A 44,511-nucleotide genomic window follows, 5' to 3' on the forward strand; every position below is an offset into this window, starting at 1 on the left:
CCTGTGGCCGACAAAGACGACTTCTCATTCAGTCGCTTCTTCTCCATGGAAAAATGGTAAGGGCGATGTGGTGCGTGAGCTTCGAGATGCTTGTACTAAATACGGCATGAAATTTGGCGTATATCTGTCTCCTTGGGATCGTAATGCTTCATGTTATGGGAATTCTCCTGAATATAATAAATTCTTTATCGAACAGCTTACAGAATTATTGACAAATTATGGTGAAGTGAATGAGGTTTGGTTCGATGGAGCCAATGGTGAAGGACCGAATGGAAAGAAACAGGTATATGACTGGGATGCTTTTTATAAGACCATCCAGCGTTTGCAGCCCAAGGCTGTAATGGCCATCATGGGTGATGATGTACGTTGGGTCGGCAATGAGAAAGGTATCGGTCGTGAAACTGAATGGAGTGCAACGGTACTTACTCCGGGAATTTACGCGCGTTCTGCAGAAAATAATAAACGGTTAGGTGTTTATGGTAAAGCAAAAGATTTGGGCAGTCGTAAGATGTTGAAGGATGCAACGGAACTGTTCTGGTATCCTTCGGAAGTCGATGTATCGATTCGTCCGGGTTGGTTCTGGCATGAAGAGGAAAATGCGAAGGTGAAAAGCCTGAAAGAATTATCTGATATTTATTTTCAGTCTGTAGGCTATAATTCCGTTCTTTTGCTGAATATACCTCCCGACCGCCGGGGGCTGTTGAATGAGGCAGACGTAGCTCGTTTAAAGGAGTTTGCAGCCTACCGTCGCCAGGTCTTTTCGGATGATAAGGTTCAGGACGGCAATGTTTCCTGGACTGCTTGTGCAGGTGAATGTCGTTCGTATGCAATCCGTTCAAATAATCCGTTGAATGTGGTTCAGATTCAAGAAGATATTTCGAAAGGTCAGCGTGTGGAAAAGTTTACGGTTGAGGCTTATCAGGACGGTTGCTGGCAGGCATTGGGTGAAGGTACTACAATCGGTTATAAGCGTATGCTTCGCTTCCCGGAGTTGACGGCCGATTCCATCCGTGTCCGCATTGATTCTTGTCGTCTTTGTGCGAATATATCGAATGTATCGGCTTATTATGCTCCAGCTCTTACAAGCCAGACTCAGATTGCGGACTGGAATACCCTTCCTCGTTCTACTTGGAAGCAGTTATCTTCTTCTCCTTTAGTTCTTGATTTGGGTAAATCTATCCGTTTGAAGGCGTTTACTTATGCTCCTTTAAATGGAGAAGCAAAGCCGACAATGGCCTATCGGTATAAATTTTATGTCAGTGAAAACGGAAGGGATTGGCAGGAATTAATTTCTCAAGGTGAATTCAGCAACATTATGCATAATCCTTTGCCTCAGACTGTTGCTCTTCCTGTCGTAACGACAGCCCGTTATGTAAAACTGGAGGCGGTGACTCCTGATGGTAATCCAGCAATTGTGGAAATGGAGGAATTTGGCGTGACGGTTGTAGATGACAAAGATGATGAAACGAAAGTATATCTTCATCCGGATGAAGCATTAAAGCTTAAACCGGGAGATGCGCATCCAACTCAGAAAGGATGGTACTTTTATACAGCTCATGAATTTTTGGATAAACATACCAAGAAAGGACTTCCTTTAGGATTTCAAGAGCATAAGACGCAAACGATGAGTAAATCTGCTTGTGTAAATAATGCGAAGTGTTCCAAGGTAGAAAATGGTGTATTGCATATGTGGCCTGTGGAAGAGTCTGATTCAATCGATAACGGTTTTGGAAAGCTTGTCAAATATTCTCATGCAGCTTATCGTTCAGTACGCTCCGGGAAAGAGGCTTGGTGTTATTTTACAGAGAATATGCGAATTGAAATTCGTTTTAAACGTATAGCTGCCGAAGGATTTAATGAAGCGCTTTGGTTTATGGGAAACAAGGGACCATGGCCTAAGAATGGAGAAATTGACTTGCTGGAGAATCCTAAAAAGAAAATAAATCAGCGTGCTCATTTTACCCTTCATTCAGAACATCATTATGCCGGGGTGGTAGGAGGTGAAGGAAGTGTCACTTCCAGTATTGCTTTGGCAGATATGAGTCAATGGAATATTTATTGGCTGGAATGGTATCCGGACAGGATTGTAGGAGGGGTGAATGGAAAAAAGTTTTTTGAACATAAAAAAGGGAGTAATGGCAATATGGATTGGCCATGGAGCGACCCGGCAGGATTCTATTTGATATTCAGTACGGGATTGTCTGTGGATCCGAATGCTTGGCCCGGGACTGTTAATCCGCAGAAATGGGATAAGCAGAATCCTCCTTCTATGTATATTGATTGGGTACGAGTTTATGTGAATGATGATTATAATCGGGATAAAGCTCCCAAAGCAAGATATTACTAATGAATGTTCCTGGTTTTTATCGTCAAACTCTAGTCTGATACAAGTTCCTGAATGTTTAAAAATCAGCCAACTAATTCGTATTTGTTTATGGATTAGTTGGCTGAATTATGTGATTGAATGGATAAACTTATTTCGCTTGTTATATTTTAATTGATGGAGATTTCATCGAGGAACAAGTAAGTCTGTTTACCTGCCCCTGGATGCCATTTCGGTAATACCGGAGTATTCTTTCCAATGAGGTGCACATAGCGTGCTTTTGTTTTGTCGAAGCTGACGGTATCACGTTTCAGCACATTGTTCTTGCTGCCTTTTTCCAGGGTCGGAATGGATATCGAACCTATCTTGGTGTAAGTCTTTCCATCTTCAGAACCATACACTTCCAATCCTGTCAGTCCGAAGATATAGTCACCCGGAACCAAGTAGGTACCGACTGAGACAGAAGATATTTCTTTCGGCTCCTGCAAGTCGATGGTGGCATCGAAATCCTGTCCATAAATACCGATGTAGCGTCCCGAGCGGTAATTGTCATCTCCTTGCATACCGTCTACCAGCAAGTTGGCACCCTTGTAAGTGAACTTTTCGTCGGGGGTACATTTCAGGGTAATAGGATGCATGGTAGCCAGGTTGTACGTGAGGGTTTCTGCTGTCACATCACTCTCACGACCGTCGCGGATAGCCTTTGCCTTGATGGTTGTCGTCTGGTCTACTGTAAATGGTTGGGTATACTGTTGTGAGGTGGCCGAAGGGTCGGAACCGTCCAGTGTGTAATACACCGGTGCATTGTCGAATGTTTTTAGTTGGATGGAAGCCGCTCCGCCTTCTCCTTTCGGTTCAACGTCGATGGTGACATCCTCGATATCCTTTTTATAATTATATCCGTACAATTGGTACAAATCCAACTGGTGGCGGAGGCGTTTCAGGAATCCGCTCAGGTCCTTCTTTGCCGGGTTGCTCCATTGTAACTCGCTCAGTGCGTCAATGCGCGGCATCATCTGCCATTCCATCTTCACGCTGTCTTTGGTCCATTCGGTCCAGATACATCCCTGTACGCCGATAATGTTTTTCTTTTCTTCCGGAGTCAGTTCGTCGGATGTCGGTTCAAAGTTATATACCCGTGCCACACTGCTGATGCCTTTCAGCCGGTTATATCCTGGGTTGCTGAAATACAAGTGACTGATGGGGCAGACAATGGTAGGATGTCCCAGTTGTGCGGCTTTGATGGAAGCCTTTACCCCCGTCCATGCCATGACGGTGGTTGTTTCCGGATTCGGATTTCCTTCCAAAATCTCGTCCCATGCCAGCATTTTCTTGCCCCGTTTGGCAATTTCCTTTTCCACTTCGTTCATGAAATACACCTGGAGCTGGTTTTCCTTGCTGTGCTCTTTCGTGTCGTGCAGTCCCAGTTCTTTGATTTTGGCCTGGCACTTTGGACATTTTTCCCATTCCACTTTTGGGCATTCGTCTCCACCGATGTGAATATAAGGAGCATCCGGGAAGATATCCATCAGTTCATTCACCACATCCTTGGCAAATTGCAAGGTCCGGGGATTTCCTCCACAAAGTACATCTTTAAACACTCCGAATTTGGTAGCCGTTTCATACGGACCACCGGTACATCCCAGTTCCGGATACGAAGCCAGTGCGGCCAGCATGTGTCCCGGCATGTCTATTTCGGGAATGACCGTGATGAAGCGTTCGGCTGCGTAGGCCACAATTTCTTTGGCATCTTCTTGGGTATAGAAGCCACTTACCGGAGTCCCGTCGAACTTACCAGAACCGGGGGCAGTAATCGTTTCTTTACGGTACGAGCCTATTTCCGTGAGTTTGGGATATTTCTTGATTTCGATGCGCCAGCCTTGGTCCTCGGTCAGGTGCCAATGGAAATAGTTGATGTTGTGTAATGCCATGACATCAATCAGTTCTTTCAGATATTCTTTTGGGAAGAAATGACGGCCTACATCAATCATGAATCCACGGTAGTTGTACTGTGGAAAGTCCTTCACCTGTCCTGCAGGCAGTGAGGCTAATGCCTTGCCTTTTGTGATGGGAAGTGCTTTATGGATGGTCTGGCAGCCGTAGAAAACTCCGGCCTCGGTAGCTCCTGTGACGGTGACCGCATCAGTCGTCACTTTCAGTTCATACCCGTCTTTGTGGGGAATGGAAGAATCGATTTTCAGCATGATGCTGTTTTTACCGGCTTTTGTACCTGTTTTGACTTCTGTCCCGGTTACCTCTTTGATATAATCGGCCAAAAGTCGGGCAGTGCTTGCCAGCTTCTCATTGCCCTCGTCGTAGACGATGGTTGTGGAAGATTTGATGACGAATGGTGCTGATGACGGATTTTCCGTCACTTCTTGTGGGAGTGGAATGACATTCAGGTCACCCGTCTGGGTCTCTTGTGGTGCACATGCCAGCATACATCCTGCCGTTAGCAGACAGATTGTCCATACTTTTACTGAAATTCTTTTCATAGTACATGTTGATTTAAAGGTTTTTCTAATGCTTCTATTGTGCAAATGTAATTATTTTTTGTGAGTTTATGTATTGGTTTAATATATATATATGTTATTGGGGGATGGATTTGAGAATTCTTGTCAAAGTTCGGGAAAGATTCGTTTTGTAATAAACAATATTGTATGTGTATATCATCTTGAAAAAATTATATATATTTGTGTACAAATTCTACGAGATTTGTAGTAAATACACACCTTTGTTCCTCACACAAAAGAACAAAACAAAAAATACTATGTATATGAAAACAAAGTTTTATCTTTTTTGTATTGCATTGCTTGCTCCGTTGATTGTCTATGCCGGTTGTCGGATTGAACGGAAAACAATGCCTTGCAAACTTCTGAAAACCATTTCTGAACGAGAGTATTCCATCTGTCTGCCAGCCAGTTATTCCGAAACGGATAATCGGACTTATCCGGTATTGTATTTGTTGCATGGAGGAGGTACCCATCATACAGAATGGGAAGAAAATGGACGGTTACAGACAGTGGTCGACTCTTTGGTGGCTCAAGGGCTTATGGAAGAAATGATTATCGTCTGTCCGGAGGCTAACAAGAACAACATGATTTGGTTTAATGCTCCTCATTGGAAGTATGAGGATTATTTTTTCCAGGAATTAATCCCCTATATGGAACAGCATTATAAAATCAAAGCGGAAAAACGTTATCGGGGAGTCGCTGGATTTTCGATGGGTGGTGGAGCTTCCGTGGTTTATGGCGTTCATCACCCCGAACTTTTTACCATGGTTTTTGATATGAGCGGTTATTTGCGCAGACAGCCGATGGAGTTCTTGAAAAATGATCCGAGTGCGGAATGGCGTCAGCAACTGGTGGAAGACTGTAATCCGATTCCGGTCATTCTGAAAGGTACAAAGGAAGAAGTAGAAAACTGGAAAACTGTACGGTGGTTTGTGGATTGTGGAGACAAAGACTTTACATTGGAAGCCAATATGGATTTAGTCAAAGCATTTCGCCAGCAAGGGATTGATTATGAGATGCGTGTAAGGGCCGGATCACACGATTGGGGATATTGGCATACTTCGTTGGAAATGGCGTTGACCTATTTCTCTAAATTGCTTCGTGAGTGAAGTGGTTTTCAATATACAATTGAGAAGAATGAAAAACCAGCGAATCGTAAAGATTTTCTGAAGAGAAACTTTTGTAACTATAAAATATATCGAAAAACTTTTAGGCCTTGGATCAAGGTGTGCATGCAAAAATAAATAAATCTATGAGGTATGGTGTTTGGTTATTGGGTTTGGCTTTTCTAAGCTGTGCCCGTCTCGATTTCCGGGATTCGTCTTTGCCTTCCGACCAGCGTGCGGATTTGCTCTTGCAGGAACTGACGTTGGAAGAGAAAGTTTCTTTGATGATGGATGTGTCGAAGCCAGTGGAGCGGCTGGGAATCAAGCCGTATAACTGGTGGAATGAGGCGCTGCATGGGGTAGCTCGTGCCGGACTGGCTACAGTGTTCCCTCAGCCGATAGGTATGGCAGCTTCTTTTGACGATTCATTGGTGTATAAGGTATTTACGGCTGTGTCGGATGAGGCGCGGGCAAAAAATACTTATTACGTGCAACATGACAGTTACAAGAGATACCAGGGACTGACCATGTGGACACCGACGGTGAATATTTATCGTGATCCGCGTTGGGGAAGGGGAATTGAAACCTACGGTGAAGACCCTTACCTGACAAGTAAGATGGGCGTGATGGTGGTTAAAGGTTTGCAGGGAGAAAGTGATGGGAAGTATGATAAGCTGTATGCCTGTGCCAAACATTTTGCAGTACACTCCGGACCGGAGTGGAACCGTCATTCTTTTGATGTGGAAAACTTGCCGCTTCGAGATTTGTATGAAACCTATTTGCCGGCTTTCAAGGCCTTGGTACAGGATGCCGGGGTGAAGGAGGTGATGTGCGCTTACAACCGTTTTGAAGGAGAACCTTGCTGTGGCAGCAACCGGCTGCTAACGCAGATTCTGCGGAAGGAATGGGGATTCGACGGCATCATTTTGAGCGACTGCTGGGCCATCAATGACTTTTTCGATGAAAAAGGACACCGCACGCATAAGGATGCGCCTTCAGCCGCTTCAGCTGCGGTGCTGAGTGGTACGGATTTGGAATGTGGCTCTACGTATGAAACACTGGTAGAAGCCGCCCGGAAAAAACAAATTGACGAGAAGGTCATTGATAAGTCAGTCAAGCGGTTGCTGAAGGCCCGTTTCGACTTGGGCGAGATGGACAATCCGGATAAAGTGTCCTGGACCAAGATTCCTTTCTCAGTAGTGGCTTCTGCGGCACATGATTCCTTGGCATTGCGGATGGCTCGGGAGTCCATGACGCTGTTGATGAACAAGAACCAAGCACTTCCGTTGAAGCGCGGTGGATTGGCCGTCGCCGTCATGGGCCCCAATGCCAAAGACTCGGTCATGATGTGGGGAAACTATAATGGAGTACCTTCCCATACGGTGACCATCCTGGAGGGAATCCGGTCGGCACTTGGAAAGGACGATAAGCTGATTTATGAACAGGGTTGTCCGTGGGTAGGCGATGAAGTGTTGGAAAGTGTGTTCAGTGAATGTAAGTCGGAAGGCCGACCAGGCTTCACGGCCCGTTATTGGAACAATGTGAACCACGAGGGCAAAGTGGACGTGGAAACACGGGTGATGACACCGTTCAATTTTTGTACGTCGGGAGCTACGGTATTTGCCCCGGGGGTGAACCTGACGGATTTCTCGGCTACGTACAATGCCACGTATGTGCCCAAGGCATCAGGAGAGATTGTGCTGGATGTGTATAGTTACGGTAAGGGCAGATTGCTGATCAATCAGAAAGAGGTGATGAAGTTTCATAATGTACACGGTGGAAACAAGAAATCTTGTGCTTTGCCGGTAGAAGCCGGAAAGAAATACGACATCGAATTGCAGTTTGAATATCTGCAGAGTGATGCACAGCTGAATTTCGACTTGGGCTTTAAGCAGAAAGTCAATGTGGCTCGGTCCGTACAGGCCGTGCGGAATGCCGATGTGGTAGTCTTTGTGGGAGGTATCTCTCCAAGTCTGGAAGGAGAAGAGATGGGCGTAGATTTGCCGGGCTTCAAGAGAGGTGACCGTACCAGCATTGAATTGCCGGAAGTACAGCGGGAATTGCTGGCTGCGCTGCATCGGGCTGGAAAGAAGGTCATTCTGGTGAACTGCTCCGGTTCTCCTATCGGCCTGGTACCGGAAACGGAAACTTGTGAGGCAATCTTGCAGGCTTGGTATCCGGGGCAGCAGGGTGGTAAGGCCGTGGCTGAGGTCTTGTTTGGCGATTACAATCCGGCCGGACGTTTGCCGGTCACTTTCTACCGGAATACCGATCAGTTGCCCGACTTTGAGGACTACAATATGAAGGGACGTACCTACCGTTTTATGACCGAAAAACCGCTCTTCCCCTTTGGATATGGATTAAGCTATACCACCTTTAAGTATGGCACGGCTACTTTCAATGCACAGACGATAGGCAGTGACGACAATTTGACGGTGACTGTACCGGTTTCGAATGTCGGTAGTCGCGATGGAGAAGAAGTGGTACAGGTTTACCTGAATAAGGTGGGCGACGAAGAAGGTCCGGTCAAGACCTTAAAAGCCTTCAAGCGGGTACTTGTTCCGGCGGGAAAGACTGCGAATGTACGTATTACGTTGTCAAAGAAAGACCTGGAGTGGTGGAATGAAACCACTCACAGCATTCAGTTCTGTCCGGGAAAATATCAGGTATGGATTGGCGGCAGTTCCGATGAAAAGGACCTCAGCAAGTATGCGATTACGTTGAAGTGAGGATTTCCCGATCAATACAATGCAGGGCGGTGTCTGGTTTGCCAGACACCGCCCTGTTTCTTTTTGGCAGAACGAAAGGCTCAGAGAATAAGTTCATAGTCTACGATTCCCAGCCATTTGCCGAATTTACGGCCCACTTCGCGGAAGCTGGATACCTTTTCAAACCTTAACTTTTCGTGCAGGGCGTAGCTGGCCTCGTTGCCTTCGGTGATGCAGGCAATCAAGGCATGCAGTCCGCAGCGGCGGCATTCTTCTATCAGGTGTTGCATCAATTCGGTACCCAGTCCCTTTCCCGTAGAGGAAGGTGCCAGGTAAATGGTGGTCTCCACACTCTGGTTGTAGGCCGCCTTTTCTTTCCATCCGTGTACATAGCAGTAGCCGGCAATTTGCCCTTCTGTTTCGTATACGAAATACGGATATTTGCTACTGATGTTTTGGATGCGGTTCCACATCTCTTCTTCGCTCACCGGTTCCAGTTCAAAGGTGATGGTGGTGTGCGTAATGTAATGGTTGTAGATGGCGGTAATGGCCGGAGCATCTTCTTTGCGTACTTTCCGAATCATAATTTAAAGAATCAATCCAAGTGTAAGTAATAATCCAAAAATGAACATATTGCGTGAAGTCTCTCCTAAAATGCCGTTCAAGGCTTTTCCACGATAGATACGGGCCATGTGAAAGGTGGTCAGGATGTGCGGAATGAGGTACAGCTGCGGAAGCAGCACGGCATAAATCTTTCCTAAACTCAGGAAATAGAAGCAGCACCAGCAGGCTGCCAGTCCCAACAGAAAGTAAAGCACCAGTCCGGCTTTCGCACCGATTCGTACCACGATGGTTTTCTTGCCACTGAGGGCATCCTGTTCCCGGTCGCGGAAATTGTTGATCATCAGCAGGGTGTCGATGACCAGTCCGCAAGCCAGTGAGGTGAGTGTGACCGATGTATTCCAGTCGTGTGCCATGACATAGTAGGTACATCCCACGGGTACGAAGCCGAAGAAAATGAGCACCATCAGGTCGCCCCATCCGTGGTAAGCCAGCGGATACGGTCCGGCGGTATAGAGGAAGGCAAAAATCATGCAGGCGAGTCCCACTGGAATCATTTCCAGTCCTCCGTAGTACAACAAGCCAAGTCCGACGAGTCCGGCCAGTACGGTGGTGCAGGCAATGCCGGCCTTCATGGCCTTCGGGCTGATCCATCCTTGAGCGCAGGCACGTTCCGGCCCCAGCCGATCTTCGCGGTCGCTGCCTTTCAGGAAATCGAACAAATCGTTGATGAAGTTGGCGTCAATCTGCATCAGAAAGGCAAACAGAAAGCACAATACGGCAGGCACGGTTTGAAAGTGCCCGTAAATAAAAGCTAAGGCACAGCCTAACATGACGGGTATGGCCGCTCCAGTCAAGGTCTTCGGACGGGCAGCCAGCAACCATGCTTTTATGGAATTGGTTTTGACTTGTGTCATGAAATTTGGAATTTTAGTTTTCGTTCGGCAAAGTTAGGCATTTTTTTACGACCTTTGTCACGACTGGATAGTTATATGTAGCTCAAAATGATGAAACAACTGAACTTGCTGGCAGGTGGCTTGCTGCCGATGAGCCTTCTGCTTTCTTCTTGTGCCACGGCCTCCTTTTCCAAATACAAAGGAGTAGGGCGTGTCAAACAGTATGATTTTTATAGTGCCCAGTTGCCCGACTCCTTCGACGGCTTCCGGGTAGCTTTTGCTTCCGACTTTCATTACGAAAGCCGCTTTACCGCCCGTCGGTTGTCGGGTATGTGTCGGGCCCTCCGGTCGCTGGATGCCGATGTATTGCTCTTGGGCGGAGACTACCGAGGGCGGAACGGAGGAGATGTGGACCAGCTTTTCCAGGCTTTGAAGACCGTGGAGCCACCTTACGGGACGTATGCCGTGATGGGTAACCACGAACGGGGAGAAGCCGATTCGCTGGCACGGCAGGCCATGCGGGAAACAGGCGTGCGTTTGTTGGAGCATCGGGTGGATACCCTGTGGCGGGGAAAGGAGTATATTTTGTTGTGCGGCATCCGCAATCCGTTTGACTTGAAGCAGAACGGGGTATCGCCTACCTTGGCTTTGCAGGAAGAAGACTTTGTGTTGATGCTGGTGCATACGCCTGATTATGTGGAAGATGTGGATGTGTCACACACCGACCTGGCGTTGGCGGGACATACGCACGGAGGGCAGGTCAGTCTGTTCCATCGGTGGACACCGGCACATTTCTCTAAATACGGCAACCGCTTCCTGACGGGACTAAAGCACAATAGTGCGGGCATTCCGGTGATTATTACCAACGGATTAGGTACGTCGCGTAAGGATGTGCGTCTTTTCACTCCGAGCGAGGTAGTGCTGGTGGTGTTGCACAAAAAGAAATGATTAGCGGTAGAGTCCTTTTTCCTGGATGATTCTGAACACTTCCGGATGCAGGAAGTAGCGCAGGTCTTTGCCTTCGCGAATGCCCTGGCGGATGAAAGTGGAACTGATTTCGATGAGGGGAGTCTGTACTACCCGGACATGAGGGGGTAAATGGGTGGCCTCTTCTAAGGGATAGCCCCGGCGTGGATAGACCAGGATGTGGTGGCGACGGATGATTTCCTCGGGTGAGCGCCAGCGGTCGAAAGCCTGCCAGTTGTCGGCTCCGATGATCAGGTGAAATTCTCGGTCGGGATAGCTCTCGGCCAGCTTGTCGAGGGTATGGATGGTGTAGGAAGGACGTGGAAGCTGGAATTCAAAATCGGAAGCCCGAAAACGGGGGTATCCGGCCACGGCAGCCTTTACCATTTCCAGCCGGAGATGGTCGTCGAGCAGTGCCTCGTTCTGTTTGAACGGATTTTGAGGGGTGACCAGGAACCACACTTCCTCCAGTCCTCCGTATTCACACAGGTAATTGGCCAGTGCCAGGTGTCCCATGTGAATCGGGTTAAAGGAGCCTCCGAAAAGTCCGGTTTTTATCTGAGACTTTTCTTCCATTGGATGTAGTTGAGAATCTGCCATACAGCCACCAGCAACATGGCGACGGCAATGATGTATTCTTCTTTGGCAACGGCTACTACGCCTACGGCAATGGCAGCCAGTCCGATGACGATGCAAAGCAATGTCATCCAGCGCAGGATTTTTTTAGGGTTTTTCGGCATAGTCGGACGGATTTAGTGTTGGAGAAAATTGCGGATGGTCTGCAAGGCTTCCGCTTTGGCCTTTTCCAGGTCGTCGTTGACAATCACCACGTCGAATTTATCGGCATAACCCAGTTCGAAAGAGGCTTTTGCCAGACGGCTCTCGATGACTTCGGGCGCATCGGTACCTCGACCGATCAGTCGCTTGCGGAGTTCTTCGATAGAGGGCGGCTGGATGAAGACCGACAGTGCCCGGTCGCCATAGAATTTCTTGATGTTGCATCCACCCACCACGTCGACGTCGAAAATCACATTCTGTCCGGCGGCGAGCTGTTTTTCTACCTGTGCCTTCAGGGTACCGTAGAAACGGTCCTTGTATACTTCTTCGTATTCCAGAAACTCGTTATTGGCAATGCGCTGCTTGAATTCTTCCGGAGTCAGGAAGAAATATTCCACACCGTTCTGTTCCGTGCCACGGGGAGCGCGGCTGGTGGCAGAGATAGAGAATGCCAGGTTCAGGTTCTGTGTCAGCAAGTAGTTGATGATGGTGGACTTGCCGGAGCCGGAAGGGGCTGAAAATATGATAAGTTTGCCTGCCATATGTTTTTACATTACGTTCAACACTTGTTCCTTGATTTGTTCCAGCTCGTCTTTCATCTGTACCACGAGATTCTGCATCTCGGCATGGTTCGACTTGCTGCCGGTAGTATTGATTTCGCGGCCCATTTCCTGTGCGATGAAGCCTAACTTCTTGCCCTGTCCGTGTCCACCTGCCATGGTTTCGCGGAAATATTTCAGGTGGTTGGCTAGACGCTGTTTTTCTTCGTTGATGTCCAGTTTCTCGATGTAGTAAATCAGTTCCTGTTCCAGACGGTTCTTGTCGTAGTCAATGCTCAGGGTCTTTTCCAGTGCGTCGGTGATGCGTTCCCGGATTTTGGTCACACGTTCCTTTTCGTAAGGTTCAATGGATTTGAGCAACCGTTCGATGTTGTCCAGTTTTTCCGTGAACTTCTTTTCGAGGGCGGCACCTTCCTGCTTGCGGAAGTCTACTAGGTGTTGCAAGGCCTCTTCAATGGTCTGTTTGGCCACAGCCCATTCTTCGTCCGACAGTTCCTGTACATCTACGCGCGTCAGCACGTCAGGCATGCGCAACAGGGTGGCAAACCAGTCCTCTGGCAACGGAATGTGGCAAGTTTCAGAAATAGTCTTTATCTGGTTGTAATAGTTTTCTACGAGAGCGGTATTGATGGGAGTGGCCGATTCGGCGGCGTCTTTTTCCACCCATATACAGAAATCCACTTTTCCGCGTTCCAAGGTCTGGGTAATCAGGTTGCGGATTTCCATTTCTTTTTCACGATACAATGGAGCGATGCGTGTGGACAAGTCCATTGCTTTGCTGTTCAACGATTTGATTTCTACGTTGATTTTTTTGTCTCCGAAGGCGGTGGTTGCTTTGCCGTATCCGGTCATTGACTGTATCATAACTCCTTTTGCTTTTTAATCATTATGAATGCAAAGGTAGGAAAAATCTGCATAAAGCGTAAGCGGCTGTGTAAAAAACGTATGAAAATCCCTGTTTGGCATGCAGATAAAACCTTGCAGCTCCTGTGGCAAAAGTGTTTTTCGGCTTGTATCTTTTCCTAAAATTGCTGGTATTTTTTCTGTCCCACAGTGTGGGATACAAAAACCACACTGTGGGATATATATTTCACACTGCGGGATACAAATCCCGCAGTGTGAAACAGAGAATATTCCTTGGGGTTCGGAAAAAATCTCTTAGGAGGATGAAATTTTACAGATCGGGAGGAGGAAATTTGCAAGACTGGTCTGCCTTTCGGGAGAGGGTTCGTCACTTTCTGCGCCTTTTTTCGTGAGAGAGTGAGAAGAAAAGTGTATATTTGCAGACTAATATAATTGTATTGAATTTAATTATGTCGTGCATTTTACATATTGAAACGTCGACGGAAGTCTGCTCTGTGGCAGTGAGCCAGGACGGAGCTTCCATTTTCTCGAAAGAAGATTTTAACGGCCCCTCACATGCGACGGTGCTGGGTGTGTTTGTGGATGAAGCTTTGTCGTTTGCCGACAGTCATGCCATTCCGGTGGATGCGGTAGCGGTGAGCTGTGGCCCGGGGTCCTATACGGGACTGCGTATCGGGGTGTCCATGGCAAAGGGAATCTGCTACGGACGGAACATTCCGTTGATCGGGCTTCCTACGCTGGAGGTGATGTGTGTGCCGGTACTGCTGGCCCACGACCTGCCGGAAGATGCTCTGCTTTGCCCGATGATTGATGCCCGCCGGATGGAAGTGTATGCGGCGGTGTACAACCGTGCGTTGAAGGTGCAGCGTGAAATCAGTGCGGATATTGTGGACGAAAACTCGTATGCGGAGTTTTTGGAAAAACATCCGGTGTATTTCTTTGGCAACGGAGCGGACAAATGCAAGGAGAAACTGACGCATCCCAATGCTCATTTCCTGGACAACGTGCATCCGTTGGCCAAATGGATGTTCCCGCTGGCCGAAAAAGCGATGGCTACGCAGGACTTCAAGGATGTGGCCTATTTCGAACCTTTCTATCTCAAGGAATTTGTAGCCTCCAAGCCGAAGAAGCTGCTGTAAACCAAGAATTTGCAGAGCTGGATGCAGCGAAAAGAAGGAATTGAATTGATTGAATAATAAGTTTTATATGGAGTATAATACCCAGCAACGAAAATTACCGCTTCCGGAATATGGAAGAAGTGTGCAGAACATGGTGGACTATGCGTTGACCATCGAAGACCGTGCAGAGCGTCAGCGGTGTGCCAATACCATCGTGAACATTATGGGAGGGATGTTTCCCCAGTTGCGCGACGTGGAGGACTTCCGCCATAAGCTGTGGGACCATCTGGCCATCATGTCCGACTTTAAACTGGATATTGACTATCCGGTGGATATCGTGAAGAAGGAAAGTCTGGAAGTGAAGCCGGAGCGGATTCCTTATTCACCGAATGTCATCCGTTACCGCCACTATGGAAGGTTCATTCAGGATTTGATTAAGATTGCGGTGGACTATCCTGAGGGTGAAGAGAAAGACCAGTTGATTAAATACATCGCCAACCACATGAAGAAAGACTATATCAACTTCAACAAGGATGGGGTGGAAGACCAGAAGATTCTGGATGATTTGTGCGAATTGTCCGACGGACGCATCAAGTTGTCGGCCGATGACTTGCATCTGGTAGAACAGCGTTCTTTCGGTCCGCGTCGCCGTCAGATGAACAACAACCAGCAGAAGAAGAAATATTAACTAAAAACCGGATACTATGGCTTCATTTGTAATCGAAGGAGGACACAAACTGCAGGGGGAGATTGTGCCTCAAGGTGCTAAAAACGAGGTGTTGCAGGTGCTTTGTGCCACTTTGCTGACCGACGAGGAAGTGACCATCTCGAACATTCCGAACATCCTGGATGTCAATAATCTGATTCAGTTGCTCCGGGATATGGGGGTAAAGGTGGCCAAGACAGGACGTCACACGTTTTCTTTCCAGGCCGACAGCGTGAATTTGGCTTATCTGGAGAGTGACGAATTTCTGGGCCGCTGCTCCAAGCTGCGGGGGTCTGTCATGCTGGTGGGACCGCTGATTTCCCGTTTCGGCAAGGCCATGATTTCCAAACCGGGAGGTGACAAGATTGGTCGCCGTCGGTTGGACACGCATTTCCTGGGTATCCAGAAATTAGGGGCCTCGTTCGATTATGATGCCGTAAAAGGACGGTTCTGCATTACCGCCGACAAGTTGAAAGGTACGTACATGTTGCTGGATGAGGCTTCTGTGACGGGTACGGCCAACATTATCATGGCGGCGGTACTGGCTGAAGGAGTGACTACCATCTACAATGCGGCCTGTGAGCCTTATGTGCAGCAGCTGTGCCGGATGTTGAACCGGATGGGGGCCAAGATTTCGGGCATCGCTTCCAACTTGCTAACCATCGAAGGAGTGAAGAGCCTGAAAGGTTGCACGCATACGGTACTGCCGGACATGATTGAGGTGGGAAGTTTTATCGGCATGGCGGCTATGACGGCCAGTGAAATTACCATCAAGAATGTGTCGTATGAGAACTTGGGTATTATTCCCGACAGCTTCCGTCGGTTGGGTATTCACCTGGAACAACGGGGCGACGACATTTATATACCGGCTCAGGAGCACTATCAGATTGATTCTTTCTTGGACGGTTCTATCATGACGATTGCCGACGCACCGTGGCCGGGACTGACTCCCGACTTGCTGAGTGTGATGCTGGTGGTGGCTACGCAGGCCAAGGGTAGTGTGCTGATTCATCAGAAGATGTTTGAAAGCCGTCTGTTCTTCGTGGACAAGCTGATTGACATGGGAGCACAGATTATCTTGTGCGACCCGCACCGGGCCGTAGTCATCGGGCACGACCGTAACTTCTGCCTGCGGGGAGGCAACATGACTTCTCCGGATATCCGTGCCGGTATTGCCTTGCTGATAGCCGCACTGGGTGCGAAAGGCATCAGCCACATTCACAACATTGAGCAGATTGACCGGGGATACCAGCATATCGAACAGCGACTGAGCGCGTTGGGAGCACGTATCACCCGTATAGAATAAGGTATGATCAGAAAAGAAGAAGTTTTTAAGATCGGAATCATCAACAAACCGCATGGGGTGAAAGGTGAAGTGTCGTTTACGTTTACCGACGACATCTTTGACCGTGTGGATTGTGACTACTTGATTTTGTTGCTGGACGGAATTTTGGTTCCGTTCTTCATCGAGGAGTATCGTTTCCGCTCCGACAACGTGGCCCTGGTGAAATTTGAGGGCGTGGATACGGCGGAAAAGGCCCGTAGCTTTACCAATGTGGAAGTGTATTTCCCGGTGAAATACATGGACGAGCAGGAGGAAATCACGTCGTGGAATTTCTTCGTCGGCTTTAAGGTGCATGATGTGCATCACGGCGATTTGGGCGAAGTGGTGGATGTAGACGATACGACGATGAATGTGCTGTTCGTCATCGAGAAGGAAGGGGAGGAACTGCTTCTTCCGGCGCATGAGGAATTTATTCTGGATATAGATAGGGTACAGAAAGTGATGACCGTGGATATTCCCGACGGATTGTTGGACTAACTAACACAGTGAGAGTATGAGAAAGAAAGGTCGTAAGGCATTTTGGAAGAACATCAAGTTTAAGTATAAACTGACGATTATCAACGAAAACACCTTGGAGGAGGTGGTAGGTATCCATGTGTCGAAATTGAACGGCTTTTCTGTATTGCTGGCGGCCTGTACGGTAATTTTCCTGTTGGCAGCCATTATCCTTGTGTTTACCCCTTTGCGGAACTACCTGCCGGGATACATGAACAGTGAGGTCCGTTCGCAGGTGGTGACCAACGCTTTAAAGGCAGATTCGCTGGTGGAGGCGCTCGATCGTCAGAACCAGTACATCATGAACATCCAGGATATCTTCAGTGGAAAAGTCAGCGTGGATACGGTACAGTCTATCGATTCGTTGACTACCATCCGCACGAATGAACTGATGAACCGTTCGAAGGAGGAAGATGATTTCCGTCGGAAATACGAGGCACGGCAGAAAGCTGAATCAGCTGCCGAAGAAGACCATAAATTGTCCGATTTGTTGTTTTTCCGTCCTACTAAGGGGATTGTGATGAAAGATTTTGCGCCATCGCGTCAGCATTACGGCGTGGATATGGCGGCGGTCATGGATGAAAGCATCGTGGCGGCCATGGACGGCAAGGTGATGATGGTGGTGCAGACGGCCGACAAGGGGTTCCTGATTCAGATTCAGCATGAACAGAATTTTATTTCCGTCTATAAACATTGCGGTACCCCGAGGAAAAAGGAAGGTGACCGCGTAAAAGGAGGAGAAGTTATCGCATTGGCCGGAACGGAAGATGAGGGCAAACATGTGTCATACGTGCATTTTGAGCTGTGGCACGAGGGAACTCCCATTGATCCGGCGAAATATGTTGTATTTTAAAGTTATGAGAAAACAGATTGCCATATTAGGTTCTACCGGATCCATCGGTACGCAGGCTCTTCAGGTTATTGGGGAGCATCCGGATTTGTATGAGGTGTATGCGCTTACGGCCAACAACAAGGTGGAATTGCTGGCTGAACAGGCACGCAAGTTTCACCCGGAAGTGGTGGTGATAGCGAATGAGGATAAGTATGCGGCGTTGAAGGAAGCATTGGCCGACGAGCCGGTGAAGGTGTATGCCGGAGCTGAGGCGTTGTGTCAGGTGGTTGAGTCGCAGCCTATCGACATCGTCTTGACGGCCATGGTGGGATATGCGGGTTTGAAACCGACCATCAATGCCATCAAGGCTGGAAAAACGATTGCATTGGCCAACAAGGAAACGTTGGTGGTAGCCGGGGAACTGATTACCGGGTTGGCGCAGCAGTATAAGACACCAATATTGCCGGTAGATTCTGAACATTCGGCCATTTTCCAGTGTTTGGAAATTAACAATCCCGTACACAAGGTGATTCTGACGGCTTCTGGAGGTCCGTTCCGTACGTTTACGATGGAACAGTTGCAGACGGTGACCAAGGAGCAGGCCTTGAAGCATCCCAACTGGTCGATGGGCGCGAAAATCACGATTGATTCTGCGTCGATGATGAACAAAGGCTTTGAGGTGATTGAAGCCAAATGGCTGTTTGGAGTGACTCCTGCACAGATTGAGGTGGTGGTACATCCGCAGTCGGTGATTCATTCCATGGTGGAATTTGAAGACGGGGCAGTGAAAGCCCAGCTGGGTGTACCCGATATGCGTCTGCCCATCCAGTATGCGTTCTCGTATCCGAAGCGGGAGCATCTTTCGGGCGAACGGTTGGATTTCGCCAAATACAATACGTTGACTTTCGAAAAGCCGGACACGCAGCGTTTCCGTAACTTGTCACTGGCTTACGAAGCCCTGCATCAGGGAGGAAATATGCCTTGCATCGTGAATGCGGCCAATGAGGTGGTGGTAGCGGCCTTCCTGAAAGACCAGATTTCATTCTTGGGAATGAGTGACGTGATTGAAAAGGCGATGACCCGCGTACCTTTCATCCAGACACCTACCTATGGCGATTATGTAGCCACGGATGCAGAAACCCGTCGTATTGCGGCAGAACTGGTGATTAACGGAATGAAATAAGAAGTGTAATCATATAAATAAAGAAAGAAGTTAAGTAGAAATGGAAACATTTTTGATTCGTGCCCTTCAGTTGATTCTCAGCTTGTCTTTGCTGGTGATTATCCATGAGGGGGGACATTTTTTCTTCGCCCGTCTGTTTAAGATTCGGGTGGAGAAGTTTTATATATTCTTTGACCCTTGGTTTTCGCTGTTCAAATACAAACCGAAGAACAGTGACACGGAATATGGAGTAGGATGGCTGCCGTTAGGCGGATATTGCAAGATTTCGGGAATGATTGATGAGTCAATGGATACCGAACAGATGAAACAGCCTGCCCAACCGTGGGAATTTCGTTCCAAACCGGCTTGGCAACGCTTGCTGGTCATGATTGGAGGGGTTTTGATGAACTTCCTGTTGGCTTTGTTCATCTATTCCATGATTCTTTTCACGTGGGGTGACCGTTATACGGCGTTGAGTGACATGACCATGGGTATGAAGTTCAACGAGCATGCACAGGAAATCGGATTCCGCGACGGAGATATTCTGAAGAGTGCCGACGGCAAGGAACTGACCCGTTTCAACATGGACATGATTCGCAGTATCGTGGAGGCCCGTGAGGTCACCGTATTGCGGAATGGACAGGAAAAGAAGATTCTGTTGCCGGAACTGAGCTTGCTGGATGTAGCGAAGGAGGACCCTATGTTTGTAGATGTGTTCTATCCGAATGTGGTTGATTCCGTATTGGCGGACGGAGGCTTTGCCAAGGCGGGCGTGCAGAAAGGAGACTCCTTGCTGGCATTCGACGGCAAACCGATGACTTCCTGGAACGAATTTTTGGATAACATGGCGGCTTTGAAGGCCAAAGCTGAACTGGATAAAAAGACATCGGGTGAGTTTACACTGGTGTATTCGCGTGCGGGTGTACGGGATACGGTCCAGGTCACGACAGACGACCAGTTTAAGGTAGCGGCCATAGGAGGTATGGTGGACTACAAGCTGCGGACACTGACCTACGGTTTCTTTGAATCGTTCCCGGCTGGAATTGCCTTAGGAGTGAATACTCTGAAGGGCTATGTGAACGACATGAAATATGTGTTCACGAAAGAAGGTGCCAAGAGCGTGGGAGGTTTTGCTACCATTGGTAGTATCTTCCCCAAAGTATGGGATTGGCAGCGTTTCTGGGAAATGACAGCTTTCTTGTCTATCATTCTGGCCTTCATGAATATTCTGCCGATACCGGCACTCGACGGAGGACATGTCTTGTTCCTGTTGTACGAGATTATTGCCCGTCGGAAGCCGAGCGACAAGTTTTTGGAATATGCGCAGATGGTGGGAATGGTCCTGCTGTTCGGCCTGCTCATCTGGGCCAACTTCAATGATGTGTTGAGGTTCTTGTTTTAGCGAAACTATCAAATGAAATAAAGACACAAGGACACAGAGAAAGGTTTCTCTGTACTTTGTGTCTTTTTTGTATAATCCATCTAATTGAATAAAAGGAATGAGGAAGAAAATCCTATTGGCCGCTATCTTGTGTGGCGGTTTTTGCCTGACGGCAATTTCTGGAGGGGAGGCGGAAGAGCATCTGCCTGGTTATCTCCAGGCGGAAAAGTTTACCAAGAGTAAACTCGACAAGATGTTGTTTTCGACCATGGTCGACCCGCACTGGTTCCAGCAGGGAACGAACTTTTGGTTTGAGTATAAGACCAGCGAAGGAAAGTTCTGGTATGTGGTCAATCCCACTGCCAAGCGTAAGGACTTGTTGTTCGACCGGGACCGTCTGGCTTCGCAGTTGACGGAGATTGTGCAGGACCCGTTTGAGGCCCATCAGTTGCCTATTGCCGATTTGAAGGCAGGAGAAGACGGACGTACCTTTACATTCAAGGTGGTGTCAAAAGCCGACTCTACTTTCTATTTCTCGTACGACTATCCTACTCAGAAGCTGACATACCTGAAGGACAAGGAGAAAGAACCAGAGGAAGTGGACTGGGCTTCTGTATCGCCGGATGGGCAGCGGGTCATCTATGCCAAGGATTGTGATTTGTACTACATGAGCATTGACGATTACCAGAAGGCCCGGAAGAATGAGAAAGACAGTACCATTGTAGAGGTGCGTCTGACAACCGACGGAACACCGGACTTCGGGTATGGCATTCCTTACAGTACGCTGAATACAGACACGTTGTGTAATGGCAAGCGCCGGGGTGCATGGGGATACTGGTCGCCCGATTCCAAGTATTTTGCGACCATCATTGCAGATCAGCGGAATGTGAAACCTTTGTGGGTCATCAATTCCATAGCGGAACCGCGTCCTACCCTGGAGACCTATAAGTATGAGATGCCGGGAGAGACCGGTATGCCGGAATATCATTTGTATTTGTTCGATATGCAGGCAGGTACACGGAAAGAAATCCGTACGGCAGCCTGGAAGAACCAGTCGATTGACTTGGAAGGAAAGCCGCTGGAACAGAAACAGCGTGACAAGGAATTGGTTCCGCGTATTTGGCAGGGGGATAAGCAACGTTTCTTCCTGACCCGCAGCAGCCGTGACTTGCACCGCATTGATGTATGTACTTATACTTTGGGAGAAGATTCCATTGTGCCGATGGTTAAGGAACGGATGAATACTTACCAGGAAACTCGTCCTATCCATGTGTTGAATGGAGGAAAAGAGTTTATCCAGTGGAGTGAACGCGACGGTTGGGCACACCTTTATTTATACGATGACAAGGGAAACCTGAAGAACCGTATCACGGAAGGCCCTTGGCACGTAGAGCGTGTGGTGAAGGTGGATGAGGCTACTCGCACCGTATATTTTGTAGCCAACGGACGTGAGAAAGATGAGAATCCGTATTATGAACATTTCTATAAGGTCAATGTGAACGGCAGCGGATTGAAACAGCTGACTCACGGAGAATTCTTCCATGCCGTAGAGATGGACGATGAGGCTCGTTTCTTTGTCGACAATTATTCACGGGCCAACACCATTCCTTGTGCGGACTTGTTGGATCGTAATGGTAATAAGGTGATGACCATACAGGAAAGCGATTTCTCTTCTTTGAAAGCGGCTGGTTACCAGTTCCCGGAACCGTTTAAGGTAAAGGCAGCCGATGGAGTGACCGATTTGTATGGCGTGATGTACAAGCCGTTTGATTTCGATTCTACCAAGGTTTATCCGATTATTGACTATGTCTATCCGGGTCCGCAGGTAGAAGCTGTGGATTATCCGTTCCGTCGGATGAGTGTCCGTACCGACCGCTTGGCACAGGCCGGATTTATCGTGATAACCGTGGGGCAGCGTGGTGGTCACCCTAGCCGTTCTAAATGGTATCACAACTACGGTTACGGAAACATGCGTGATTATCCGCTGGCCGACCATAAGGCGGCTGTGGAGCAGCTGGCAGCGCGTTATCCTTTCATTGATATTACGCGAGTAGGTATTCACGGACATTCCGGAGGCGGATTCATGTCGACTGCGGCCATCTGTCAATATCCGGATTTCTACAAGGCTGCCGTATCGTGTGCGGGTAATCATGATAACCGTATCTACAACCGCTGGTGGAGTGAAACCCATCACGGTGTGAAGGAAGAAATTTCTGAGAAGGGAGATACGACGTTTGCCTATAAGATTGCCACTAACCCGGAAATTGTGAAGCAGTTGAAGGGACACCTGATGCTGGTACACGGAGACATTGACAACAATGTACATCCGGGAAACACGATTCGTGTGGTTAATGCCCTGATTCGGGCCAACAAGCGTTTCGAGATGTTGATTCTGCCGGGACAGCGCCACGGTTTCGGCGACATGGATGAATATTTCTACTGGCGTATGGTGGATTTCTTCTCAAAATACCTGAAAGGAAAGCAGGAGGATTCGGTAGATATTCCCCAGCGATAATTCTTCATTATGTGAGATAACTTTATACAGCGGGAGGGCTCTGGTAGTCATTCCGCTGTTTTTTTGTGGATACTTTCTTATTTGTGTGAATGGAGCAAAGAGTAAGGCCTTCTTTTTGTTCGGGCTTGCTGAAATTTATGCATAATCAACGGGTCCTTCAGTTTTTTACGTTGAGTCATGAAAATCGGGGGTGTAGGGCGAAGCATTGTGGCTATAAGGGATGGAAGTGAATGTTTATTCTTCCGATAGCTGACGTATAGATACAAAAAAAGCGAGAGCTCATCCGAACCTCCGCTGCCTTCCTAAAGAACCCCCATTTAAGGGTTCTTTTCATCTTCTTAATTTTTGTGTCCTGTTATCCTTTCTACTTTTTCTTTTTACCCGAAGATATTCCAATACCTTCTCAAACCTAATTCCTGAAAACTTTTACCTTTAAAATCTAATACCTTGTACTTAATAAATAATCTAATACCTTAATAGTCTAGCTAATACCTTAAATGAATTGCTTTTTACCTTTCGTTTCTCTAATACCTTAGTAATTTCTTTTTCTTTTTACCTATTGGTTTCACAACCACACTGCAAAGGTAAATCTTTTTTCATTGACTGCAAGAAGTAGTATCTTGTTTTTTTACTAAATAGTTGTTTTCATGATATAAATCAAGATTTGGCCTATTGGGGGCTTTGTGTGCGGAAACGAAACTCCGTGTGCGAAAACGGTGAATTTTGTGCACGATAACGGGCCTAAAATGGGTGGAAAATGACAAAATGAATGCCGTACTTTTAGTTACGAATTTATGAACTAAAAGTACGGCATTTGTCAAAAACGTAGGTAAGCTATTATTTGAGCTTCAGAATCCGTTGGTTGCTGCTTCCACAAAAATCTAAAAAAGGGGAATAGAGCGACTCGATGAAAGGACCGTCCACCAGTACGTGAATGTAGGGGAGGAGTTCTTTTCGTTCCGGATCCTGAAGAAGTTGTTCGTAGGTGTAGCCCGTGTAACACCAGATGTGCATGCCCGTACGCTGACTGATGGCTTTCAGTACCGGGAGAAACTCTTTCGGGTTGTAGAAGGGGTCGCCTCCCGAGAAGGTCACCCCGTCGAGCAACGGATTGTCATTGATTTCCTGAATCATCTGCTCCAGCACTTCCGGCGTGAGCGGTTTCCCAGCTTGGGGGTTCCAGGATTCCGGATTGTGGCAGCCCTTGCAACGGTGGCTGCATCCGGCTAAATAGATAGAGTAGCGGATGCCCTCCCCGTCGACAATGGTTTCTGGATATGTATATAAATAATGTAACATCACTCGTAAAAAGGATTATGCATGCTTTACACGGTCGCGCTCTTCCGCCCGTTTGGCCGAGTTCCAACTGTTGAGGTCGCCCGTCAGGTAACCTGTGATGCGGCGCATGCGCAGGATGTTTTCTCCGTTGCACACCGGACAGAGGCTATAGATGACCCCCTTGTAACCGCAGTCGTGACAGGTGTCTACCGGATGATTGATGGAGCCGTAGCCAATCTGTTCGTCGTGCATTACCTTGACAATCTTGGCGATGGCCTTCACGTTCTTCTGCGCTTCTCCGTCCAGTTCCACATAGGTGATGTGTCCGCCTCTGGTCAAGGCATGGAAAGGAGCTTCCCGCTTGATCTTCTCCACAATCGTAATCGGCTCTTTCACGTCCACATGGAACGAATTGACGTAGTAGTCGCGGTCGTTCACTCCTTCGATGATACCGTATTTCCGTTTGTCCATCCGGGTGAAACGGCCGGAAAGTCCTTCTGCCGGCGTAGCCAGTACGGAATAGTTTAAACCGTATTTCTGTTTATAAGCCTCTGCCGCCTTGTTCATTTCTTCTACGGCCGCATAGAGCGTTTCCCAGGCTTTCGGATTATGTCCGTGCCCTTGTCCGTAGAGTGCCACCATGGCGTTGTGCCCTCCGATGAAGCCGATGCCCAAGGTACCCTGGTTCAGCACGTCGCCCACCTCCTCATTCGGATGACGCTGTGCGCCGCCTTTCCATACGTTGTTGCCCATCATGAACGGGAACTGCCGGGCGAGGGCCGTACGCTGGTATTGGTAGCGGGTGTATAATTGCTCGGCAATGAATTCCGCCATGGAGTGAACCGATTGGAGGAAGAACTCCTTTGCTTTTTCCAGGCGGTTTTCCGGAGTCTCGTCCACAAAAGCTTCCGCTTTGCGATGCGCTTCGATGGCCAGTCGCGGCAGATTCATGGTCGTAAAGGAGAGGTTTCCTCGTCCCAGTGAGGTTTTTTCTCCGTGCAGGTTTTCGAACACACGGGTACGGCATCCCATGGTCGCCAGCTCATAGCGGTAGCGTTTCGGGTCGTCGGCCCGCCATTTCTCGTGCGTGTTGAACGGGGTATCCAGAAACATGAAGTTCGGGAACAACGCCTTGGCCGTGGTACGGCAAGCCTGCAGGAAGAGGTCGAAGTTCGGACATTCGAAAGTCACCTTCCCTTCCAGGGCCGCTTCAAAGTCCTGTATGGCCAACTGGTAGTCGGCATCCGAGTAAGTCACCCCGTTTTTGACCTTGAAAATCTGAATCGGGAACACCGGTACTTCTCCGTGATTGCCCAAGCCTTCGATGGTAGCTTTCAGCAATTCCTGGATGACCATTCTTCCCTCGGCCGAGGTGTCGGTACCGTAATTGATGGAACTGAAAACCACCTGGTTCCCTCCGCGGGAATGCATGGTGTTCAGGTTATGGATGAAGCCTTCCATGGCCTGGTGCGTGTCTTTGCGGGTCTGAGCCAGCGTCTTGCGCAACACGTAGTCCAGTTCTTCCTGTGTCAGCGTGAGGCCTTGGTTTGCTAAAAAGTGGAGGTAAGCAGTACGCGTTTCTTCTCCGGCTTCGATGCTCTGGAAATGCGTGCGTATCCCCTGAAGAATTTCTTTTTCGTCGGTTTCAATTCTTTTGAGGTCGAACAACAGGCTGAGGTGCGTAGCCAGGATTTTCTGGAAACTTTTCAGTACCCCTTTGGCCATGAAAAAGTCGAAGGCTGGAATGGCCTGTCCTCCATGTTGTTCATTCTGGTTGGTCTGGAAGATGATGGTCGCCAGTGTGGCATAGCTCTGGATAGACTGCGGCGTACGGATACTGCCGTTTTTGGTATGGAAACCCCGTTCAAACAAGTCGTCCAGGTCGTACTGGATACAAGTCGTCGTTTTAGTGGGATAATAGTCCAAGTCGTGAATATGGATGTCGCCCAACTGATGTGCCTCGGCATACTGCTTGGGCAGCAAATATTTGTAGGTATAATCCTTGGTGATTTCAGAAGCGAACGTCATCATCTGTCCGGCCGGCGTATGGCTCGACATGTTGGCGTTGCTCAGGTTCACGTCGTTCTTGTCGATGGCCACGATGCCGTCCATGATGTGCTTGATGTGGGTTTTGCGCTCCCGTTCGGTGTTGCGCCACTGGCGGTAGATGATGTATTTCTTGGCCACTTCCGGCTGTACTTTCATGAGTTCGTTTTCCACGAGGTCCTGGATGTCTTCCACCCCGATGGTCTGTTGGGTGAAATGAGACACCACCTGTCGAGTGATGGCTTCTATTTCCTCCTCCTGGAAGTCGATGCCGGTTGCCTTGAACGCTTTGCCGATGGCATTGGTGATTTTTGCGGCCGAAAAGTTCTCCTGCTTTCCGTCGCGCTTGATGATACGGATTTCTGTCAGATTCATTTTCTGTAAATTAAAGAGTGAGACATAAATTGGGGCTTTTCCGGGCAGGTCTTCTGACTGATCTCTCGCCGTAGACGCCTTCCCATGAGCGGGCTCACAGTGGCTTGCAGCGCATGTCACGGCTTTTACAAGAATCACAGCAGCAGGTACTGTCGCCGATTTGCACGGCATTCCCTTTTGAAACGGTTAAGTTACCTTCGGAAAAGTGGAACAAAGATAGACGTTTGGGAGGAAAATAAAAAATGAGAATTTAGACAAGTTTCTAAATTTGGCAAACTTTTTCAGTATAAATTCTGCTTACAACATGCTGTGACCGCGTATTTTGGTGAACTGTAATTTATACAGGTTTTTGAATATTGGAAACTTCCAGATTATTCCTTAGTTTAAGGGAGAAAGGGAAAAGGAGAAGAAAAAGCCCCTCACGACCCCCGGCAGCAGCATGCATACAGGCATCGTGAGAGACGGCAGATTATTTCTTTTCGGGCAGGTTGACCGGTTTCAGGCCCATCTGTTCCGCTTTTTTCAGCATAAAGTCGAAGGCCGCATCGTGTTCGTTCGGAATCACCCCGTCGAGGATGGCATCCTTGATGGAGCTTTTCAGGCTGCCGATTTCACGGCAAGGCTGGAGGTTGAATACGTGCATAATTTCTGCTCCGTCCACTGGCGGTTGGAAGTTCCGGATACGGTCTTTCTCTTCCAAGTCCTTCAGTTTCTGGCGCACCAGCTTGAAATTGTCCAGGAAGCGCTGCTTGCGGGCTTCGTTCTTCGAGGTAATGTCGGCCTCGCAGAGCATCATCAGGTCGTCGATGTCGTCGCCGGCCTCAAACAGCAGGCGGCGCACGGCCGAGTCGGTCACTTCCTCGTCGGCAATGACGATGGGGCGCATGTGCAGTCCCACGAGCTTCTGCACGTATTTCATTTTCTCGTTCATCGGGAGCTTCATCTTGCGGAAGATTTCCGGAATCATCTTTTCCCCGATGAAGTTATGGTTGTGGAAAGTCCATCCCGCCTTGGGCTCCCAGCGTTTCGTTCTCGGTTTACCGATGTCGTGGAGCAGGGTCGCCCAGCGCAGCCACAGGTCGTTAGTCACTTTGGAGATGTTGTCCACTACTTCCAAGGTATGGTAGAAATTATCCTTGTGTCCGCGTCCGTTGCGTACTTCCACCCCTTGCAGGGCCACCAGTTCCGGGAAAATCAGTTCCAGCAGGCCACAGCGGTCCAGGTCGATAAACCCTTTCGACGGAACCGGCGACAAGAGAATCTTGTTCAGTTCGTCGGCGATGCGTTCGCGGGAGATAATCTTGATGCGGTCCTTGTTGCGTTCCAATGCCGCGAAAGTCTCGTCGTCGATGTAGAAATTCAACTGTGTAGCAAAACGGATGCAGCGCATCATGCGCAGCGGGTCGTCGCTGAAGGTGATGTCCGGGTCGAGCGGTGTACGGATGGTCCGTACCTTCAGGTCATCCAGTCCTCCGAACGGGTCCACCAGCTCTCCGTAGCGGTCCTTGTTCAGGCAGACCGCCATGGCATTGATGGTAAAGTCTCTCCGGTTCTGGTCGTCTTCCAGCGTGCCGTCTTCCACCACGGGTTTGCGACTGTCGTGGCTGTACGATTCTTTCCGTGCCCCCACGAACTCCACTTCCGTGTCCTTGAATTTGACTTGTGCCGTACCAAAGTTCTTGAATACAGATATATGAGCACCTCGCCCCAGCTTCTTCCCGAAAGCCTGTGCGATTTCAATTCCGCTTCCCACTACCACTACGTCGATGTCCTTGGAAGGCCGGTACAGGAAGAGGTCTCTCACGTATCCTCCCACCACATAACATTCCAGTCCCAGCTCATCGGCTGTTTCCGAGATCAGTTTGAAAATTCGGTCGGTGAAGTGTTCTTTTAATTCCATTCGTTGTTTCTTTTTCAATTTGCCTGCAAAGGTACAAAAAAAATCCCTTAGTCCATTTCTTGCCACCAATTTGAAGTCCAGCGGTTGCCTTTCACGGAGGTGGTAAGCCTCGTTTCAGTACGCCAGACAGATAAGAATTTGGTAGAGAGCAGATAAGAAGGAGGCATTTTTCTAAATGTCCCTATGTAAAAATCAAATTCAAACGGCAAATTCTCTGTTTCACACTGTGAAATACAAAAACCACAGTGTGGAATATATATTTCACACTGTGGGATACAAATCCCATACTGTGAAACAGAGAATATATTGAAGAGTTTGGAGGAATATAACGGCGCGTATGGAGAAATGCATAAAGGAAAGCGAGAGAAGTGTGGAAAATGCACGGAAAAAAGAACGAATGTGCGGAGGAGTTCCGAAAATAGTTGTATTTTTGTCGCTATAGAATCATGTATAAACGTATGAAAAAGATTGGATTATTGATTTTTCCAATGGCTGTGGCCCTGTGTGGATGCCAGAGTGACGAGAAACGTGCCGGAGAACTGTTCCAGCGTGCGGAAACGGCGTACGCTGCCGGTGAGTATAGTTTGGCCAAGTTGCAGATTGACAGTATCCGTACCTTGTATCCCAAGGCATTTGAGGTGCGGAAAGCCGGCATCAAGCTGATGCAGCAGATTGACCTGGCCGAACAGACCAAGACGTTGACCTATTTGGACAGTATGATGACGCTCAAACAGGCGGCCTTGGATTCCATTAAAGGGAAGTTTGTACTGGAGAAAGATACGGCTTATCAGGAAGTGGGCAATTATTTCTATCCTACCCAGGTGGTGGAAAAGAACATCGGCCGTTCTTTCCTGCGTGCACAGGTGAGCGAGCAGGGCGAGATGTCGCTGACCTCTATTTATTGTGCCGGGGGAAGCATCCATCACACGGCGGTAAAGGTGAGTGTGGACGATACGTTTGCGGAAACCCCGCAGTCGGTCGACAGCTATGAGACCACTGACTTGGGTCGCCCGGTAGAGAAGGCCGACTACAAGTTAGGGCAGGACGGAGGCGTCATCGCATTCTTGGTGGCTAACCGCGACAAGAAGAACATCCGTCTGGAGTTTATCGGCGACCGTAACTACAAGACGGTGATGCGTCCGGACGATGTGAAGGCTGTGGCCGAGCTGAGCGAACTGGCCCGTGTGCTTTCTGCAATGGAAGAAATCAAGAAAGAACAGAAGGAAGCCAATCTGAAAATCAAGTTTGTAAAGCGGAAGATGGAAGAGAATCCGGAGGAATAAAATTCTCGGATATTGTTCTTACCTATTATAGATTTTGTGTGCAACAGGAAGCAATGCCTGTTGCACATTTACTTTTGTGGAAAATTTAGTATTATGAAACTCAAAAATGTATTTGCATGTACGGCATTTGCCACCCTGATGGTGGCCAATGTCGGGGCGCAAGAAGCTCCCCAATTGGGGAAAGCCTCTTTGGACGAGGTCATTCAGGCAATGACCCTGGAAGAAAAAGTCAGTTTGTTGGTTGGCAGTGCGGGTAAGTTTGATAGCAATCAAACTGCTACAATAGGGAGTCAAGGTGAGTTGGTGCCGGGTGCTGCGGGCGAGACCAATGCGATTCCTCGCTTGGGTATTCCGGCGACGGTGTTGTCTGATGGCCCTGCGGGGGTACGTATCTCGCCGACGCGTGAGAATACGAGCCAGACTTTTTATTGTACCCATTTCCCGGTGGAAACCTTGCTGGCTTCTACGTGGAACACCGAACTGGTGCAGCAGGTAGGAGAGGCCATGGGAGAGGAGGCAAAGCGTTATGGCGTGGATGTTTTGCTGGGGCCGGCCACCAATATTCACCGGAATCCGCTGAACGGACGAAACTTTGAGTATTATTCCGAAGACCCTTTGCTGGCAGGAGAGATGGCGGCGGCCATGATTGAAGGCGTCCAGTCGAACGGTGTCGGCACTTCGTTGAAGCATTTTGCCCTGAACAACCAGGAAACGAACCGTACCAGCAACGATGTGGTGGTGTCTCCGCGTACTTTCCGTGAAATTTATCTCAAGCCGTTCGAAATTGCGGTGAAGAAAGCAAAGCCGTGGACCATCATGAGTTCTTACAATAAAATCAACGGGACATACGCTTCCGAAAGATCTGATTTGCTGACCGATATTTTGCGCCATGAATGGGGCTTCGACGGGATGGTAATGACTGACTGGTTTGGCGGGCAGCACACCACCTGGCAGATGGAGGCTGGCAATGACTTGCTGATGCCGGGAAAGAAAAGCCAGTGTGAAGACATCATCAAGGCCGTGAGAAGCGGGGTGTTGTCGCAGGACATCATCAACCGGAACGTCCGTCATATTTTGGAATACATTCTCCGTACGCCTCGTTTTAAGGGATACCAGGCTACGAACGACCCTGATTTGCCGCATCATGCCCAGATTACGCGGGCTTCGGCTTCCGAAGGAATGATTCTGCTGGAGAATAAAGACATGACCCTTCCGCTGGATAAGAAGGCGGCCAAACGCATCGCTCTTTTCGGTTGTACGTCGTATGATTTCATTGCAGGAGGTACCGGTAGTGGAGATGTGAACAGTCGGTACACCGTGTCTTTGTCCGAAGGGTTGAAGGCCGGTGGCTTTAAACTGGATAAAACTTTGACCAGTTTGTATGAAACCTATCTGGCCGAACAGAAAAAAATCTTGGACAAGTCAAAAGGATTCTGGGGACACCGTCCGCGGGCCAAAGAAATGCAGATGGACAAGAAACAGTTAGAGCAGGCCGCTTCACAAAATCAGGTGGCCATTGTGACCATTGGCAAGACATCGGGTGAATTCTTGGACCGCAGCATTCGTTCCAATTTTAACCTGGTGGCAGAAGAGAAGGAACTGATTCAGAATGTGTGCGAAGCATTCCATGCTCGGCACAAAAAAGTGATTGTGATTTTGAATGTCTGTGGCGTGATTGAAACCGCCAGCTGGCGCGAAGCTCCCGATGCCATCCTGCTGGCTTGGATGGGCGGACAGGAAGGCGGGAATACCGTAGCCGATATTCTTTCAGGCAAGGTCAATCCGTCGGGCCGTCTGCCGATGACCTTCCCGATGCTGTATGCCGATGTACCTTCCAAAGACAATTTCCCGGACCTCGATTCCATTTCGGAGGAAGATATGAACAAGGCATTGCAGAATTTCATGAATGTCCGTACTTCCGGCGATAGAAAGAATTTCGATGTGACTACGTATGAGGAAGGCATCTTTGTGGGATACCGTTATTATGATACGAAAAATGTACCGGTAGCTTATCCGTTTGGATTTGGTTTGTCTTACACCACTTTCGATTATGCAGATGCGTCGGCACAGGTAGAAGGTGATCAGGTAAAGGTTTCGTTGAAAGTCAAGAACACAGGCAAGGTGGCCGGAAAAGAAGTCGTGCAGATTTATGTATCGGCTCCCGGAAAGGATATGGCAAAACCGAAGAAAGAACTGAAAGCCTTCCAGAAGACTCCGTTATTCCAGCCGGGTGAAACCCAGGAACTCCAGTTCCAGATTCCGGTGGATGCGTTGGCTTCTTTCAATGAAAAAGACAGCCGTTGGCAAGTAGAAGGAGGACAATACCAAGTACATGTGGCTCAGAACAGCCGGGATGTAAAAGTGAGTCTGCCGATTCAGCTTTCTGGCAAAATTACGGAAACCGTACAGCCGCTAATGTTGCCGGTGGCAGAGTGGTAATAAATTTGATCAGATAGAAGCAAGTCCATCTCAAAATTGCTTTGAGATGGACTTTTTTTATCCTTCACATCGTCATTGATAATTAAGCATTTTCACGTTTCATGAGGTGCTTGATGCGTCGGATGCGGGGCAAACGTCCCACTACATTCTGATTTAAGAACTTCCCGAAGAGAATGAGGGCCAGGAACAAGACTCCGACGATGCAGACCCAGCCGTACATTTCTTTCAGGCTGACCAGTGTGGCCTGTTTCATGGCTTCCCCATAGATGCTATGGAAGGTTTGCATATTGAGAGCCGTGTTCACCTCGTCCAGTTCGATGGAGAGGGTCTGGAAGTTTTCCGGGAGGATGTACTGCCATACCCGGCTATAGATGGCACCTCCCAGTACGGAACCGAATCCGGTACGGATGAAGCCCAGGATGGACAGCACCTGAAAGAAATGCTGGAAGGGGACGATACCGGTGACATATACTGTGAGCGAGATGTACAGGATGATGTAACCGGCTCCGCGCAGCAGGGTAGGGACGTAGAGCCATTCGATGTTCATGTTCGGGTCGATGAGGAAGTACATGAAACACTGGTAGCCCACAATCAGGGCAAATCCCAAAAAGACGGGCACTTTGTATCCTCCGTGCAGGCGGACGTGCCACTGGTAGGCAAAGATACATCCCAACACCGTACCTCCGAAATTCCACCAGTTCAGCGAGATGTCGTTCAATACATCGTATTGCAGGATGCCGTGTGTGAAAATGTTTTGCAGGACGGTCGGGGCTGCCAAGAAGAAGCAGAGCATCAGAAACAGGAAGAGCAGGGACGTGAGGTTACGGTACTTGAAGGCTTCTAGGGCGATGTACGGATGCCGGCGGACAATCATCCGGTGGATGCTGAGGGCCAACGAGAGAATGGCAATCAGGGTACCGAGGAGGATTTGCAGGGAATCGAACCAGTCGTAGAACTTGCCATATTCGAACACGAAGATGACAGACAGCAGGAAGATGGACCACAAGGCGCCTCCCAGCCAGTCGATGCCGAACAGGGGCAGCGGCTTCATGAAGCGGAAGTGGCGAGTGAGGGCAGCCGTGAGTCCCCACAGCACGAACAGCAGTCCCATGATGAACCAGTGCATGGAATGCCAATTGCTCCAGTAGCCCAGGTAGACGGTGAGCAGACCCGAAAGCTGGATGCTTCCCAGTACAATCATATACACCACGGGAAAGAACACGGCGAAGTTACGGGTCGGTGTCAGGCTCAGCTGTACGTTCGACAGAGCTTCGAAGGTACCCCACATGCGCAGCATCCCCGCAAAGAAGCAGACAATGACCAGCACCGGGAGGCTTTCGGTGCGCATCGTAATCAGGTTGCACACAATCAGAGCCGGACACACGAACAGCAGGATGCTGCGGGTGGTGAACCGGAATTTCAGACGGAACAGGATGGGGAAGATAATCGTCATGCCCACAAAGGAGGCATAACCGGCCATCATCACATCCTCCTGCATCAGGGCCAGTGAGCCGACCATCTGCGACACGGACGATAGGTAGATGCCGCCGCTGAACTGGAAGGCTACGGCAAAGAAAAGACAAAGGAACACCCGTATCTTGTCCGGCACGAAGTCGCGGAACATCATGACGCGGGTAGGCATATTCGGTCCGGCCATATCAGTATCTCACTTTACATTCTACATTCATTCCGGCACGGAGGCGTGCCAGGTCTTCCGGCTTGTTGTCGGCTGTAAATTCAATGCGTACGGGGATGCGCTGCTCCACCTTGACGAAGTTGCCGGCGGAATTATCCTGCGGCATCAGGGACAGGGAAGAGCCGGTGGCATCCGAGATGGAAGAAACCACACCCGTGAACTTCACGCCCGGTACGGCATCCACCTGAATGTCGACTTTCTGTCCGTTTTGCATGACGGAGGTCTGCGTTTCCTTGTAGTTGGCGATGACCCACTTCTCTGTTTCGTCAATCAGGGTCACCATGGTCTGTCCCGGCTGTACCAGTTGTCCTTCATGGATGTTCTTACGGCCGGTCATTCCGTCGGCCGTGGCCACGATGACGGTGTACGACAAGTTCAGCTTAGCCAGGTTCAGTTCGGCAGCCGCCACTTTGATGGCCGCGTCATTCTGCTCCAGACGCTGGGTCTGTTCATGTTTCACCAAGGAGGTGGATTGCTTCTGTCGGGTCATCTGCTCGTAGCGTGCCTTGGCTGCTCCGTATTCCGTCTTCACCCGGTCGTACTGCTGGACGGTGACGGCATTTTTCTTGATCATCGCCGTGTATCGTTTGTAGTCGGCTTCCGCATTTTTCAGGCGGACGGCTGCTTCCTGGATGCCGGCATCAGTCACTAAGATGTTGCTTTGTGTGGTACTGATGGTGGTGTACATGGCATCTTTCCCTACCAGCGCATTCTGGTAGTTGGCTTCGGCCTGTGCCAGACGCAGCAGGTATTCCGAGTTCTCAATTACCAGCAGGGTGTCTCCCTTGCGGACTTTCTGGTATTCTTCGAAATAGATTTTCTTGATGAATCCCGGCACGCGGGTGTTGATGGGGGTGATGTGTTGTTTCACCTGTGCGTTGTCGGTATATTCCACATTACCCAAGTGGACGAAATGACTGCATACCCATACAATTCCTGCGAGGATGATGACGGTAAGAATGATATTCGAAATCTGTTTGTTTCTTTTTATATTAGCCATGATGTATAAGCGTTTGAAAGTGAATGTTCTTTATATAGAGGAATTGAGTTACAAAGTGCCGATGGTTTTCTTCAGCATGAAATACTGGTAGAGGATACCTATCTGTGCGTTGGCCAATTCCAGTTCGCTGCTCAGTTGGATGTTGCTGGCGTCCAGCATGTCGGTCACCAGCGACAGGCCGTTGAGGTAGCGGCTGTGAATCACCTCGTAGTTCTCATGGGCCAGCTGTACGTTCTTTTCTTTGGTATCCAGTCGGGTGTAAGCTTCTTCCAGGTTGATGTAGGCCGCATTGATGCCGTTTGACAATTGTTCGTCGGCCAGCCGTTTGTTTTCCTGTGCCTTCAGGGTGGCCAGTTTGGCCTGTTTCACCTTTTTGTTGTTTTTGAACAGCGCATCAAACTTGTAGGTGACGTTCACCCCCACATACCAGTAGTTGAAGTTCTTGTTGATGGGTGGCACTTCAATCAGAATCGGGCCGTCGAAATTGTTGGCCGCAATCAGTCCGATGGTCGGACGTCGGCCGGCCCGTGCCATTTCTTGCTGTTTTTCGCTCATGCGGACTCCCAAATCGGCCAGCCGCATTACCGGAGCCTGGGAGCGTGCATCCTGCCAGTGCAGTTCGCTTCGTTTGTCGATACCGGCAGAAAGCAAGGTGGTGTCCGGCAGAATTTCCGTTTGGATATCCAGTCCGATGGTGGTGACCATCTGTCGGTTGAGAATCCGAATCCGGTTGTTCACGTTGGTCAGTCCCAGTTCCAGGTTTTTCAATTGGAGTTCATAGCGGGTGATGTCACTCTGTAATGCCGCTCCCTGTTCGAAAGCCGACCGGATTTCCTCAATCAGCAGCCGGGTCTGTTCGATGTTTTTCTCATACACCCTCCGCTGGTTGTGTAACTGGAACAGGTCGAGGTAATGTCCCACCAGCATGAAGCGCACATTCTGCCGGTCGTTATCAAGTTCCGTTTCGGCCATCTCTTTTTGCAGTTCGCTCATCTCGATGCCTGTAGAAACCGCCCCACCTGTGTAGACCGCTTGTGTGGCCTTGAACGCAAAATTGTTGCCAAAGTGCGGCATGTCGGCCTTCATGCCGTTGGAAAAGTCTCGGTCGCTCATCCATCCGTCGCCGATGTAGCTGAACGAGAGTCCGGCTTCAATGGAAGGCAAGCGGTCGTTCTTGGCCACTTTGATGGCTTGTACTGCCTCGTCGACGGCCAGGTTATGTACTTTCAGGCTTTTGCTGTGCGCGTCGGCCAGGCGGAAGAGTTCTTCTACTCCCAGCACGCGCGGTTGGGCCGATGCCGAACAAAAGCCGATGCAGCCCAATAATCCTGTCATAAAAAGTTTGTGAATCATAAATACGTGGTTGTCTTAATTATCGGTACAAAGGTCACGCTTTTGCGGGGAAAAGGGAATGTCTCAAATTCGACAGAATTTGTCTGAATTGAAACTTTTTGGAAAAAGTTTGGCTGAATGGATGTTTCTTTTCTATCTTTGGAAGAGTAGAAAAACAGGCTTATGGAACGTTATCAGATTATTAACATACAAGAAATAGTCCGGGAAAAGACTGGAGAAGCTTATCAGGGAGAGATTGGCGTATTTGTTCCAAGTGATACTTCTTCAATCTATCTGGCCGAAGGGCTTCCGGTGTATGTGAATGCTTTTTCTTATTTGCTGGCCTTGCATGGAAAGGCCCGTCTGGTGATTGATGAAACGGAATATGAGATTCTTCCTGGCTGCCTGTGCCTGATTTCCCCCTTGCACTTGACCTGTTTCTCGGAGGTGTCGGACGATTTCCGGTGTATGTTTCTGTGTCTTCACAAGGATTTTGTGGATAAAATCGGGGTGTTCAACCTGAAGCAACGCATTGCCAAGGGGATGCACATGCATCGCAATCCGTCAGTTCAGGTGAGTCCGGTCGATACGGAGGTGCTGAAGGAAAGCATTGAGAATATTCGGCAACAGATTTTACGAAAGGGCCATTTGTATCATCTGGAACTGATGCAGAATGCCCTCATCCGGTTTTATTTGGAACTGGACAACATCCTCGACCGGGACATACAAGCGGAAAGTGGCGTGGTGACTGTCACCCGGAACCGGATGAAGTTACAGGAGTTCATCACCCTGCTGATGAATCATTTTAAGGAAGAGCATCAGGTGGCTTTCTATGCGAAAGCCATGCACATCACGCCCCAATACTTGACGGCTATTATCAAGGAACAGACCGGAAAGACGGTAAATGTTTTTATCTATGAGTTGATTTACAGTGAGGCACGCAACTTGTTGGTCTCGACCGATTTGAGTATCCAGCAGATTACGGTACGGCTGAACTTTGCTGACCAAGCTTCGTTCAGCAAGTTTTTCAAGCGGCATGCAGGGGTTTCTCCTCAGATTTTCAGGGAAGAAGCTGGAAAAATCTGAGGAGTCTGTAGGGATTTATCGTTAGGGTTTAACAGGTTCGGAAAGTTCATCGAGCGTCTTTCCCTCGTAGTCGCAGATAGCTTGTTTGTATTCCAAAGGAATTTCTACGGGCTCTTTGGTCATGACGTCGTAACCCACCAGTACCGTACGACATTGGCATTTCAATACGCCACTGGCTTTGTTGAAGGCACGTTGCAGCATGGTGAAACTTTTATGTCCCAGGTGGATGACGGTAGTCTCGATGATGAGGTCATCGGAGAAAAATACGGGGGCCAAAAAATCCGCATTGATGTTGACCACTACTACATTGAATTTTTTGCATTCATCTTGCCCAAAGACATCGCGGAAATAGGAGGTCTTTGCAAAGTCGTACAAAGAAAAATAAACCGAATTGTTCATGTGACCGTATTGGTCGACATCGCTAAAACGGATTTGTACGGGGACTTCGTGTTTGAATTTGATTTCTGCGTTCATAGTAATGTTTTTAAGTTTTTCTCAAATGTACATCTTTTTTTCATAAATCTGCTATCAATGGGGGAATATTTCTTACTTTTGTCCGTCATAATGAATTGTGGATAAATAATATTATATAAGATGGAACAGAAATTCAGCAAAGAGACACTTTGTGTGCAGGCAGGCTGGACTCCGAAGAACGGAGAGCCTCGTGTGTTGCCCATTTACCAGAGCACTACATTTAAATATGATACCAGTGAGCAGATGGCTCGTCTTTTTGATTTGAAAGACAGTGGTTATTTTTATACGCGTCTGCAGAATCCGACTAACGATGCGGTGGCTTCGAAAATTGCAGCCCTTGAAGGAGGTGTGGGAGCCATGCTGACTTCTTCCGGTCAGGCAGCCAATTTTTATGCGGTGTTCAATATTTGTGAGGCGGGCGACCATTTCGTTTGTTCGTCTACTATCTATGGCGGTACGTTCAATTTGTTTGCAGTGACCATGAAAAAGCTGGGCATCGAATGTACGTTTATCGATGCCGATGCTCCGGAAGAAGAAATTGACAAGGCTTTTCGTCCGAATACGAAGTGCTTGTTCGGTGAAACGATTTCCAATCCGAGCATCAATGTGTTGGATATTGAGAAATTTGCCCGTATCGCCCACAAGCACGGAGTACCTTTGATTGTGGACAACACGTTTGCTACTCCGATTAACTGCCGTCCGTTTGAATGGGGAGCCGATATTGTGACTCACTCTACGACGAAATACATGGACGGACATGCCACTTGTGTGGGAGGTGCGATTGTAGACAGTGGTAACTTCGACTGGGAAGCTCATGCCGACAAGTTCCCGGGCCTGACACAGCCGGATGAATCTTATCATGGGCTGACTTATACGAAGGCTTTCGGAAAGATGGCTTATATGACCAAGGCTACCGCTCAGTTGATGCGTGACCTGGGTTCTATCCAGTCGCCGGAAAATGCGTTCCTGTTGAACTTGGGATTGGAAACTTTGCATCTGCGTGTGCCGCGTCATTGTGAAAATGCGCAGAAGGTAGCAGAATGGTTGGAAGCGAATCCGAAGGTGAAATGGGTAAACTATTGCGGATTGAAGAGCAATAAGTATTATGAACTGGCCCAGAAATACATGCCGAACGGTTCTTGTGGCGTGATTGCTTTCGGACTCCATGGCACACGAGAAGACGCTATCCGATTTATGGACCACTTGAAACTGGCTTGTATCGTGACACATGTGGCGGATGCCCGTACATGTGTGTTGCATCCGGCAAGTCATACACACCGTCAGCTTACCGATGAACAGCTGATTGAGGCAGGAGTGGCTCCCGACTTGATTCGTCTGTCTGTCGGTATTGAAAATGTAAACGACATCATTGCTGACTTGGAGCAGGCGATGGAACAGATTTAATAAGTATCATATCGATGGCAATAAAAAAAGGAGGGCATTTTGAATGTCCTCCTTTTTTGTGATTATACAGACGGTTATCTGTAAGATTTCTGGTAAATCTGAAGTACCTCTTCGTCGGTCAGCGGATGCGGGTCGAGGGTGAAGAGTGAGCCCATGGTATCGCGGGCATTCTGTACCATCTTGGGGAAGTCCTCTGGTTTTACACCCCAGTCGCTCAGTTTCAACTGATATACGTTACATTCCTTTTGCATGCGCACCAATGCATCGATGAAGTCGCTAGGTCGGTTGCTCTTCTGCTGGGTCATGATTTCAGCCATTTTCATGTAACGTTTCATGCTGTCGTTGCGGAAGGTTTCAAAGTAAGCTTCACTGATGGCAATCAGTCCGGCTCCGTGTGGCAATTCCGGATGGAAGGCACTCATGGCATGTTCCATGGAGTGTTCGGAAATACAGCAGGAAGTAGATTCTACCAGACCAGCCAGGGTACTGGCCCACGCCACTTTGGCACGTGCTTTCAGGTTACGTCCGTCTTTCACGGCTACCGGCAGGTATTTGTACAACAAACGGATGGCTTCGAGGGCATACAGGTCACTGATAGGAGTGGCACAGTTGGCCAGGAAACCTTCTGCGGCATGGAAGAAAGCATCAAATCCTTGGTAAGCAGTCAAATGGGGTGGAATGGAGACCATCAGTTCCGGGTCAATGATGGAAATAGCCGGGAAAGTCAGCGGACTGCCGAATCCGATTTTTTCCTTCGCTTCTTCGTTGGTGATGACACTCCACGGGTCGGCTTCCGTACCGGTACCGGCAGTGGTCGGGATGGCAACCACCGGAAGGGCCTTTGTGACGGGACGTCCTTTTCCGGTACCTGCCGGGATATAATCCCAATAATCTCCTTCGTTGCAGGCCATGATGGCGATGGCTTTGGCCGAGTCAATACTACTTCCTCCTCCTAAACCGATGACGAAGTCACACTTCTCTTTGCGGCAAACGGAGGCTGCCTCCATTACGTGGGCTTTTATCGGATTGGGCAGAATCTTGTCGAATACGACCGATTCCGTATCGTTTTCTTTCAACAGTTCGATGACCTTATCTAGGTAGCCATATTTCTTCATGGAAGTACCACATGAGATGACAATCAGGGCTTTCTTTCCTGGTAGTTGTTCCGTCGCTAACTTTCTTAACTCACCACACCCAAACAAGATTTTGGTTGGAATGTGTAAACTGAATACAGGATTTGCGTTCATAATATAACCGTTTAAAGTTCATTTATCCAAAAATACGAAAATAAAAACAGAATGGATGCGGAGGTGTGTTAAAAATCGCTTTTATCTTTCGTGGAATGGAAATAAAAAAGGCTGCCAACTGGCAGCCTTTTATGAAATATCGCTGTAAAGCGGATTATTCTTTGTCTTTGTGGTCCTTGTGGTTCTGCTGAGGACGACGTTCCCGTTTCGGGTGGCTTTCTGTCATGCCTTCCGGTTTCGGAAGCAATGCTTTGTGTGACAGTTTGAACTTGCCCGTCTTCGGATCGATGTCCAACAGTTTCACTTCGATTTCGTCTCCTTCTTTCAGACCGGCTTCTTCGATAGTTTCAAAGCGTTTCCAGTCGATTTCAGAGATGTGCAGCAGACCGTCTTTTCCCGGAAGGAATTCTACGAATGCACCGTAAGGCATGATAGAACGAACCTTACCTGTATATACTTCGCCTACTTCCGGAACAGCTACGATAGCCTTGATCATGCGCAATGCATCGTCGATGCACTTCTTGTTGGTACCGGCGATTTCGATGCGGCCTACACCGTCCACTTCTTCAATGGTGATAGTCGCACCGGTTTCTTCCTGCATACCCTGGATAATCTTTCCGCCCGGGCCGATTACCGCACCGATGAATTCTTTCGGAATTGTCATGGTTTCGATGCGCGGTGCATGCGGTTTCAGTTCAGGACGCGGCTCAGCGATGCATTCAGTCAGTTTGCCAAGGATGTATTCACGTCCCTGTTTTGCCTGCAACAAGGCTTTTTCCAAAATATCGTAAGTCAGTCCGTCACACTTGATATCCATCTGTGTAGCAGTGATACCGTCGCGAGTACCTGTTACTTTGAAGTCCATATCACCCAGGTGGTCCTCATCACCCAAGATATCTGACAAGATAGCGTATTTATCTTCTCCGGCGTTCTTGATCAATCCCATCGCAATACCTGAAACCGGCTTCTTGATAGGTACACCTGCATCCATCAGAGCCAGTGTTCCGGCACAAACCGTAGCCATAGAAGATGAACCGTTAGATTCCAAGATATCTGAAACCACACGTACGCAGTAAGGATAGTCAGCAGGAATCTGTCCTTTCAATGCGCGCCATGCCAGATGACCGTGACCGATTTCACGACGGCCTACGCCACGCTGTGCTTTTGCTTCTCCTGTAGAGAACGGAGGGAAGTTGTAGTGCAACAGGAAGCGTTCCTTGTGCTGGTCGAGTACATCGTCTACAATCTTTTCGTCCATCTTGGTACCCAGTGTGACTGTACTCAAAGACTGTGTTTCGCCACGGGTAAAGATAGCTGATCCGTGAGGACCTGGCAGCGGGCTGGTTTCACACCAGATTGGACGGATGTCGGTAGTAGCACGACCATCCAGACGTTTGCCTTCGTCGAGGATACAACGACGCATAGCCTCTTTTTCTACATCGTGGTAGTAACGGTCGATTATCGGACCTTTTTCTTCCAGTTCTTCTTCAGTGAACTGAGCCTTGAATTCATCGCAAACAGCAGTGAAAGCATCTTCTCTTTCGTGCTTGTTCTTGTTGCCAGATTCTGCGATGGCGTATGCTTTTGCGTAGCAAGCTTCGTGAACGGCTTTACGCAGGTCTTCGTCGTTTTCTTCGTGGCAGTATTCACGTTTTACGGTCTTTCCGACTTCTTCCATCAGTTCCATCTGCGCTTTGCAGTGAACCTTGATAGCTTCGTGAGCGAACTTCATGGCTTCCAGCAAGTCCTGTTCAGAAACTTCTTTCATTTCACCTTCTACCATCATAATGTTTTCATAAGTAGCGGCTACCATGATGTCCATGTCGGCACGTTTCAATGCTTCGAAAGTCGGGTCGATGACAAACTGTCCGTCGATACGAGCGACACGTACTTCTGAAATCGGACCTCCGAACGGAATGTCAGAAACAGCCAGTGCGGCAGAAGCAGCCAGACCGGCCAGTGCGTCCGGCATATCTACGCCGTCGGCAGAATAAAGTATGATATTTACGTAAACTTCAGCATGATAGTTGTCCGGGAACAGAGGGCGCAATGCGCGGTCTACCAGACGGCAAGTGAGGATTTCGTAATCAGAAGCCTTTCCTTCACGTTTGGTAAAGCCACCCGGGAAACGTCCGAATGCGGAATATTTTTCTCTGTACTCTACCTGGAGAGGCATAAAATCAGTACCGGGAACTGCATCTTTTGCTGCACAAACAGTAGCCAGCAACATGGTATTACCCATGCGTAGCATAACAGCACCATCTGCCTGTTTTGCCAGCTTTCCCGTTTCGAGTGTAATGGTTCTTCCATCGCTTAACTCGATCGTCTTAACAATAGGATTGATCATAAAAATTGATTTAATATTATTTCATCTAAAAAAGCGTACAAAGATAGTGTTTTATTGTGGATAAAAGCAGGTATTTAGCTAAAAGTTTCAAGGGAAAGTGCTTTTTATCCAATTATTTGTGACAAAAAGACCTAATTTCAGGGGTTAGATGATGGATTTATCTTTTAAAAACTTTGTGGCATCATGAAAAGCCGTATCTTTGCACGTTGAATTTACATTAGAATGTGAGATAAAAGAAAATAATCAGGTATGAGAAAAAATACTTATCTGTTTGTGGCATTGTTGTCGGCGGGGTTGGTAGCCTGCAATAATGAACCTTCCTTCAAGGTAGAAGGTACGGTAGCCGGTGCGGCTGATAAAATGTTGTATTTAGAGCATACAAGTCTGGAAGGAATTGTAGCACTCGACTCAGTGAAGCTGAATGACGGGGGTTCGTTCCACTTCTCTGAAGCTCGTCCGGATGCTCCGGATTTCTATCGTCTTCGTTTGGATAACCAGGTTATCAATTTTGTAGTTGATTCTACGGAGACGGTAAAGGTAAATGCAGATGCCAATGGATTTGCTACGGCTTATCAGGTGGAAGGTTCGGAAAACAACCAGAAGATTAAGGAACTGGTTTTGCTGCAGGCAGATTTGCAGGATAAAGTAAACAAACTGGGACGTTCCGGACTGCCGGCAGGCATTGCACAGGATAGCCTGATTTCGCTGGTCAATACATATAAAAATAATGTAAAGCGGAATTATATTTTTGTAGCACCTAACAAGGCCTATGCTTATTTCGCTTTGTTCCAGGAATTGAACGGATACATGATTTTCGATCCGTTGACCAATAAGGAAGATGTGAAATGCTTTGCGGCGGTGGCTACCAGCTTGAATAACATGTATCCTCATGCCGACCGTTCCCGCAACCTTTATAATATGGTGATTAAGGGAATGAAAAATACCCGTACTCCTCAGGTGCAGAATGTCACTATCCCGGCAGATAAAATAAAAGAGACCTCTATTATTGATATTGAATTGAAGGATGTGGATGGAAAAGTACATCACTTGACTGATTTGAAAGGAAAGGTGGTTCTGGTAGATTTTACCGCGTATGCTTCAGCCGTTTCGGGAGCCCGCAATTTGGCGCTGCGTGATTTGTATGACAAATATGCGTCACAGGGACTGGAGATTTATCAGATATCTTTGGATGCAGATGAACATTTCTGGAAGACTTCAGCCGATAATCTGCCGTGGATTTGTGTACGTGACCCGCAAGGAACTTATTCCAATTATGTAAGTCTGTATGGAGTGACTCAGTTGCCGACGGCCTTTTTGATCAATCGTAACAATGAGCTGACCTTGCGGATTGACGAGAAAACCAATATGGAAGAAGCCATCAAGAAATTATTGTAACATGTTGAAAAGCATGCGGTGATAAACTTGACTGGTATCATAAAAAGCTTTATCTTTGTCCCCCAAGATATAAGACTCTACGCAAGAGAGGCTGTATCAAAATAAAGATTAGTTTGTCAGATTGTCATTCTGAACAAAGTGAAGAATCCATTTGTTTATTTATTCATCTGGGGTTCACTCTTCGTTCAGAATGACTTTACTTTTGTGACAGACAGTTCTTATTTTGAACAGCCCTTTACTTTTATCGAAACAAATCACTACTGTCCCGTAAAAGTGGATAAATAGTTCTTTGAAATTATTGAAATATAGTCAATTACACGGTCTTTTGAAATGAAACGGACTTGATTTTGCAACTTTGCAGTCTAATACAAATGGCTGCTA

33 protein-coding genes and 1 riboswitch (1 of these 34 only partly in view) are annotated in these 44,511 nt (G+C 48.3%); of the genes, 17 read left to right on the forward strand and 16 right to left on the reverse strand.

What is annotated here, in order from left to right; genetic code table 11:
• Positions 1-2,347, forward strand: the 3' portion of a protein-coding gene (locus tag H6A28_RS02775; RefSeq protein WP_204478734.1) for an alpha-L-fucosidase. The gene continues 371 nt to the left of window position 1, outside the view; only the last 2,347 of its 2,718 coding nucleotides appear in the window; the start codon falls outside the window, past its left edge; the stop codon is at positions 2,345-2,347.
• Positions 2,348-2,493: 146 nt separating this feature from the next.
• Here H6A28_RS02775 and H6A28_RS02780 read toward each other — a convergent pair whose 3' ends face one another.
• Positions 2,494-4,818, reverse strand: coding sequence for a glycoside hydrolase family 20 protein (locus H6A28_RS02780; RefSeq protein WP_204475768.1), 2,325 nt, complete (start codon positions 4,816-4,818; stop codon positions 2,494-2,496).
• Between the two features lie 281 nt (positions 4,819-5,099).
• On the opposite strand from H6A28_RS02780, the gene H6A28_RS02785 reads away from it, so the two are divergent.
• Together H6A28_RS02785 and xyl3A are read left to right on the forward strand one after the other, a co-directional pair.
• Entirely contained in the window at positions 5,100-5,945 is an 846-nt protein-coding gene (locus H6A28_RS02785; protein WP_239465228.1) for an alpha/beta hydrolase, read from the forward strand.
• A 143-nt stretch (positions 5,946-6,088) separates the two neighbouring features.
• Complete coding sequence (gene xyl3A / locus H6A28_RS02790; RefSeq protein WP_204478735.1) at positions 6,089-8,671, forward strand: xylan 1,4-beta-xylosidase; 2,583 nt, start codon at positions 6,089-6,091, stop codon at positions 8,669-8,671.
• A gap of 80 nt (positions 8,672-8,751) precedes the next feature.
• Here xyl3A and H6A28_RS02795 read toward each other — a convergent pair whose 3' ends face one another.
• Both H6A28_RS02795 and menA read right to left on the reverse strand, forming a co-directional pair.
• Entirely contained in the window at positions 8,752-9,234 is a 483-nt protein-coding gene (locus tag H6A28_RS02795; RefSeq protein WP_204475770.1) for a GNAT family N-acetyltransferase, read from the reverse strand.
• A 3-nt stretch (positions 9,235-9,237) separates the two neighbouring features.
• Positions 9,238-10,128, reverse strand: a complete 891-nt coding sequence (menA, locus tag H6A28_RS02800) for a 1,4-dihydroxy-2-naphthoate octaprenyltransferase (protein ID WP_204475771.1) — start codon at positions 10,126-10,128, stop codon at positions 9,238-9,240.
• Between the two features lie 87 nt (positions 10,129-10,215).
• On the opposite strand from menA, the gene H6A28_RS02805 reads away from it, so the two are divergent.
• On the forward strand, positions 10,216-11,055 hold the full coding sequence (locus tag H6A28_RS02805) for a metallophosphoesterase (RefSeq protein ID WP_430641261.1): 840 nt from the start codon (positions 10,216-10,218) through the stop codon (positions 11,053-11,055).
• Here the strand turns inward: H6A28_RS02805 and nadD are convergent, their stop codons facing one another.
• From nadD to H6A28_RS02825, 4 genes are read right to left on the reverse strand one after another with little or no spacing between them, the layout of a single operon-like run.
• The gene (nadD, locus tag H6A28_RS02810) at positions 11,056-11,649 is read right to left on the reverse strand and encodes a nicotinate (nicotinamide) nucleotide adenylyltransferase (protein WP_204475772.1); all 594 of its coding nucleotides are present in this window, start codon (positions 11,647-11,649) and stop codon (positions 11,056-11,058) included.
• Entirely contained in the window at positions 11,628-11,813 is a 186-nt protein-coding gene (locus H6A28_RS02815; RefSeq protein WP_204475773.1) for a hypothetical protein, read from the reverse strand. Before H6A28_RS02815 ends, nadD begins: the two co-directional genes overlap by 22 nt.
• Positions 11,814-11,825: 12 nt before the next feature.
• Positions 11,826-12,392, reverse strand: coding sequence for a guanylate kinase (gene gmk / locus H6A28_RS02820; protein WP_204475774.1), 567 nt, complete (start codon positions 12,390-12,392; stop codon positions 11,826-11,828).
• A 6-nt stretch (positions 12,393-12,398) separates the two neighbouring features.
• The gene (locus H6A28_RS02825; RefSeq protein ID WP_204475775.1) at positions 12,399-13,274 is read right to left on the reverse strand and encodes a YicC/YloC family endoribonuclease; all 876 of its coding nucleotides are present in this window, start codon (positions 13,272-13,274) and stop codon (positions 12,399-12,401) included.
• Between the two features lie 449 nt (positions 13,275-13,723).
• Here H6A28_RS02825 and tsaB point away from each other — a divergent pair, with 449 nt between their 5' ends.
• From tsaB to H6A28_RS02865, 8 genes are all read left to right on the forward strand, one after another.
• Positions 13,724-14,413 (forward strand): tRNA (adenosine(37)-N6)-threonylcarbamoyltransferase complex dimerization subunit type 1 TsaB, encoded by a 690-nt coding sequence (tsaB, locus tag H6A28_RS02830; RefSeq protein ID WP_204475776.1) that lies wholly within the window; start codon positions 13,724-13,726, stop codon positions 14,411-14,413.
• Positions 14,414-14,480: 67 nt separating this feature from the next.
• Positions 14,481-15,080, forward strand: a complete 600-nt coding sequence (locus tag H6A28_RS02835; RefSeq protein WP_204475777.1) for a DUF4290 domain-containing protein — start codon at positions 14,481-14,483, stop codon at positions 15,078-15,080.
• Positions 15,081-15,096: 16 nt separating this feature from the next.
• Positions 15,097-16,404 carry a UDP-N-acetylglucosamine 1-carboxyvinyltransferase gene (gene murA / locus H6A28_RS02840; protein WP_204475778.1) on the forward strand — a complete coding sequence of 436 codons (1,308 nt, stop codon included), beginning with the start codon at positions 15,097-15,099 and terminating at the stop codon, positions 16,402-16,404.
• A 3-nt stretch (positions 16,405-16,407) separates the two neighbouring features.
• Entirely contained in the window at positions 16,408-16,920 is a 513-nt protein-coding gene (gene rimM, locus H6A28_RS02845; protein ID WP_204478736.1) for a ribosome maturation factor RimM, read from the forward strand.
• A 16-nt stretch (positions 16,921-16,936) separates the two neighbouring features.
• Positions 16,937-17,791: a M23 family metallopeptidase gene (locus H6A28_RS02850; RefSeq protein ID WP_204478737.1), complete on the forward strand. Its 855-nt coding sequence runs from the start codon at positions 16,937-16,939 to the stop codon at positions 17,789-17,791.
• Positions 17,792-17,795: 4 nt separating this feature from the next.
• Positions 17,796-18,953: a 1-deoxy-D-xylulose-5-phosphate reductoisomerase gene (locus H6A28_RS02855; protein ID WP_204475781.1), complete on the forward strand. Its 1,158-nt coding sequence runs from the start codon at positions 17,796-17,798 to the stop codon at positions 18,951-18,953.
• Positions 18,954-18,993: 40 nt separating this feature from the next.
• Positions 18,994-20,334, forward strand: a complete 1,341-nt coding sequence (gene rseP, locus H6A28_RS02860; protein WP_204478738.1) for an RIP metalloprotease RseP — start codon at positions 18,994-18,996, stop codon at positions 20,332-20,334.
• A 97-nt stretch (positions 20,335-20,431) separates the two neighbouring features.
• Positions 20,432-22,828 (forward strand): S9 family peptidase, encoded by a 2,397-nt coding sequence (locus H6A28_RS02865; protein ID WP_204478739.1) that lies wholly within the window; start codon positions 20,432-20,434, stop codon positions 22,826-22,828.
• 837 nt (positions 22,829-23,665) lie between these two features.
• Here H6A28_RS02865 and nrdG read toward each other — a convergent pair.
• The 3 genes from nrdG to H6A28_RS02880 all read right to left on the reverse strand — a co-directional run bounded on the left by nrdG (position 23,666) and on the right by H6A28_RS02880 (position 28,427).
• Positions 23,666-24,127, reverse strand: coding sequence for an anaerobic ribonucleoside-triphosphate reductase activating protein (nrdG, locus tag H6A28_RS02870; RefSeq protein ID WP_204478740.1), 462 nt, complete (start codon positions 24,125-24,127; stop codon positions 23,666-23,668).
• 15 nt (positions 24,128-24,142) lie between these two features.
• Positions 24,143-26,527: an anaerobic ribonucleoside triphosphate reductase gene (locus H6A28_RS02875; RefSeq protein WP_204478741.1), complete on the reverse strand. Its 2,385-nt coding sequence runs from the start codon at positions 26,525-26,527 to the stop codon at positions 24,143-24,145.
• 28 nt (positions 26,528-26,555) lie between these two features.
• Positions 26,556-26,741, reverse strand: a riboswitch (cobalamin riboswitch).
• Between the two features lie 255 nt (positions 26,742-26,996).
• Positions 26,997-28,427, reverse strand: a complete 1,431-nt coding sequence (locus H6A28_RS02880) for a CCA tRNA nucleotidyltransferase (RefSeq protein ID WP_204478742.1) — start codon at positions 28,425-28,427, stop codon at positions 26,997-26,999.
• Positions 28,428-28,885: 458 nt separating this feature from the next.
• Between H6A28_RS02880 and H6A28_RS02885 the strand changes: the two genes are divergently transcribed.
• Positions 28,886-29,710, forward strand: coding sequence for a hypothetical protein (locus H6A28_RS02885; protein ID WP_204478743.1), 825 nt, complete (start codon positions 28,886-28,888; stop codon positions 29,708-29,710).
• Positions 29,711-29,803: 93 nt separating this feature from the next.
• Complete coding sequence (locus H6A28_RS02890) at positions 29,804-32,149, forward strand: glycoside hydrolase family 3 C-terminal domain-containing protein (protein WP_204478744.1); 2,346 nt, start codon at positions 29,804-29,806, stop codon at positions 32,147-32,149.
• An 82-nt stretch (positions 32,150-32,231) separates the two neighbouring features.
• Here the strand turns inward: H6A28_RS02890 and H6A28_RS02895 are convergent, their stop codons facing one another.
• The 3 genes from H6A28_RS02895 to H6A28_RS02905 are packed head-to-tail and all read right to left on the reverse strand — an operon-like array spanning position 32,232 to position 36,180.
• A complete protein-coding gene (locus H6A28_RS02895) occupies positions 32,232-33,806 on the reverse strand; it encodes a hypothetical protein (protein WP_204478745.1) in 1,575 nt (524 codons plus the stop codon).
• Position 33,807: 1 nt separating this feature from the next.
• The gene (locus H6A28_RS02900) at positions 33,808-34,845 is read right to left on the reverse strand and encodes an HlyD family secretion protein (protein WP_204478746.1); all 1,038 of its coding nucleotides are present in this window, start codon (positions 34,843-34,845) and stop codon (positions 33,808-33,810) included.
• Positions 34,846-34,893: 48 nt separating this feature from the next.
• Positions 34,894-36,180, reverse strand: a complete 1,287-nt coding sequence (locus H6A28_RS02905) for a TolC family protein (protein WP_239465229.1) — start codon at positions 36,178-36,180, stop codon at positions 34,894-34,896.
• A 180-nt stretch (positions 36,181-36,360) separates the two neighbouring features.
• Between H6A28_RS02905 and H6A28_RS02910 the strand changes: the two genes are divergently transcribed.
• Positions 36,361-37,263 (forward strand): AraC family transcriptional regulator, encoded by a 903-nt coding sequence (locus H6A28_RS02910; RefSeq protein WP_204478747.1) that lies wholly within the window; start codon positions 36,361-36,363, stop codon positions 37,261-37,263.
• 21 nt (positions 37,264-37,284) lie between these two features.
• On the opposite strand, the gene H6A28_RS02915 is transcribed toward H6A28_RS02910, so the two are convergent.
• Positions 37,285-37,737: an acyl-CoA thioesterase gene (locus H6A28_RS02915; protein WP_204475793.1), complete on the reverse strand. Its 453-nt coding sequence runs from the start codon at positions 37,735-37,737 to the stop codon at positions 37,285-37,287.
• A gap of 120 nt (positions 37,738-37,857) precedes the next feature.
• Here H6A28_RS02915 and H6A28_RS02920 point away from each other — a divergent pair, with 120 nt between their 5' ends.
• Positions 37,858-39,141, forward strand: coding sequence for an O-acetylhomoserine aminocarboxypropyltransferase/cysteine synthase family protein (locus tag H6A28_RS02920; protein ID WP_204475794.1), 1,284 nt, complete (start codon positions 37,858-37,860; stop codon positions 39,139-39,141).
• Between the two features lie 74 nt (positions 39,142-39,215).
• On the opposite strand, the gene H6A28_RS02925 is transcribed toward H6A28_RS02920, so the two are convergent.
• Complete coding sequence (locus tag H6A28_RS02925) at positions 39,216-40,388, reverse strand: iron-containing alcohol dehydrogenase (protein WP_204475795.1); 1,173 nt, start codon at positions 40,386-40,388, stop codon at positions 39,216-39,218.
• 154 nt (positions 40,389-40,542) lie between these two features.
• Positions 40,543-42,735 carry a polyribonucleotide nucleotidyltransferase gene (pnp, locus tag H6A28_RS02930; RefSeq protein ID WP_204475796.1) on the reverse strand — a complete coding sequence of 731 codons (2,193 nt, stop codon included), beginning with the start codon at positions 42,733-42,735 and terminating at the stop codon, positions 40,543-40,545.
• Positions 42,736-42,984: 249 nt separating this feature from the next.
• Between pnp and H6A28_RS02935 the strand changes: the two genes are divergently transcribed.
• The gene (locus H6A28_RS02935) at positions 42,985-44,130 is read left to right on the forward strand and encodes a TlpA disulfide reductase family protein (RefSeq protein WP_204475797.1); all 1,146 of its coding nucleotides are present in this window, start codon (positions 42,985-42,987) and stop codon (positions 44,128-44,130) included.
• Positions 44,131-44,511: the final 381 nt, after the last annotated feature.

The sequence above is a fragment of the Bacteroides mediterraneensis genome (assembly GCF_016900355.1).
Taxonomy (GTDB): domain Bacteria; phylum Bacteroidota; class Bacteroidia; order Bacteroidales; family Bacteroidaceae; genus Phocaeicola.

Bases quoted from the DNA above. Each gene is read 5' to 3' on its own strand.
- H6A28_RS02780 (WP_204475768.1), bottom strand. From the start codon at position 4,818: ATGAAAAGAATTTCAGTAAAAGTATGGACAATCTGTCTGCTAACGGCA.
- H6A28_RS02785 (WP_239465228.1), top strand. From the start codon at position 5,100: ATGAAAACAAAGTTTTATCTTTTTTGTATTGCATTGCTTGCTCCGTTG.
- xyl3A (WP_204478735.1), top strand. From the start codon at position 6,089: ATGAGGTATGGTGTTTGGTTATTGGGTTTGGCTTTTCTAAGCTGTGCC.
- H6A28_RS02795 (WP_204475770.1), bottom strand. From the start codon at position 9,234: ATGATTCGGAAAGTACGCAAAGAAGATGCTCCGGCCATTACCGCCATC.
- menA (WP_204475771.1), bottom strand. From the start codon at position 10,128: ATGACACAAGTCAAAACCAATTCCATAAAAGCATGGTTGCTGGCTGCC.
- H6A28_RS02805 (WP_430641261.1), top strand. From the start codon at position 10,216: ATGATGAAACAACTGAACTTGCTGGCAGGTGGCTTGCTGCCGATGAGC.
- nadD (WP_204475772.1), bottom strand. From the start codon at position 11,649: ATGGAAGAAAAGTCTCAGATAAAAACCGGACTTTTCGGAGGCTCCTTT.
- H6A28_RS02815 (WP_204475773.1), bottom strand. From the start codon at position 11,813: ATGCCGAAAAACCCTAAAAAAATCCTGCGCTGGATGACATTGCTTTGC.
- gmk (WP_204475774.1), bottom strand. From the start codon at position 12,392: ATGGCAGGCAAACTTATCATATTTTCAGCCCCTTCCGGCTCCGGCAAG.
- H6A28_RS02825 (WP_204475775.1), bottom strand. From the start codon at position 13,274: ATGATACAGTCAATGACCGGATACGGCAAAGCAACCACCGCCTTCGGA.
- tsaB (WP_204475776.1), top strand. From the start codon at position 13,724: ATGTCGTGCATTTTACATATTGAAACGTCGACGGAAGTCTGCTCTGTG.
- H6A28_RS02835 (WP_204475777.1), top strand. From the start codon at position 14,481: ATGGAGTATAATACCCAGCAACGAAAATTACCGCTTCCGGAATATGGA.
- murA (WP_204475778.1), top strand. From the start codon at position 15,097: ATGGCTTCATTTGTAATCGAAGGAGGACACAAACTGCAGGGGGAGATT.
- rimM (WP_204478736.1), top strand. From the start codon at position 16,408: ATGATCAGAAAAGAAGAAGTTTTTAAGATCGGAATCATCAACAAACCG.
- H6A28_RS02850 (WP_204478737.1), top strand. From the start codon at position 16,937: ATGAGAAAGAAAGGTCGTAAGGCATTTTGGAAGAACATCAAGTTTAAG.
- H6A28_RS02855 (WP_204475781.1), top strand. From the start codon at position 17,796: ATGAGAAAACAGATTGCCATATTAGGTTCTACCGGATCCATCGGTACG.
- rseP (WP_204478738.1), top strand. From the start codon at position 18,994: ATGGAAACATTTTTGATTCGTGCCCTTCAGTTGATTCTCAGCTTGTCT.
- H6A28_RS02865 (WP_204478739.1), top strand. From the start codon at position 20,432: ATGAGGAAGAAAATCCTATTGGCCGCTATCTTGTGTGGCGGTTTTTGC.
- nrdG (WP_204478740.1), bottom strand. From the start codon at position 24,127: ATGTTACATTATTTATATACATATCCAGAAACCATTGTCGACGGGGAG.
- H6A28_RS02875 (WP_204478741.1), bottom strand. From the start codon at position 26,527: ATGAATCTGACAGAAATCCGTATCATCAAGCGCGACGGAAAGCAGGAG.
- H6A28_RS02880 (WP_204478742.1), bottom strand. From the start codon at position 28,427: ATGGAATTAAAAGAACACTTCACCGACCGAATTTTCAAACTGATCTCG.
- H6A28_RS02885 (WP_204478743.1), top strand. From the start codon at position 28,886: ATGAAAAAGATTGGATTATTGATTTTTCCAATGGCTGTGGCCCTGTGT.
- H6A28_RS02890 (WP_204478744.1), top strand. From the start codon at position 29,804: ATGAAACTCAAAAATGTATTTGCATGTACGGCATTTGCCACCCTGATG.
- H6A28_RS02895 (WP_204478745.1), bottom strand. From the start codon at position 33,806: ATGGCCGGACCGAATATGCCTACCCGCGTCATGATGTTCCGCGACTTC.
- H6A28_RS02900 (WP_204478746.1), bottom strand. From the start codon at position 34,845: ATGGCTAATATAAAAAGAAACAAACAGATTTCGAATATCATTCTTACC.
- H6A28_RS02905 (WP_239465229.1), bottom strand. From the start codon at position 36,180: ATGACAGGATTATTGGGCTGCATCGGCTTTTGTTCGGCATCGGCCCAA.
- H6A28_RS02910 (WP_204478747.1), top strand. From the start codon at position 36,361: ATGGAACGTTATCAGATTATTAACATACAAGAAATAGTCCGGGAAAAG.
- H6A28_RS02915 (WP_204475793.1), bottom strand. From the start codon at position 37,737: ATGAACGCAGAAATCAAATTCAAACACGAAGTCCCCGTACAAATCCGT.
- H6A28_RS02920 (WP_204475794.1), top strand. From the start codon at position 37,858: ATGGAACAGAAATTCAGCAAAGAGACACTTTGTGTGCAGGCAGGCTGG.
- H6A28_RS02925 (WP_204475795.1), bottom strand. From the start codon at position 40,388: ATGAACGCAAATCCTGTATTCAGTTTACACATTCCAACCAAAATCTTG.
- pnp (WP_204475796.1), bottom strand. From the start codon at position 42,735: ATGATCAATCCTATTGTTAAGACGATCGAGTTAAGCGATGGAAGAACC.
- H6A28_RS02935 (WP_204475797.1), top strand. From the start codon at position 42,985: ATGAGAAAAAATACTTATCTGTTTGTGGCATTGTTGTCGGCGGGGTTG.